A 57,671-nucleotide genomic window follows, 5' to 3' on the forward strand; every position below is an offset into this window, starting at 1 on the left:
CTCCAGGCACTCCGGGAAACCGGTCAGGTCGGCCACCTCGGTGACCGGCACGCCGGAGCCGGCGATGCGCTGGGCCGTGGAGCCGGTCGAGACGATCGATACCCCGGCTCGGTGCAGCCCGCCCGCGAGCTCCTCCAATCCGGTCTTGTCGTATACGGAAATCAGGGCACGCTTGATGGGTGCACGGACCTGTTCGTTCGTCACTTGAGTTAGCTCCCGAGGTGGACGACGGTACGAATGGACGCTGCGCTGGGACAGCAGGGCCGCCGGACGTGGGCGGACTGGGCCAGTCTACGGCTCCCGCCGACTCGCCCCCGCCGCCCGGCCGCTAAGAGAGCGACCTGGCATGCCTATCACCGCTCGGGCCGTGGTGCGCCGGCGGCCACCAGCTCAGCCACGGTCTCGACGTAGAGTTCCCGCTCCGCGGCCTTGATGCGCTCGTGGAGGCTGGTCTCGTCGTCGTCGTCGAGGACGGGCACGGCGACCTGGGCGAGGATCTGGCCGGCGTCCACCTCTGGGACCACGCGGTGCACGGTCGCCCCGGTGATCTTGACACCGTGCTCCAGTGCGTCGCGCACCCCGTGGGCTCCGGGGAAGGACGGGAGCAGGGCCGGGTGCGTGTTGACCAGGGCCGGCGCGAAGGCGGCGACGAACTCCGCGTCCAGGATCCTCATGAACCCCGCCAGGAGCACCAGGTCCGGCCGGTGCGCCGTCACGGCGGCCTGCAGCGCGCGGTTCCAGGCGGGCCGGTCCGGATGGTCCCCGGGTTCGACGACGAAGGTCCGGGCTCCGGCGGCCTCCGCCCGGTCCAGGCCCTCGCAGGGCTTGTCCGCACCGACGGCCACGATCTCGGCCTCGATGCGGCCGCTCCCGGCAGCATCGAGGAGTGCTTGCAACGTGGTTCCGGACCCGGAGACAAGGGCAACTATGCGCATGTGCGCGATCCTAACCAGTGCTCGCGCCGTGCGGCGATCCTCGTCCGGCGCCCCGCCGTCGTGTCCCCGGCTCACGACCGGCGGGGGCACCAGGCTCGCATAGAGTGGTGGCATGAGCTCCGCACCGTCCAGACCCCCGTCACCGCCCAGCGCTCCGCCGCAGGGGTCCGGTGGCTCCCACGACGTGGAGCCCTCCGACGGTCCCGCCGAGCCCAAGGGCGCCCGGCGTCCGATGGGCAGGGCGCTGCTCGCTCTCATAGCGGCAGGCGCGGCGATGCTCATGACCTCCGGACCGCTGTGGCTCACCGTCGCCGGCATGGTCGCGGGCCTGGCGGCCCTGGTCTTCGCCATCTCGGCCGTGATCCATCTCCGCAAGGCCCAGCGCCGCGGCTTGATCCTGTTCTCGGCCCTGATAGCCGTGACCGTGGCCGGTTTCGCCCTGGTGAGCGGAGGCGTCCGTCTGGCCTTCTGGGACACCGTCTCCGCCTACGAGACCTGCGCCGCCCAGTCCGTGACCATCTCCGGTGAGGCCGCGTGCCGGGAGCAGATGGAGGACGGTCTGCGCGGGGTCATCCTGCCGGGCCTGAACTAGGTTCCCGGATCCACGTCCGCACGAGACCGCGGTCGGGGAAGCCCTCCGGGCTCGCTGAGCTCGCTCGCGGCGCGGTCAGCGGTCCCGGGCGGCCTTGCGCCGGGCACGTCGCTTCTCGGCCGCCGCGTAACGCTTCTGCGCCTTGAGATCCGCGTTGTGCGCCCGCTGCCGGTGCTTGTCCGCGATCTCCCGGCGGCGCTCCGCCTCCCGGTCTCGTTCCCTGGCCCCGCGCGATGTCCGTGATGCCCCGGCCGCGTCCCGGCCGCGCCTGAAGAGCCCTCCGGCCTCCTCCGATGTCCCGCCCTGCGCATCCGGCCGGACCCGGTCCCGCCCATGCCGCTCGCCAGCAGACCCAGCGTCTGTCGATGCCGTGCCGGTCGAAGCCGTGCCCGCTGAAGCCGTCTCCTCAGCGCCGGAGGCGGGGCCGCTGCCGGGCCCGGCCTCCGCGGGGAAGGCGCCGCGCTCAGCGGCCGGCCCGCCCGCCTCGGATCGGTCCTGACGACCGGGCGATGCCGGAGCGCCCGGACCGGACATGGCCGCTGCGTCCTCCCCGGGGTGGTAGGTCCGCACCGCACGGCCGTGCTCCACCCAGGGTCCGACGGCGGCCCCGATGGCCGCCCCGATCGCGATCTCCAGTCCCACGACCAGCGCGGTCTCCCACACCTGCGGACCCACCAGGTCCATCCGTCCCACGCCCAGGGAGCCGGAGGCCGCCGCGGCCAGGACCGCGACGAGCAAGGCCGAGACGGCACCGATGATCGCACCGGAGACCACCACGACCACCGGAGCGGCGACGGGCCGCCAGGGGATCCGGATGGAGATCCACTCGCCCAGGTGGTTCTCCCCCTCGCGGACGAACCACCAGCCCGCCAGCACACCGCACAGCACGAGGAGCCCGGGGGCCGCCGCCAGAACCGGGGAGGCGTCCTGCGGCGGGAGGGCACCGAAAAGAGGAAGGAGCGGGACGGTCTCCACCTGGGTCCCGGCGGGCGAGACCAGGGCGCCGTCGCCCAGATAGAAGCCCGCTCCGGAAGCCCATGAGACCGCCCAGACCAGGAAGTTGGGCAGCAGGGCGAAATGGAGGATGGCGAAGACCGTATCGCCCGCGGCGTCGGAGCCCAGCTGCTGCTGGATGGCGACCACCTGCTGCCAGCCCAGGACCAGGGCGGCCGTCACGATCACCGCGCCCACGAACAGGGCCGCCACCGTAGCCACCACGGCGGCGCGCAGCACGGCCCAGAGGAACGAACCCGTCCAGCGCATGTCCTGCCCGGTCTTGCGGGCGCGCTCCACGACCCACGTTCCCAGCAGGGCCGCCGGCGTCCCGCCTCCCCTCAGGGCACCGGCCGCCGTCGCGGCCAGGACGATCAGGCCACCGACCAGCAGAGCTCTCCCCGGTGTGGCATGGACGCTTCCGGAGGCGGTCAGGAAGGCGGCACCGGCGGCCACCAGCGCGTGGGTCACCGCCGTCGTGAGCACCGCCGCGGCCAGTCCGGCGCCCGAAGGCGCCCGCCGGGCCAGGTTCCGGCCCATGACGAACCCGAGCGCCGCCGTCAGCAGGCTCAGCCCCAGGGGGATCAGGCTGACCGTGCCCTGGACCGCCGCGGCGCCGGTGACCGGGGCCACCGACACCCCGAGCGGGACTCCCAGGGAGAGCAGCCACAGCTGCATGCCCAGCACTAGCCCCGTGGCCGAGGAGAGCTCTGCGAAGCCTCCGGCCATCACGGACAGCAGCACCACGATCTCCACGGCGGCCAGCGCGACCAAGGCGATGGTCACACCGGGCACGAGCCCTTTGGTCCAGGACACCCGCGGCGCCCTGGCAGGCCCCTCCGGCCGCTTCCCGGGGCTCTCACGCGCTGAGGACCCCACAGGTCTCTCGTCCGGGTTCCCAGAATCGTCGCGCTGGCGGGCCCACGGGCTGAGATCCGGGGCGGGCGGGGAAGGGGGCGGTGTGTTCGGCATCGTCCCTATGGTCGCACGCTCACCCGGGTGCTCACCCTGAACGCGACGCCACCGGGGTCATGACCGCGGGCCGCCCGATCCCCTGCCACCTGCACGCCGATGCCGGCCACCGCGACCGGCCTCAGTGCCGGCGCGAGACCGCCCCGTGACGGCCCGCCACGATCCACGCCTTCTCGTAGTGGCGCACGAGCTGGTCGCCTACGGCGGACCAGGTGCGGTCCTCGACGGTCTCCCGGGCGCAACGAGCGAATGCGGCCCTCTTGGCCGCATCCCCCAGGAGATCCTCGACCTGCCCTCGCAGCTGCCTCAGATCCCCCGGCCGGTAGAGCCATCCGTTGCGCGACTGATCGATCAGGTCGAGAGGGCCGCCGCGGCCGGTCGCCACGACGGGGACCCCGGAGGCCATGGCCTCCTGGAGGGTCTGGCCGAAGGTCTCGGATTCCCCCGGGTGCACGAAGACGTCGAAGGAGGCCATCGTGCGGGCCAGCTCCTCCCCCGACTGGAAGCCCGTGAAATGCGCGTTCGGCAGCTGCCTCTCGAGTGCCTCGCGTTCCGGACCCGACCCGACGACGACCAGGCGCGTACCCGGCAGGGCGTCCAGGACCGCGAGATCCTGGACCTGTTTCTCCGGCGCCAGCCGTCCCGCGTAACCGATGAGCAGGTCTCCGTTCCCGATTTCCCGCCGCCAGGCCTCGTCCCGTTTGGCGGGGTGGAACCGGACGCCATCCACCCCGCGGCGCCACAGGTGCACCCGGTCGACGCCGTGCCGTCGCAGCTGGTCCACGGCCGCCGTCGACGGGGCCAGGGTCGTGGTGGCCAGGTTGTGCATGGTGTTCACATGGGACCACAGCACCTCCTCCAGGAACGCCGCCCCGTACCGCGCGGCGTAACCGGGAACCTCCGTCTGGTAGACCGCGACCGACGGCAGCGACATCTGATGGGCGGCCTGGATGCCCCTCCAGCCCAGCACGAACGGGGAGGCCAGGTGCACGACGTCGGCGCCGAAATGGGCCAGAATCCGCCGGAGCCTCAGGACCGATCCGTACGCCAGGCGGACCTCGGGGTAGCGGGCCAGGGGCAGCGCCGGAAGGCGATGCACGGCGATGCCGTCGAGCACGGGTGCCCCGGCGGCCTCGCCGTCGAACGACTCCACGCTGTGCGTGAGCTGAAGGGGATCCCCCGCTGGGGCGACGACCATGACCTCGTGTCCACGGGCACGCAGGTGCTCGAGGACCCGGATCACGGAGTGCGTCACCCCGTTCATGTGGGGGAGGAACTGCTCGGCGATCACGGCGATTCTCATGGTGCCGATGCTGGCGCGGGCAGTTCTCCGGCGTCCCGCCGGCCCATGGACCGGGTGTGAAAGCCTCGTGAACAAATACCTCAGAGACCCGGATCACTATGCTCTAGTGAAAACAGGGCGCGACGACCGCCCTGTCCGGGAGCACCGCTCGAGGGGGCACACCTTGTCCACACCTGCCGATGAACCAGCCGGAACGGCCGGCCCGCCGCCGTCGCCGGGCGCACTGCCCCCTCCCTCCGGAGTCCCGACTCCCGGTGACCGACCCACGGTGAACTGGCTGGTCCTGGGCGTCACCGGGGCCATCGTCATCGCGCTGTCGGTGTGGGCGATCGTCGCCCCCGCCCAGGCGGAGACCAGCATCGTCGCTATCGTGAGCTGGGTCTCCGCCAATCTGGGATGGTTCTACGTCCTGACCGCGACCGTCGTGGTCGTGTTCGTCGTCATCGTGGCCTTCAGCCGCGCGGGAAAGACGAAGATGGGCCCGGATCATTCCACCCCGCAGTTCAGTCTTTTCACCTGGACGGCCATGCTCTTCGCGGCCGGCATCGGCATCGACCTGATGTTCTTCTCCGTCTCCGAGCCCGTGAGCCAGTACTACGCCCCGCCCTCGGGCGACGGGCAGTCCCTCGAGGCCACCCGGCAGGCCGTCGTCTGGACCCTGTTCCACTACGGCATCACCGGCTGGGCCATGTACGCGCTCATGGGCATGGCCTTCGGCTATTTCGCCTTCCGGCACGGCCTGCCCCTGAGCATCCGCTCCGCGCTCTACCCCCTGATCGGACGGCGCGTCTACGGGCGTGCCGGGGATGCGGTGGACATCGCTGCCCTGCTCGGCACGATCTTCGGCGTGGCGACCTCCCTCGGCATCGGGGTGGCCCAGCTCAACTACGGGCTCTACCTGATGTTCGGCGTCCCGGAATCGACGGCGGCCCAGGCCGCGCTGATCGCGATCGCCGTCATCATGGCCACCATCTCGTGCGTATCCGGCGTCGACAAGGGCATCCGCCGGCTCTCGGAGCTCAACATCATCCTGGCGATCGCCCTGCTGGTGTTCTGCCTGGCCACCGGCCAGACGGCCTTCATCCTGGACGCCCTGGTCAACAACCTGGGCGACTTCGTGGCCGGTTTCGGCGGCATGACCCTGAACACCTTCGCCTATGACGACGCCAGTGACTGGATGTCCGGCTGGACGCTGTTCTTCTGGGCCTGGTGGATCGCGTGGGCGCCCTTCGTGGGGCTGTTCCTGGCGCGGATCTCCCGCGGCCGCACGCTGCGCGAGTTCGTGATCGCCACCATGACCGTGCCGTTCGCCTTCATCCTGATCATGATCTCGGTGTTCGGCAACAGCGCCCTGGCGCTCGTGACCGGCGGCAACGACGCCTTCGGCGAGGTCGCCCTGAACCAGCCGGAACGGGCCTTCTACTCGCTGCTCGAGCAGTTCCCGGCGGCCCCGGCCGTGATCGCGGTAGCCACCGTGACGGGCATGCTCTTCTACGTCACCTCCGCCGACTCCGGGGCGCTGGTGATGTCCAACTTCACCTCGACCATCGGTGACCCCAAACAGGACGGTCCGCCGTGGCTGCGGATCTTCTGGTCGGTCGCCACCGGCGTGCTGACCCTGGCCATGCTGATCGTCGGCGGCATCACCACGCTGCAGAACGCCACCCTGATCATCGGCCTGCCCTTCGCCGTCGTGATGTACCTGATCATGGTCAGTCTCTGGAAGGCGCTCAGGGTCGAGGTGTCGCAAGCCCAGAGCTCCGACTCCGTACGCCCGGCAATGGCGGCCGGGCGTTCGGATCGCATGACGGACGGGCACTGGCGGCGCCGCCTGCGCCGGGCGACCACGTATCCCAGCGCCGCGCACGCCACGCGCTACCTCGACAAGGTGGCGGAGCCCGCACTGCGTGAGGTCCTGGACGAGGTCCAGTCCGATGGATCCCAGGCCGTCCTGGAGCGCACCCCCGTGGAGGGCACGGGCACCGACTGCATGACCCTGCGGGTCGACCTGGCCCCGGAACGGGACTTCCTCTACCAGCTCTACCCGGTGGCCGCACCCGTCCCCTCGTTCGGCCGCATGGACGCCCGGCCCATCCAGGACGCCTACGTGCGCCTGGAGATCTTCTCCCACACCGGCTCCCACGCCTACGACATCCTGGGCTACACCCGGGAGCAGATCATCGACGACGTCCTCGACCACTACGAACGCCACCTGGAGTTCCTGCGCCTGAGCGCCACGCAGAACGGCGCCACCCAGCTGTCCCTGGACCCGCACGCCGTGCCCACCTGGACCACGGAGGACTTCGACGCGGACCTGCGGACCGGCGCCCTGCCCGTGGTGGGGACCGACGGCGCGGAGCCCGGCGCCACCGACGGCACCGGGCCCTCTCCGACCACCGACACGAAAGGACACCGCCCATGAGCCGGACGCTGTACATCGACGGGCAGTGGACGGGCGCCGCCCACGGCGGCACCCGGGACATCCGCTGCCCGGCCGACGGAACGTTCGTGGCCACCGTGGCCGAAGCGGATGCGACGGACACGCAGCTCGCCATCGACGCCGCGCGCAGGGCCTTCGACGGCGGCGGGTGGAGCGCTGTTCCCGCCGCCGCACGAGGGGACCTCCTCCTGCGGGTGGCCTCGGCGATCCGCGAGCGCAAGGAGGAGTTCGCCCGGGCCGAGTCCCTGGACACCGGCAAACGTCTGGTCGAGTCCCGGACCGACATGGACGACATCGCCGCGTGCTTCGACTTCTTCGGCAAGATCGCGGCCGAACAGGCGGGGCGGGTGGTCGACCCGGGCATGCCGGACGTGGTGTCCAGGGTCGTGACCGAGCCCGTCGGCGTCTGCGGCCTGATCACGCCCTGGAACTACCCCTTGCTGCAGGTCGCCTGGAAGGTCGCGCCGTGCCTGGCCGCGGGGAACACGTTCGTGCTCAAGCCGGCCGAGCTGACCCCGCACACCGCGATCCTCCTGATGGACGTGCTGGAGAAGGCAGGAGTCCCGGCGGGTGCGGCCAACCTGGTCCTCGGGGCGGGTGCGGACGCCGGCGCCCTGCTGTCCTCCAGCCCGGAGGTCGACATGGTCTCCTTCACGGGCGGGCTCGCGACCGGTTCGCTGATCGCGCAGGAGGCCGCCAGGACCGTGAAGAAGGTCGCCCTGGAACTCGGGGGCAAGAACCCGAACGTGGTCTTCGCGGACGCCGATTTCGACGCCGCCGTGGACAACGCCCTGAACGCGGCGTTCGTGCACTCCGGGCAGGTGTGCTCGGCAGGGGCCCGCCTGGTGATCGAGGAGTCCATCGCCGGGCCCTTCGTGGACGAGCTGGTCCGCCGGGCGGGGCAGATCACGCTGGGCGGCCCGTTCGACGAGCGGGCCGAGACGGGCGCACTGATCTCCGAGGCGCACCGGGAGAAGGTGTCCGCCTACGTGCAACGCGCCCGGGAGCAGGGGGCCCGGGTGCGCTGCGGGGGCGCGTTCGCCGAAGGACCCTCCGCGGACGGCGCCCTGGAGCTGTCCGAGGGCTTCTTCTATCTGCCCACGGTCATCGACCGGTGCACCCGGGAGATGGAGTGCGTGCACGAGGAGGCCTTCGGCCCCACCCTGACGGTGGAGACCTTCACCACCGAGGACGAGGCCGTGGCGATCGCCAACGACACCCACTACGGGCTGGCGGGCGCGGTGTGGTCCCAGGACGCGGGGCGCGCCCAGCGGATCGCGGGCCGCCTGCGGCACGGCACCGTCTGGATCAACGACTTCCATCCGTACCTGCCCCAGGCCGAATGGGGCGGGATGAAGCGCTCGGGGATCGGCCGCGAACTCGGCCCCCACGGTCTGGCCGAGTACCAGGAGCTCAAGCACGTCTATCAGAACACCCGCCCCGGTGTGACCGGCTGGTTCGCCGACCGCAGCTCCTGACCGGGTCCGGCGCAGTTCCGATCCCGGACCTCCCCTGCCCCGCTCACCCGCCGTCCGGCGGAAACCACCCGACAGGAAGAGACCCATGAACCCCAGCGCACCCGGCCCGGCCGGTGCCCAGTCCCCCGCCGAGTTCGACTACATCGTGGTGGGAGCCGGTTCCGCGGGCTCCGTGGTCGCCGCGCGGCTGTCGGAGGATCCCGGCGCGACCGTGGCCCTGATCGAGGCCGGCCCGCACGACAAGGACATCCCGGAGGTCACCACCCTCAGCCGCTGGATGGAACTGCTGGAGTCCGGATACGACTGGGACTACCAGGTCGAACCCCAGGAGAACGGCAACTCGTTCATGCGGATGGCCCGCGCCAAGGTCCTGGGCGGGTGCTCCTCCCACAACTCGTGCATCGCCTTCTGGGCGCCGGCCGAGGACCTCGACGAATGGGAGGAGAGGTTCGGCGCCCAGGGCTGGAACGCCGAGACGGCCTTCCGCCTGTACCAGAAGCTGGAGGACAACGAGGACGACGGCGCCCACCACGGCCACGACGGGCCCGTCCGGCTGCGCAGCATCCCGCCGCGGGACCCCTGCGGCGTCGCCGTCCTGGAGGCCGCCGAGCAGGCCGGCATGCCGCGGGCGGAGTTCAACACGGGCAAGACCGTGCTCAACGGCGCCGGTTTCTTCCAGATCAACGCACGGGAGGACGGCACCCGGTCGTCGTCGTCGGTGTCCTACCTCCATCCGATCGAGGCCGAGCGCACCAACCTGACCGTGCTGCCCGGCACCCAGGTGAAGGAGCTGATCTTCGACGGCGATCGGTGCACGGGCGTCTCGGTGGTGGACAACGCCTTCGGCACCTCCCAACCCGTCCGTGCCCGCAAGGAGGTCGTGGTCAGCGCCGGGGCGATCGACTCCCCCAAGCTGCTCATGCTCTCGGGCATCGGGCCGGCCGGCCACCTGCGCGAGATGGGCGTCGAGGTCCGCGTCGACGCCCCGGGGGTGGGTGAGAACGTCCAGGACCACCCCGAAGGGGTGATCCAGTGGGAGGCGAAACGGCCCATGGTCACCGAATCGACCCAGTGGTGGGAGATCGGGCTCTTCGCGCAGGTGGATCCCGGGACCGACCGGCCGGATCTGATGATGCACTACGGGTCGGTCACCTTCGACATGCACACCGTCCGGCAGGGCTACCCGACCTCGGACAACGCCTTCTGCCTGACGCCCAACGTCACGCACGCGCGCTCCCGCGGGACCGTGCGGCTGCGCTCCAGGGACTTCCGCGACAAGCCCCGGTACGATCCCCGGTACTTCACCGACCCCGAGGGTTACGACCTGCGGATCATGACCGCCGGTTTCCGCAAGGCCCGCGAGATCGTGGCGCAGGGGCCGATGTCCGGATGGGCGGGCGAGGAGCTGTTCCCGGGCGAGGACGTTCAGACGGACGAGCAGTTCGCGGACTACATCCGCCGCACCCACAACACCGTGTACCACCCCGCCGGCTCGGTCCGCATGGGCGCCGTCGACGACCCCATGTCCCCCCTCGATCCGCAGCTGCGGGTCAAGGGCGTACGGGGCCTGAGGGTCGCCGACGCCTCCGTGATGCCCGAGCTGGTGACGGTGAACCCGAACATCACGGTGTTCATGATCGGCGAGCGCGCTGCGGAGCTCATCGCGCAGGACGGCTGAGCTCCGGCGGGCGTCAGCCCATCAGCTTGGCGACCAGGATCCGGGCGAAGTCCTCCGTGATGTCCCCGTAGTTCAGGGAGAAGTCCTCGTCCACGCGCGTGGGCAGCACGCCCGAGCACAGCACCGTCGCACGGGCGTAGAGCCCGGGCAGCTCGGCGCCGATGGGCACGGACAGCAGCTGCAGCTCCTCGTCCCAGGACACCAGCGGCCGGCCCGCCTGGCGTGCCGCCAGGTGCTTGCCCAGCCCGGAGTTCACGAGGCGGCCGTGACCGGACTCGACGTCGGCCTCCGTGCGGAAGACGTAACGGGTGCGGTGATGATGGTTGATCCGGTACATCCCCGGCTGCTCGCGGTCCGTCGTGGCACGCCAGGTGGCGTCGCCGGCCTCGAACCGCTCCGCCACGCCGTTGTACTGCATCTCGACCCGCGGCAGGCCCGCCTCCACGGTGGACAGCGGTGCCAGGGTGTCGAGCATGACCGGGCCTGCCTCGTACACCACGTCGCACAGCCCGTCCGGCAGGGCCTCCTGCAGGCGTTCGAGGTCGACGTCCTGGACCAGCGAGGAGGAGTGGTCCTCCGGGGACAGCGTCACCAGGGCGCCGCCCTGCGCCGCGGCGGCCTCGGACACCACGGTCTCCTTGTCCGGGGTCCAACCACCGGTCAGCAGGATCGAACCGTCCACGAGCTGCGTCAGCGCGGGCGAGCAGACCTGCCAGCGGCGCACCATCCAGTTCTCATCCCGGACGACCTCCAGGAACCCGAGAGCGAGCAGATGGCCCACGAACCACTCCTCGAACCGTTCGGTGTCCACCAGCTGGCGCGCCACGATGGACAACGACGAGCGCTTCCCGCCGCCCAGGAAGGTCAGCACGTCCCGGAACGGCGCCCACGAGGTGGGGTGCTCGCCCTGCTCCGGGCCGATGAACTGCAGGGCCTCGACCGAGCCCGCCTCCGACACGGCGGAGAGCTTGGTCAGCCGGCCCGGGTAGCGCTTCTCCAGCCCGCAGTCGCGGCAGCGGCCGAACACCCACGGCGCCTTGGCCTTGGGGTCCATGGGAGGGAGCACGATCCGGTGCTTGCCGGTGGCCAGGCACGACGGCCCTTCGTGCTCCGGCAGCTCGTTCTCCCGGGAGACCCACAACTGGCCCTCGGCGGAGTGCCAGCCCGCGACGGTGGGCAGCTCGACCGCCGAAAGCTCGGCCGGCGGAGCCTCGATCGGGTCCAGGTTGTTGAACGCGCCCTGCACGTACTCGTCCGGCAGCTCCGCGACGGTTGCCGCGGTGACGGGCCACAGGGCGTCGTCGCCGGTGTGCACCATCTCCCCCTCGTAGCCGAGGGAACGCTGGGTCATGTAGAACGAGCAGTCGCGCACCGAGTAGTGCACCCGCTGCTTGACCGTGCGCCCGGCCTTGAGTACCAGGACGTAGTCGTTGGGCTTGACGCCCCCGGCGGGCGCAGCCATCGGGGTGCCCCCGGTCGAGATCTGGAACGGGGGCACGACTCCTTCGGCGAGCTTGTGCCGCTGCAACCGGAACGTCTCCTGGTGCCGCCACTCGACCTCCAGCGTCAGGGGGTCGTCCGAGTCCGAGACCACGGTGATCTGAGGCGGGTTCTGCGCCGACCAGCGCACCACATCGCCCGGGATGCGCAGCCCCCCGGACAGCCGCACGGTGGGCGCCAGGCGCGGCACCAGCCCGGAGAAGTTGTCGTTGACGGTCAGCTCGGGGTTGCCGGCGCGCAGCACCTGGACGTCGTCGAACATGGCCCAGCCCTCGGGCAGGCCGGCGGTCCCCGCCGGGACGAACGTGTAGTCGGGTGAGGCCGAATCGTTCAGGATCGACCGCATCTGGGCGAGCATGGGTTCCTCGTCGCGCACCAGGACGCGGCACGGCCAGGCCGCGGGGATGTGGTCCACGGAGATGAACGTGTCCGAGAACGCGTCCTTGGCGAAGACGACGACGGGCCGCGCGGTGCGCTCGAACCGGTGCGCCCCCGCGGACAGCTTGAGTTCGCCGGCGAGCAGGGACGACGGCTCGATCCTGGCCGTCAGTGCGGAGATCCCCAGGTAGGCGTCCCCGATGTAGGACAGGAACAGGGTGCGGGGCCCGGCTGTGGTCTCCAGCTCCACCTCGCGGTCCATCATGAACCGCTTGGGCACCACGAAACCGAACTCGAAGACCGTATTTCCGATGTAGTCCATCGAGTCGACCAGGGCCAGGGATGCCGAGTGCTGCCCCGGTTTGCTCGAGACCGACCGGGTGACGGGCGTCGGCCCTCCCGCTTCCGCCCGGGACTTCTCCCAGCGCGCCAGCTCGGCGCGGGCGACCTCCAGGCCCGGGTATCGGGTCACGGAGGTCGACCAGATCTGGCGCATGGACTTGGAGACGTCCGTGTCCGCCACGTCCAGCCAGAAGTCCACGTAGACGCCCAGCTCCTCGGGCGAGAGCCCCTGGGCGGTGGTCAGCTGCATGTCCGCGAACATCTGGTGCAGCTGCCGGCGTTCGGAGTCCCCCAGCAGGCTCTGGGTCAGGGCCAGGCCGACCGGTCGCTGATTGAGGGCGTCGCCCACCGGCAGCCCGACCTCGCCGTCGCGCAGTTCGAGCCAGTAGCGCAGCGCGTCCCAGTAGGCCTCGGTGTCCTTCTTGAACGAGGACTCCAGTGCCTTGGCGTTGTCCTGGCCGGCGTGCAGCAGCACGGCCAGCGGGAGGTAGAACGCCGAGGCCGACTTGTTCCCGGTCTGCGATGCCAGCCTGGACGTGTGCCGCCCGGCCAGGGCGAACAGGGCGAGCAGGGCGATGATCGGCGGCGGGGCCAGCTCGGAGAGCGTGTCCAGCTGCCGGCGGGAGTCGCGGTACCAGAACGTGGTCAGCCGGGTGAAGGTCTCGAAGACCGGGGTCCGCGAGCCGTCCAGCACCAGCAGCGGGGTCACGGAGTCCGCGATGGCGCGCAACGTCGCGGGTCCGTCGAGCCCGTACGGCTCCCCGATGCGGGCCAGCGCCTTCTCGTCCAGGTCCAGGAACACCAGTTCCCCGGCTTTGTCCTCCCCGTAGAACGCCGCGCACACGGCGTCGTTCCATTTGAGGTACTCGGTCTCGGCCTCGTTTCGCGCGATGCGATGCTGGCCCAGTGCGAGCGTTTGGGTTTCGGACACTGCCCCTCCGTCTGCGGCTGCGCGGCCGCCGTCATGCTTGGTGAGAACCTCGGTAGAACAACTCGTTACAACAACACCGTCCCCGGGACTGCAGCCGCTGGGAGGGCCGAGGTACGAACGGGGACGGATACCGAGTATAGGCGCGCGGCACCGGGGCGATCACCGCTTCTGCCTGTCCTCCCCCGCAACTAGAATGTCCTGAATGACCACTTCTGCCACCGCGCCTGCGACAGGAACCGGCTCGTCCCCATGGCAGCGCGCGCTGGCCTCGGTGCTCGACGACGACGTCCTGGCGGACGAGGTCGAGGGCTCCTCCCGGGAGACCCCCTCCATCGGCCTGGAGTTCGACCTGCAGCTGCCGGTGCTGCGCAGGGTTCGCCGGGAGTCCGCCGGCGCGCCGTACACGCTGGGGATGCGGCCGGTGCGCCGCGGCCGCAGGGGGGAATGGATCCGCGGCGGGCTGGACTGGGAGAAAGTGGCCGATGCGGGTGTCTCGGGGCTGCTGACCCCGGAGCAGGCCGACTGGTTCGACGAGATCCGGGCCCTGGCCAACGTGCGTTCCCGGCACGTGGTGCACGATCGCCACTGGGTCTACCTGGAGCACTACGAATCCCCCGTGCTGTGGTCCCTCCTGGGCCGGGCGGGTGAGCTGAACGTCGAGTTCGTCAGCAAGGACCGCGGACAGCCCGTGCGCGTGGCCCCGCCGGGGAGGTTCCAGATCGACCTGGTGCACGACGAGGACGAGGATCTCCTGCTGCATCCCGAAGTGGTCACGGGCGAGGGCCGGGACGCCGAGCGCAGACCCCTGGACTCGGCCGGGATCGTGGGCGCCCCGGGGCACGGCGTGTTCTTCCCGGAGGCCACCCCGGACCAGTTGCGCGGCGCCGAGGACCTCAACGCCTTCCCCCTGACCCTGGTTCCGCTGAGCACCCGGCTGACCCGCGAGCAGCGCCAGTTCCTGGAGTCCACGCCCAAGGTCACGGTTCCGCGCGAGGAGATCCAGGAGTTCCTGGACCGGTGGTTCCCGCGCCTGCATCAGCGCATCGGCCTGACCAACGACGACGGCTCCATCGAACTGCCGGAGGTCGCCGCACCGGAGATGGTGCTGACGGTCACCCATGACGATCTGACCGTCCGGCTGGAATGGGAATGGGAATACAGCCAGGGGGGACAGCGCGTCCGGCTGCCGTTCCGCCCGCTCGATCCCCTCGGTACGGAACCGGTCAAACGCGAGTCCACGTGGGAGACCGCCATGACCAAGGCCGTCACCCGCCGGATCCCCGACCTGGAGTTCCGCCGCTCGGCCTACGTGGGCTACGACGCCGTGGTCCTGCTGCGCGACTGGCTGCCCGAGCTGGAGAAGGTCCACGACCTGCGGGTCGCCGTCACCGGAACCGCCCCCGCCTACCGGCCCGCCCAGCAGCCGCCGGAGATCACGGTCTCCACGCTGCCCAGCGATCGGCGGGACTGGTTCGACCTGGGGGTCACGGTGCGCGTGGGCGACTTCTACGTTCCCTTCGCGGACGTCTTCCGCGCCCTGGCTCAGGGCCAGGACGTGATGATGCTGCCGGACGGCTCCTGGTTCGCCCTGGACGCCCCGCGGTTCGAACAGCTGCGCGAGCTGCTGCGCGAGGCCAGGTCCCTGCAGGAGACCCCCGGCGACGAGCTGCGGATCTCCAAGCACCAGCTGGGCCTGTGGCAGGAACTGGAGGAGCTGTCCGACCGCAGCGAGACCGTGAGCCAGTGGAAGCAGGCCGTCGCCCGGCTGGCCGAGCGCGAACCCGCCGACCCGATCCCCGTGCCGGATGCCCTGACGGCGGATCTGCGCCCCTACCAGGTCGAGGGCTACCGCTGGCTGTGCGCCCTGCGGGAGCTGGACCTGGGCGGGATCCTCGCCGATGACATGGGCCTGGGCAAGACCGTCCAGGTCATCGCCATGTTCGTGCGCACCCTGGCCGAGGCGCCCGCCACCACCCGGCCCTTCCTGGTGGTGGCCCCGACCTCCGTCGTGCCCAACTGGGTCTCCGAGATCCGGAAGTTCGCTCCCGGCCTGCGCGTGTCCGCAGCCTCCGGCACGGCCCAGGGGTCCGGTGAGTCGCCCGAGACGCTGGCCGCGGGCAACGACGTCGTGATCACCTCCTATACCCTGCTCCGCCTGGACGAGGCGCTGTGGACCCGGCCCGACTGGGAGTCGGTGATCCTGGACGAGGCGCAGTTCCTCAAGAACCCGCGGACCCAGGCTCACAAGGCCGCCCGGGACCTGAGGACCAGGACCACGATCGCCGTCACGGGCACGCCCCTGGAGAACGGCCTGACCGACCTGTGGGCCCTGCTGAGCCTGACCGCCCCCGGGCTGTTCCCCTCGAGACGGGAGTTCGTGGAGACCTACCAGCGGCCCATCGAGGTCTCCTCCGACCGCCAGGCGCTCGCGCGGATGCGGCGCCGGATCTCCCCCTTCATGCTGCGGCGCACCAAGGACGCCGTGGACCTCCAGCTGCCGCCGAAGCTCGAGCAGACCCTGAACATCGAGCTGAGCGAGGAGCATCGCAAGCTCTACGACCTCCACCTGCAGCGCGAACGGTCCAAGGTTCTCCGGCTGCTGCCCGAGCTCAACCGAAACCGTTTCACGATCTTCAGCTCCCTGACCAAGCTGCGGCTCATGGCCCTGGACCCGTCGCTGGTCGACCCCGAGCTGGAGATCAGCTCCTCGAAGCTCGAGGCGCTGTTCGAGCATCTGCCGGAGATCGTGGCCGAGGGCCACCGGCCACTGGTCTTCTCCCAGTTCACCGGCTTCCTGAAACTGGCGGCGGCCCGCCTCAAGCGGCTGGGCATCCCGTATTCCTATCTGGACGGCTCGACCCGTGACCGCGGCGGTGCGATCGGACGGTACCGGGAGGGGACGTCGCACGTGTTCCTGATCTCGCTCAAGGCCGGCGGCACCGGCCTGAACCTCACCGAGGCCGACTACTGCTTCCTCCTGGATCCCTGGTGGAACCCCATGGCGGAGAACCAGGCCGTGGACCGCGCGCATCGCATCGGGCAGGACCGGAAGGTCATGGTGTACCGCCTGGTGGCGAGCGGGACCATCGAGGAGAAGGTGATGGAGCTCAAGCACCGCAAGGCCCGGCTCTTCGACAGCGTCATGGACGACGACGGGACCTTCTCCTCAGCTCTCACGGAGCAGGACGTCATGGATCTTTTTGCGGGATGAATCACCTTGACTCGCCGGTAATCTCCGGAGCGAGATGTCACGTCAACAAAGTGCGAGAGTGTCACATTGCGGATGTTTCCCGGTTCCCATGGGATCCGGTATTGCAGTGCAATAGCGTGAAGATGAATTCCTCAGGAGGTGTTTCCGGTAGTGTCCACATCACCATCCGGCCTCCCGCGCTTCGCTGACCAGCACGGCCCTCTCATCGCCGACATGGTCGACAGCGGGCTGCGCCCGGATCAGATCCGCCACCGTTTCCTCCTCCTGCACCCCGACGAGTCACCGGGAGTGCTCGACGAGTTCCTGAACCGGATCAGCTCCAGGTACTCCGCCGAAGAGGCCACCCGATTCACCGCCTCCTACTCGGAGGTGCAGATCCGCTCGGGCGTCGAGCTGGCCATCTCCGAGCAGCAGGGCCTGACCGGGGACTGGGTCGCGGCGTGCATGCTCGACGAACCCACCTTCAGCTCCGTCGAACGGCTCACCAGCATCTGCGACCCGTCGGGCGAGACCACCCGCGTGGTGCTCGGAAGGATCGCCGCCACGCGCCAGGCCATCGACGACGGCCGCAAGTTCTCGCTGTCTCCCGACGCCTACGAGCGGGTACGCCACGACATCGGCTCGCAGTCCGGGCTGGAGGATCCTCCGGCCTGGCCCGTTCCCTGGACCGAGGTGGCCTACCGGCTGGGCGGCGGCCTCTGGTACTGCGCCATGAAGTCCATCGGCCTGGAGGTCGGCTCCTCGGCCCGCGGCAGGCGCAACTGCCTGGACACGATGAAGTCCCGGAGCTCGCCGGATGCCGCCCTCGAGGTCCAGAAGCTCGACGATCCGGGCATCGGCGTGATCACCCCCGCCATGTCCTCCGCCGACCAGGTCCCCGAATCCGTGTGGGACCACCTCCGCGACCTGGTGGCCGAGGACCTGGAGGCCCTGCCCTGGAAGAGCCAGCTGGTGCTCAAGTACCACTGTCCCGGCCGGGTCACCCCGCCGTCGGCCTGGGCCGGCAACGGCCCCGAGGGGGTGACCTGCGCCATGTCGACCACCATCACGGTCCCGGCTGCCCTCTGGCCCTTGGACGAGGCCTACTTCGCGGAAGGTCACTGGCAGGAGCCCGCCACCTGGAGCCTGCCCTGGACGGCCGGTCCCCTGGAGCCCGTCACGGCCGCCGAGCGGATGATCGACGGCCTGCGGTTCGGGCGGCTGTGCACCAATCCCTACAGCTTCCGCTGGGGCACCGCCTCGATTCCGCAGCCCTCGGCCGACGACGGAGCGGACCAGCAGGACACTCCGGGTGACGTGATCCCGCTCCGCGCCCAGTAAGGCGACCGCGCTGCGGCCAGGCCCCGTTACGAACGTCACGGAGCACCGGAGCGCGGATCCCGTAGACTGTTCCGGTCGAGTCGAAGGGGAGTAGTTCCACGCGCCGGTGAGGCGCAGCGGCCAGTCGACATACCGGATCTCTTGGAGGAGTCCCGGCTGGCCACCCGGCAACGGGCGAACGAGACCTTCGGCAGGGCGCACGCCCGTTCACCCGATATCGCCGCGCATGATTCGCGCGTCGAGGACAAGGACTCCTCCATGACTGATTCCGCAAGCCCGCAGCACGCCGCCTCCGCCGAGCCGAGCCCGGCCCAGATCAGGCGGTGGAACCGCTATCTGGCCGAGGAACGCGCCGAGGCCGAGATCTACCGCCGGCTGGGCGAGTCCAGCTCCGGGCGGCACAAGGAGATCCTGCTCCAGGTCGCCGAGGCCGAGGGGCGGCACTCCCAGTACTGGGAGGACAAGCTCGGCCCCCACACCCGGCCGTCGCCCCGGCCGTCGCTGGGCTCCCGGCTGCTCATCTTCCTCGCGGAGCACTTCGGTTCCGTGTTCGTCCTGGCACTGATCCAGCGCGCCGAATCCCGCTCCCCCTACGACAAGGACGAGGACGCCTCACCCGCGATGGCCGCCGACGAGGCCATTCACGAGGAGATCGTGCGCGCCCTGGCCAACGACGGAAGGCAGCGGCTGTCCGGGAACTTCCGCGCCGCCGTCTTCGGCGCCAACGACGGCCTGGTCTCCAACCTGGCCCTGGTCATGGGCGCAGGGGCCACCGGCATGTCCTCGACCATGGTGCTGTTCACCGGCATCGCGGGCCTGCTGGCAGGTGCGCTGTCCATGGGGGCGGGTGAATTCGTCTCCGTGCGCTCGCAGCGAGAGCTCCTGGACGCGTCCTCCCCCACGCAGATCACGCTGTCCGCGGCACCGCACCTGGACCTGGAGGCCAACGAGCTGGAGCTGATCTACCAGGCCCGCGGCATGACCCCGGAGGCGGCAGCGCACCGCGCCCAGGAGCGCCTGGGTCACCTCGACTGCGACTGCGACCCGTCCCTGTCGTTCAAGGACCCCGATCCGGACGACGATACGGCGGAGCCCGACAATGTGGCCCTCGGCACCGACCTCGGCGCGGCGGCATCGAGCTTCTGCTTCTTCGCCTCCGGCGCCGTGATCCCCATCCTCCCCTACCTGTTCGGCATGGGCGGCGGCTGGGCGCTCGTGCTCGCCATGACGCTGGTGGGCGTCGCGCTCCTGGTGACGGGCGGCCTGGTCGGTCTGCTGTCCGGGGCTTCCCCCCTGCTGCGCGGGCTGCGGCAGCTGGCCATCGGCTACGGCGCGGCCATCGCCACCTACTTCCTGGGCCTGCTGTTCAACGTGGCCGTGCTGTAACAGCGCCGGGAACTGCTGGTCATACTGTCCCCTCTTAGGGTGACGTACCCCCTGGAATCACGACAGACGGGCTTGTCAACAAACGTCACCCACCTGTCAATGCACTCATCGCGATAAAGACTCGATAACATGGTAAGCGTGGTCACTGGCCACATACGGCAGCAAGGGGACGCTGCAGATCCGGCCGATTCGCCAGCGCTGGGGGGTGCTGCGTCTACGGCACCTGCGGCGCTTAGCCGCTCAGCCCACGGTTGCCCCTTGCTGAGACGCAGGACGTCTGCCGACGGTCGCGGGCTCTCTTCCGATTCTGGAGGCGCATCTCTCCCCGCGCTGGGTGCATTAGAGCATCCGTGCTCGCGACCGTTGGTCCTCATCCCGCTCTCCGTATCTTTTCCAGCAACGAACCCTCGCGGGTGTCCCGCTTCAACGCATGAAGCGGGACACCCGCGAGGGTTCGTTGCTGCCGCTGTCCCGAGCAGGGGCGGCCGCCGTTGTTCGGCGTCCCGGGTCTCAGCGACCGGACATGAGCTCGCGCATGAGATCGGCGGTCTCCGTCGGGGTCTTGCCGACCTTCACGCCGGCGGCCTCGAGGGCCTCCTTCTTCGCCTGGGCCGTTCCCGAGGAACCCGAGACGATGGCGCCCGCGTGGCCCATGGTCTTGCCCTCGGGGGCCGTGAAGCCCGCCACGTAGCCGACGACCGGCTTGGTCACGTTGTCCTTGATGAAGTCGGCGGCACGCTCCTCGGCGTCGCCGCCGATCTCGCCGATCATCACGATGCCCTCGGTCTCCGGGTCGGCCTCGAAGGCCTCCAGGGCGTCGATGTGGGTGGTGCCGATCACCGGGTCGCCACCGATGCCGATGGCCGTGGTGAAGCCCAGATCGCGCAGCTCGTACATCATCTGGTAGGTCAGGGTGCCGGACTTGGAGACCAGCCCCAGCTTGCCCTTGCCCGTGATGTTGGCCGGGGTGATGCCCAGCAGGGACTCCTCGGGGGAGATGATGCCCGGGCAGTTGGGGCCGATGATGCGGGTCTTCGGCTTGCCGTCCTCACCGGTCTTGGACTTGGAGTAGGCCCAGAACTCGGCCGAGTCCTGCACGGGGATGCCCTCGGTGATCACGACGACCAGCGGGACCTCGGCGTCGATGGCCTCGATCACGGCGTCCTTGCAGAACTTCGGCGGCACGAACACGATCGAGGCGTTGGCCCCGGTCTGCTCCACGGCCTCGGCCACGGAGGCGAAGACGGGGAGCTCGACGTCAGCGCCGTCCTTGTCCTTGTGCGCGACGGTGGTCCCCGCCTTGCGGGCGTTGACGCCGCCGAGGACGTTGGAACCTGCTGCGAGCATCCGGGCGGTGTGCTTGGTACCCTCGCCGCCGGTGATGCCCTGAACGATGACCTTGGAGTCCTTGTTCAAGAAGATGGACATGAGTGTTTCCTCTGCTTTGTCTCTGAAGTGCGGCGGGGATCAGTTGGCGGCGGCCAGTTCGGCGGCCTTGTCGGCGCCACCGTCCATGGTGTCGACGGCGGTCACCAGCGGGTGGTTGGCCTCCTCCAGAATGCGGCGGCCCTCCTCCACGTTGTTGCCGTCCAGGCGCACGACCAGGGGCTTGGTGGCGGTGTCGCCGAGGATCTCAAGTGCCTGCACGATGCCGTGGGCCACCTGATCGCATGCGGTGATGCCGCCGAAGACGTTGACGAAGACCGACTTGACGTCCTGGTCACCCAGGATGACGTCCAGGCCGGCCGCCATGACCTCGGCGGACGCGCCGCCGCCGATGTCCAGGAAGTTGGCGGGCTTGACGCCACCGTGCGCCTCACCGGCGTAGGCGACCACGTCCAGGGTGGACATCACGAGACCGGCGCCGTTGCCGATGATGCCGACCTGGCCGTCGAGCTTGACGTAGTTGAGGTCCTTCTCCTTGGCCTTGGCCTCGAGCGGGTTCTCCGCGGCCTTGTCGACCAGCTCCGCATGGCCGGGCTGGCGGAAATCGGCGTTCTCGTCCAGGGAGACCTTGCCGTCCAGCGCGAGGATCTGGCCGTCGCCGGACTTGACCAGCGGGTTGACCTCCACCAGGGTGGCGTCTTCCTTGGCGTAGACCTCGCCGAGCTTGACCAGCACCGGGACGATCTTCTCCGCGGTCTCGGCGTCGAACCTGGCCTCGGTCACGATCTGGCGGGCCTTGTCCTCGGTGATGCCCTCGATCGGGTCCACCTCGACGCGGGCCAGGGCCTCGGGACGCTCCACGGCCAGCTGCTCGATCTCCATGCCGCCCTCGACCGAGCACATGGCCAGGTAGGCCCGGTTCGCGCGGTCCAGCAGCAGGGAGAAGTAGTACTCCTCGGCGATGTCGGCGCCCTGGGCGATCATCACGCGGTGGACGGTGTGACCCTTGATGTCCATGCCGAGGATCTGCTGGGCGTACTCGTATGCCTCGTCTGCGGTCTTGGCGACCTTCACGCCACCGGCTTTGCCACGGCCGCCCACCTTGACCTGTGCCTTGACGACGGTGACACCGCCGATCTTCTCTGCGGCTTCCTTGGCTTCTTCTGCGGTGGTGGCCACGTACCCCTGGAGCACGGGAACGCCGTGCTTCTCGAAGAGATCACGTGCCTGGTATTCGAACAGGTCCACGGGTGAGAGTCCTTCTTCGTCGAAGTGTCGTCGGCCGCACCTCTTCGCACTGGTGCGACCGTGTCCTGGAAGAGCAGGTCGTGCGCGGAAGCCCGCACAACGACACGCCGCCGCGTTCTTGGGCGCGACCGCCGCACTCCTCTCAATGCAACAGTAACGGAATGCCGCGTGCGACGTGACACTGGCCGGGCCCGACGTCGCGTCATCCAGCGGCGGCAGTGCTCGTCCGGCCCTGGTTCCGGGCCGCCGCGTCGCCTTTTCTCCGGACAGCCGCAGGAAGGTTCCGCGGAAAGTTGATTGACTGTCCCTATGCACTCATCCGGCCGTCGGACGGACTCCACCCCTCGCGGGGGCTCGGGAGCGGAGCGCGGCCGTACGCGAAGCCGGCTCCGGGCCGGTCTCCTGGGCTCTGCGCGGGGGCTCTCCGCGCCCGCGGCGGGATCCGGGGCGGGCGGCCGGACCGGGCCGTCGCGCCCGCTCCTGGGCCTCGTGCTGGCGGCGTGCGCGGTGCTGGCCGCCATCCAGCTGCCGCTGGCGGGCATCCCGGATCTGATGTACCCGCCCGGCCGGCTTCTCCCCCTGTGGCCGCAGACCCTGATCTGGGCGGCGGCGGGCCTGATCTGGGGCCTGGCGGTGCGGCGGATCTACCTTGGGCTCAAGCGCTCCGCGCACCGGCGGAACGTCTTCGGCGGCTCCATCGCGCCACCGTCGGTCTCGGATGATCACCGGCACGTCGCGGTCGCCCTGTGGCTGTGCGTCGCCGCGGTCCTCTGCGCGGTCATCCTGCCGCCCATGCTGGTCGGCCAGTGGACCCTGCAGCCCGTGCAGATGTGGCACGGGCTCTACACCACCTACGGGATGGCGGGAATCCTCGCCTCGGCGGGCTGGCTGGTCCATCTCTGCGGTTTCGCGATGGTGACCTCCCTGGCCCTGGCGGCATGCCAGTCGCTGGTGGAGACCTTCCTCCCACGGCCCTGGGCCACCCGGGTGCCCTGGGGCGGGCTGCTGATCGGCCTGGTCGGCGGGCTGCAGCAAGCCGTTTCGGGTGGTCTTCCCGCCTTCGTCACCGCGCTGGTCGCCCTGACGCTGCTGGGGGCCGTCCACCTGCTCACCGGGCGTCTCCTGCGCTGGACGGCCCCGGCCGCAGCACTCGTGCTGATCTTCCTCTGAAGCTCCACTGTCGCCCCGGCCCCCGGCCAGGGTGTGCGCGAGAGCGCGGAGGATTCGCTGCACGGCAAGCGGTCGCTCGACCGCGGCCTCTTCTACAAGACCCCGTCAGGTGGTGAGCCGCCCATGCGGTGACTCACCCGCGCCGCGGCGGCTACGGCGGCGATCGCGTGCTCCTCAAAAACTGCTGTAGAAGTCCGGTAGCTGGGAGCCGAGACCATCAGGGCTGCGCACAAACCGTGTGAATCCCAGATGGGCGCGGCCACGCTGGTCTCCTGCTCGGAAGTCTCCGAGGCATTGACCGCCCAGCCGCGCTGCCGAACGGTGGCGAGCCTTCCGAGATAGCTCTCTACGGACTCTGCTCCGCGGCCGGAGCCGACCCGTTTCACCCTCCCGTCGCGCAAAAGTTCACGGACGTGCTGTTGTTCAGAGTGAGCCAAGAACATCTGCACGGATGCCGACTCCGCGGTATTGAACCGTTCACCGAGGGCGCAGCTGTGCTTGACTGGCTGCGCGCTGACGACCTGCTCTACGCACACCGCCTCACTGTGGTTCCACACCATAACGGAGCTGGACTCCCCGGTCCGTTCGACCAGGGACTCCAGCTCCTGACGCGCCGCTACGATGACATCGGCCTGCGCCAGCAAAGGTGCCGCGAGAGCCAGGAGCCCCAGACCAAGGCGGTAGCGGGAGGTCCGCTCATCCCAGTCAACGATCTGCTCCTCCCGAAGGCTGCTGAGCAGCCGGGACACGGAGGATTTATGCAGACCGACCTCCGCCGCCAGTTGCGTGATCGAAACGGCCGGGTTGCGCCCCAGAATGCGCAAGACCTCCCAGACCGCCGGGGACGTGACACCGCGTCCGCTGATACCTGTGCCAGCCGATCGTGGTCTTCCACCAGCCGCTTCTGCCATGGCCCTCCTCGAGTTCTACGGCTCGATGATATTGAAATCCGGCCCATATGGATAAGCGGTGATGTTCTCGGCTCCATCCTGGCCCACGACCAGGATGTCGTGCTCCCGATAGCCGCCAGCCCCCGGCGCATCTTCCTGGACCATAATCATGGGTTCCATCGAAACCACCATCCCCGGTTCCAGGACGGTCTCCACGTCCTCGCGCAACTCCAGTCGGCCCTCACGGCCGTAGTAGTGACCGATCACCCCGAAAGAATGTCCGTAGCCGAAGGACCGGTTGGCGAATAGCCCGTGCTTCACGTAGATCTCATTGAGGGCATGGGCGATGTCGCCGCAGCGGGCTCCCGGCTTGATCAGGCTCAGCCCCGCTTCGTGTACGGCCAGGTTGATCTCCCAGAGTTCACTGGCTCTCTTGCCGGGATCCCCCATGAACATGGTGCGTTCCAGCGCGGTGTAGTAGCCGGACGGCATGGCGAAGCAGTTCATGGACAGCACATCGCCCCTACGCAGCCGACGCGTGGTGGCCCAGTTGTGCGCGCCGTCCGTGTTGACACCGGATTGGAACCATACCCAGGTGTCCCTGATCTCGGAGTCGGGGAAAGATCGGGCGATCTCTTGAGTCATCGCCTCCGTCCCGATCAGCGACAATTCGTACTCGCGCACACCCTCCGCGATGGCATCGTGGATCGCATAGCCGCCTATATCGGCGATGCGAGCCGACTCTCGGATGACGGCGATCTCCTCCTCCGATTTGATCATGCGCTGACTCATGGCGGTGCCAGAAACATCGACGAGTTCCGCAGCGGGAAAGGTGGCCTGATACTGCTCTTTGTCGACGACCGGAATCCAGTCGGCTTCGATACCGATCCGGTGCGCATCAACACCGTCATCGGCGATAACTTTGGCGACGGCGTGCCAGAAGTTGTCCCGCTGCCAGTCCGTGTAGACCAGATTCTCGCCGTAAGAACGTCGCCAGGGCATGCCACCGTCGATATTGGCGGTAATGCTCACCAGGGAATCCGCCGTGACCACCAGCCCGTATCTGCGCCCGAAAGAGGTGAAGAGAAAATCCGAATAGTACTTGATGTTGTGGTACGAGTTCAGAATGACGGAATCGATGCCCTGGGCTTCCATGGCCGCTCTCAACCCCTCAAGACGTCGTTTCATCTCCGCGTCGCTAAAAGTCAACCGCACCTTCTCCCCGTTGTGCAGGACTTTGGTCCGATCCAGGAGATCTATGTCCGCTCTGGTGGCCGGAAGTCCGGTGGAAGTCACGAGGCTCATGGATTATCTCTCCTTGGTTAGAAATGCCATCGTTTTCAAGAGGTGCAACCAGACGATCGACCTCATCGGGTGAGTCAGTAGGCGATGTCTCGCTTGGAGTTGTCCCGCGACCACAGCACGGCGCCAAGCGCGATGGCTGCTGCCCCCATCAAGATGTAAGCGGGCCACATGGTGTTGCCCGTGCTGTTGATCAGCCAGGTGTTGACGGCGCTCATCGGACCGCCGAAGAAGGCGTTGCCCACGTTGAACACCAACGCGAATCCCGTGAAGCGCACGGCCGTGGGGTAGAGCTCGCAGATCGCCGACGGCAGGGCACCGTCGTTCAAGGACAGGAAACCTCCCATCACGATCAGAACGACGACCGCTAACCAGTAGTGCCCCGTGTTCATGACCATGAAAGCGGGCAGGCTCAGCAGAATAAATGTTGCCGAGGCCAGGATCAGGGTGTTGCGCCGACCGATCTTGTCCGCGATAAATCCCGTCAGGAAGATGAAACTGATGTAGGTGAGCAAGGACAGCGTGGTGGCGAACTGCGCTGCGGCCGTGTCATATCCCAATTGCTCGGACATATACGTCGGCATGAAGGTCAGCACCACGTAGAAGCCGACCGCATTGAGCAGTACGATGCCGAAGCCCTGGAGCAACTGTTTGGGCTGGCCGATGATGAGCTGCCTGAAGGGAAAGACCGGTTTTCCGGCCCTGCCGGCTGGCATTTCCCGACGATCCAGATTTTTCCGGAAGGCGGGGGTGTCGGCGATCTGCCGGCGGATGTAGAGGCCGATGAGCCCGAGCGGTGCCGCCAGGAGGAAGGGCACCCGCCACCCCCATGCCTCCATCGCCTCGTTCGAGAGCGTGCCATAGAGAACGGTGGCGAACAAGGAACCCATCAGCAGCCCGGTCGCTGTGGAGCCCGGTACCACCGCCGCGTAGATCCCACGCTTTTCGCGCGGCGCGTACTCGGTGAGCAGAGCGGAGGCACCGGCGTACTCGCCGGCTGCAGAGAATCCCTGCACCATCCTGAACAACAACAGCAGCAATGGGGCCGCGATACCGATGCTCTGGGATCCAGGGAGGATACCAATGCAGAAGGTGGCACCGGACATCAGCAGGATCGACCACGCGAGAGTCCTGGTCCGACCGTGCTTGTCGCCCCAGTACCCCCAGAAGAATGCGCCAAACGGACGAACCAAGAAGCTCATCGCGAAGAGCACAAAGGCCATGAACGTACTGTTCTCGACGTCGCCGTGGAAGAAGGCGAGGCCGATCGTGACGGCCAGGTAGCTGTAGGCCCCGTAGTCGAACCATTCGACGAAGTTCCCGATGAAGCTGGAGACGACGGCCTTCCGCCGCTCACCCTGGCTGGGTTCAGTGGTACCGGAGCCAGGCTCGGCGCTTACTTGTACGTGCGTCACAACGGTTCCCATCGGCTCGGAGCTTGCCGCTCATGTTGCGTGATATGCAATAGCGTTGCGCCTCATGCATCATGATGGGAAGGTCTGGAACCGAAAAACACGGAATCTTAACATCGAAGTTCGCCCCCATTAACGCCCCCAGCCCGGTGAGTCCAGGGCGTTAACTCACCTTGGACAGCGGCGCCGAGCGGACCAGGAGCCGCTTCTCCTCGGTGCCGAACCGCACCTTGGCGATGACCTTGTCCCCGGAGCCTTCGAGCTGGATCACGGTTCCACGGCCGAAGGTCCTGTGGTCCACCTGCTCCCCCACGGACAGCGCGAGCACTTCCTTCTCCTGGTCGATGCGCCCGGCCCTGGCAGGCCGGTTCGCCCCCTGGCCGATGCGCTGGAACCCGCCCGAGGAGCCTGCACCCGCCCCCCACCACGACCCGGAGTCACCGCCGCGCCGGGCACCCCCGCCGTACACGCCCGACCCGCCGTAGGCGCCGGAGCCATAGGCCCCCGAACCCCAGCCGGCGGGAGCAGAACTGCCCTCGCGCTCCCAGGAGATCAAGGAGGACGGGATCTCGTCCAGGAAGGGGCTGGGCGGGTTGTACTGGGACTGGCCCCACTGCTGACGGTTCTCCGCACGGGTCAGGTACAGCCGCTGGCGAGCGCGGGTGATCCCCACGTAGGCCAGGCGGCGCTCCTCCTGCATCTCCTTCTCGTCGGTCATGGAGCGCTGATGGGGGAAGATCCCGTGCTCCATGCCGGTCAGGAACACCACCGGGAACTCCAGTCCCTTGGCGGTGTGCAGGGTCATGAGGGTCACCATGCCCTGGTCGTCGGTACGGTCCGGGATCTGATCCGCATCCGCGACCAGCGCCACGTGCTCGAGGAACTCGGGCAGGCCGGCGTCGGGGTGCTCCCGTTCGTATTCGCGGACCACGGCGACCAGCTCGGCCAGGTTCTCGACCCGTGATTCGTCCTGGGGGTCATCGGAGGTCCTCAGGGCCTCGAGGTATCCGGACTGCTCCAGCACGGCCTCGAGGACGGCTGCGGGCCCGTTGCCCTCGGCCACGGTGGACAGGTCGTCGATCAGCTGCACGAAGGCCCTGACCGCCTTGACCGACCGGGTGGCCATGCCGGGAGCGTCATCGGCCCGGCGCAGCGCCGCCATGAAGGAGAGGCGGTCCCGCTCCGCGAGCGCGCTGACCGCACCCTGGGCCCGGTCCCCGATCCCCCGTTTGGGCTCGTTGAGGATGCGCCGGACGGTGATCTCGTCGTCGGGGTTGATCAACGTCCGCAGGTAGGCCAGGGCGTCCTTGATCTCCTTGCGCTCGTAGAAGCGCGTACCGCCCACCACCCGGTAGGGCAGGCCGACGCGCATCAGGATCTCCTCGAGCGACCGCGACTGGGCGTTGGTGCGGTAGAAGACGGCGACGTCGCCGGGGCGGACGCCGTGCTCGTCCTGCAGCCGGTCGATCTCCTCGACGATCCACCGCGCCTCCTCGTGCGCGGACTCCGCCGCGTACCCGACGATCTGCACGCCGTCCCCGGAGGAGGTCCACAGCCTCTTGTCCTGGCGTCCCGAGTTCTTGGAGATCACCGCGTTGGCGGCCGAGAGGATGGTCTGGGTGGAACGGTAGTTCTGTTCCAGCAGCACCGTGCGGGCACTGGGATAGTCCTTCCCGAAGTCCACGATGTTGCGGATGTCGGCGCCGCGGAAAGCGTAGATGGATTGATCGGAGTCGCCCACGACAGTCAGCTCCCCCGGCGGCACGGCCGGGGCCTGCTCGCCGTCGCCCCCGCCCACGATCTCCCGGACCAGCGCGTACTGGGCGTGGTTGGTGTCCTGGTACTCGTCGATCAGCACATGGCGGTAGCGGCGGCGGTAGTACTCGGCGATCGCCGGGAAGGCGCGCAGCATGTAGACGGTCTGGGCGATGAGGTCGTCGAAGTCCAGGGCGTTGGCCGCTCGCAGGCGCTCGGTGTAACCGCGGTAGACCTGGGCCACGGCGCTCTCCCACGGGTCGCCGCCGGAAGCCCGGCTCAGATACGTCTCGTCGTCGACCAGCTCGTTCTTCAGCCCGGAGATCGCGTGCTGTATCGCCTTGGGCGCGAATCGTTTGGGGTCCAGCTCGTGCTGCTTGGCGACGGCGGTGATCACCCGCAGGGAGTCCGCGGAGTCGTAGATCGAGAACGTGGACTTCAGCCCGATGGAGGTGGCCTCGCGCCGCAGCACCCGTACGCAGAAGGAGTGGAAGGTGGAGATCGTCATGGACCTGGCGCTCGGACCCACCAGGTCCACCACGCGTTCGCGCATCTCCGCGGCCGCCTTGTTGGTGAAGGTGATGGCCAGGATCTCACCCGGGTGCGCTCTCCCGGTGGCCAGGAGATAGGCGATACGGTGGGTCAGCACCCGGGTCTTGCCGGAGCCCGCCCCCGCCACGATGAGCAACGGGGAACCGGAGTGCTCCACCGCCTGGCGCTGGGGATCGTTCAGGCCGTCGAGCAGCGCGGCGGGGTCTGCGGCAGCGGGTTCGCCTCCGGGGCCGTCCGTCCGGGGAGCGGCCGCCGCGGCCGAGAGCAGGGGGTTGTCCGTGAGGAAATCCATGATCCCCCCAGTTTAAGCCGGGACGCCGACACCATCCGGGCCGGATCCCCTCATGGGTCCGATGCCGGTCCTCGGCACCGGCGGGCTCACACGGGGGCGACCTCCACGTGGTGCCTGCCGTTGTCGTCCACGACCCACAGCTCGCCGTCGGCGACGTCGACCGTGTGCGGCCGGTCCAGCACGATGTTCTCGGTGAAGTCGGCCTCGTCCTCGTCGATCTCCGGTCCGCCCAGGACGGTGCGCAGTTCCTGAGTCTCCCTGTCCAGGACCCGAACCGCGTTGTTGCCGGTATCGGCGATCACGATGGAGCCGTCGTAGAGGATGTTGACCGATTCGGGGGTGCGCAGCTTGGCCTCCTCGGCGGGGCCGTCCTGCCAGCCGGCCCCGTGCCGGCCGACCAGGGTGACCACCTGGGGATCGCCGTCGCCCTTGTCCATGTCGAATTCCAGGTACCGCAGAGACGACGAATCACGGTCCACGATCCAGATGCGGCCGTCCGGGTCCTCGATGCTGCCGCTGGTCGCGGCGAACTTCGCATGGGAGACCTTGCCGTCACGACGCCCGGACTCCCCCGTACCGGCGAACTCGACGAGGGCCTGCGTGTAGGCGTCCCAGCGGAAGAGCTGATTGCGCTCGGGGACGGAGACGACGGCCGCCCACAGCTTATGGGACCAGGTCACGTCCGCGATCCGGGCGCCGTCGAGGATGGAGAGGTCGATCTGGCGCCGTACGGTCTTCCAGTCGTTCTCGAAGAGGGTCAGTTCCCCGTGGGACAGCCTCAACAACAGGCCCTCCGGGAGGCCGATCGACAACTCCACAGTGCACCTCCAAAGCGCTGGATGCGAGCGCGATGCCCGCCCTGTCCCGCCCGGGGTGATCCCGTTCGGGATGTGATCCAGCCTACTCGCTCGGGTGCCCCGATGCCGCCGGTGCCACGGCTTCCGGGAAACGGTTCGGGAGGCCTGCGCGATAATGGGCGCATGGGCTTGACGCGCGCGCAGAAGATCAAGAAATACGGGGACAGGGCCGGTGAGGTACCGGCCGGCGGGCCGGGCCGCCGCGAGCGATCCGCAGCTGCGGCTCCCGCGCGCAGGAACACGGAGCTTCCGGCACCCGAACCGACCAAGGTCAAGCGGCAGCCCGGAGTCCTGATCGCCGTGATCATGGTCATCGGGGCGCTGCTGATGTTCTACGTGAACGTGCTGATCATGCCCGAGTTCTCCGCCATGGTCGCCGAGGACCACGGTGTACCGGAGTTGCAGGTCATCGGCTACGACCAGGCCTGGTTCGAGCAGTTCGCCCGCACCATCGGCGACGACGGCGCCCAGCTCTACGCCTCGGTCCACTGGGGCATCGGCCTGCTGGCACCGCTGGTCATGGCGGCGGGCTGGGCGCTCTTCATGGTGATCTACGCCAAACGCGGCTACGAGCGGTGGAGCGGCCTGATCGTGACGGTGCTCTTCCTGGTGGTCTACCTGGTCGGCAACGCCGTGGTCCAGCAGGCCGTCGCGGACGCGGGCAACGGCGCACTGGTCACCTTCTCCTCGGTCCTGATCTCCACGCGCTGGGTGCTGCTGGTCGTGCTCATGGCGGTGACCTTCGGGATCTTCTTCCGCAAGATGCGCGAACGCCTGCAGAACTTCGACCCGGTCGCCGCCAACGAGGAGCGCAAGCGCAGGTTCGGGCGCTGAGCGCCGCGAACCCGCTCACAGCGTCGGGACGTTGCTGAGCAGCTGCCGGGTGTAGTCGTGCGTGGGGTGCTCGAGGACCTCGTCCACCGGCCCGGCGTCGACGATCACACCCTGATTGAGCACCACGATCTGGTCGGCGATGTGCCGGGCCAGCGTGATGTTGTGCGTGACGAACAGCAGCGCCAGCCCGCGCTCGGCGCGCAGGTGGTTGAGCAGCGCGATGATCGAGGCCTGCACCGACACGTCCAGGGCGGAGGTGATCTCGTCGCACACCAGGATGCTCGGCGCATTGACCAGCGCCCTGGCGATCGCCGCCCGCTGGCGCTCGCCACCGGACAGGTCCCCGGGGCGCCGGTCGTAGAAGCTGCGGCTGAGCCGGACCGAGTCGAGGGCCTCCTCGACCACACCCCGCCGCTCACGGGGCGGCAGCTTCTGGCTCATCTCCAGGGGAACCGTGAGCGACTGCCCGATCGTCCGCCGCGGATTGAGCGAGGAGAACGGCGACTGGAAGATGTACTGCACGTCCTGCCGCTGGTCCCCGGTGCGCTGCCGAGTGGAGTTCGCCAGCTCCTTGCCGCGCAGGGCCACGACGCCCTGGTAGTCGTCCACCAGCCCGGCCACGCACCGGGACAGGGTGGTCTTGCCCGAACCCGACTCGCCGAGCACCATGGCGGACTGGCCGGGCTCCAGCGTGAACTCGACGCCCTTGAGCACCTCGGTACTGCCGTAGGACTTCCTCAGATCCCTGACCGTCAGCAGCGGGGACCTGTTCGGCTCCTCGGCGGTCTCCGCCGGGAGACCCGGGGTCCGGGAGACCGTGGGCAGCTCGTTGGTGGCCGTCAGCACCTTCTTCCCCGCCAGGTCCGGCACCGCTTCGAGCAGGCGCCGGGTGTACGGGTGCTCCGGTGCGGCCAGGAGCTGCCCGACCGGCCCCTCCTCCACCAGTTCACCGCGCAGCATCACCGCGACCCGGTCGGCCAGTTCCGCCACCACGGCGAGGTCGTGGGTGATGTACAGGCTGGCGACGTCGTGCTGCTGGGTCATCATCCGGATGGTGTCCAGCACGTGGGACTGGGTGGAGACGTCCAGGCCGGTCGTGGGCTCGTCCAGGATCAGCACGTCGGGGGTCATGGCGAATGCCATGGCGATGCCGATGCGCTGCTGCTGCCCGCCCGAGAGCTGATGGGGCCAGCGCCGCTGGTAGGCGGGCGTGCTCGGCAGCCCGACCTCCTCGAGCACCTGGGCCACCCGGGCGCTGCGCTCCTTGTCCGAGGAGCCGTACCCGTGGATGTCGAGGACCTCGCGGATCTGCTCCCCCACCCTGATCGCCGGGTTCAGGCTCAGCGCCGGGTCCTGCGGGATATAGGCGACCCGGCTGCCCCGGAGCCGCCGCATCCGTTCCTCCGGGAGTTCCAGGAGCTGCACGTCCTCGCCCTCGCGGGAGCACAGGGTGATGCTGCCGGAGCCGTAGGCCAGTCCCGCCCGGTAGTGGCCCAGGCAGGCCAGGCCCGCGGTGGTCTTGCCCGATCCGGACTCCCCGACCAGGCCCAGGATCTCCCCCCGGAAGAGCGTCAGGCTCACGCCGTGCAGGATCTCCGTGCCGTCGTGCGTGACCACCCGCAGGTCCTCCATCCACAGGGCGGTATCGGTCGCGGTGGCGGTGCCGCTCATCGTCGAGGAGGTCATGAGGTCTCCACATTCGTCGAGGCGGTGGCCCGGGCGATGGCGTCCGCCAGCAGGTTCGTGCCGATGGTCAGGATGGCGATGGCGATGACCGGCAGGATCACGCCCCACGGCTGGATGCTCAGGGCGATGCGGTTCTCGTTGATCATCAGGCCCCAGTCGGCGGTGGGCGGCTGCATCCCGAGCCCCAGGAAGGACAGCGAGGCGATCGCGCCGATGGAGTAGGTCAGCCGCAGGCCCGCCTCCACGCACAGCGGCCCGGTGATGTTCGGGAAGATCTCCCGGCTCAGGATCCGCGCGCGCGGCATGGCGTACATCTCCGCGGCGCGGATGTAGTCCTCACTGGTCACGCCGAGGGTCGCGGCCCTGGCCACGCGGGCCACGCGCGGCGCATGGGTAAGGCCGATCACGGTCACCAGCACCCAGCCCTGGGGGCCCAGCACCACGATGGCCAGCAGGGCCAGCACCAGCTGCGGGAAGGCCAGGACGACGTCGTTGAGGCGCATGATGATCGAGTCGGTCTTCCCCCCGGCATAGCCGGCGACCATGCCGATCACGCAGCCGACCACCAATCCCAGGGCCGTGGCCAGTACCGAATAGGCGAGCAGGAGCAGCCCGCCCGCCAGGAACCGGGAGGCCACGGAACGCCCGAGGTTGTCGGTGCCGAAGATCCCGGTCGTCTGGAACGGCCGGTCCGCGAACTCCGTGGGCGAGTAGCCGGTGACCAGGGGGGCGAGCAACGGCCCCGCCAATGCGAGGATCACGATGAACGCCGTCAGGATCACCCCGACCTTGCCCTGCTTCTGCGCCCAGATCCGCGCGACCAGCCGGGAGGGACGTGTTGCGGATTCCTTGAGGTCGTCTCCGACGGAGCCGGGGTTCAGGTCCACGGTGCTCATGATGCGCTCCGGAGCTTCGGGTTGGCGAGGATGCCGGCGATGTCCGCCAGCAGGTTCACCACGACGTAGACGGCCGCGATGATGATGGAGATGGCCTGCACCACCTGCACGTCCCGGAAGGTCACGGCGTCGATCAGCGCCTGCCCGATCCCGGGATACCGGAACAGATACTCGACCACGACGACGCCTCCGGCCAGCCAGGCCAGCTGGATGGCGACCACCTGGGCCACGGGCCCGATGGCATGCGGCAGTGCGTGCCGGAAGATCACCTGGCGTTCCGAGACGCCCTTGAGCCGCGCCATCTCCACGAACCCGGAATCCATGACCTCGGCCATGGTGGCCCGCATCATCCGGATGATGTAGGGGATGACCACGAGGGCCAGCGTAAGGGTGGGCAGGATCAGCTGAGCCGGTAGCTCCCACACCTGCTGCCCCGGCGGGCTCATGGTGACCGCCGGCAGGATCCGGAAGACCGAGGTGGCGAAGAGGGTCACCAGGGCGATGCCGATGACGAACTCGGGCAGTGCCGCCAGGGTCAAGGTGGACCAGGTCACCACCTGGTCCCGGCGCTTCCCGCGGTGCAGGGCGGAGAAGATGCCGATCGCGATGCCCACCGGCACCGCGATCACGGCGGCGCACAGCATGAGCACGAGCGAGGAGCTGATCCGGTCCCCCAGCAGCTCGATGACCGGCCCGCCCGTCGTCGTCGAGGTCCCGAAATCCCCGACGAACAACCCGCCGAGCCACAGGAAATAGCGCTCGAAGGGGGAACGGTCCAGGTGCAGCTCCGCGTTCAGGGCGGCGATGCGCTCCTCCGTGGCCTGCTGGCCGAGGATCGCCCGTGCGGGGTCACCGGGCAGCAGCAGCGTGGCCGCGAAGACCACCACCGACACGGCGAGCAGGATGAATATGCTCACCAGCAGTCGTCTGAGGATGAGTTTGCCGATCATGAGACCTCCCCGAGCCAGACACGACGGAATGTGTAGCCGGACAGCGGCAGCCCGGTGGCGTTCTCCTGCAGGCCCAGGACGTAGCGCTGATAGGCGTCGACCTGATTGGCGAAGCCCCAGATGATGTACCCGCCCTCGTCGAACAGCTGCTGCTGCGCCTGGCGGACCAGCTCGTTCCTGCGGGTCTCGTCGAGCTCGGCCTGGGCCTCGTCGAGCAGGGCGGTGAAGTCCTCGTTCACCCAGCCCGTCTCGTTGAAGGGGGAGTCCGCGGTCGCGCAGTTGCGCGCCTGGGGCAGGAAGTTCCTGGTGTACCAGAAGCTCTGGGCGAAGTCCCACTGCAGGTACTGCTCGCCGAAGAAGGTCGTGGTGTCCACCCTGCGGATCTCCACGGTGATCCCGGCGTCGGCGGCCTGCTGGGCGAAGACCTGGGCGGCCTCGACCACGCCGGACTGGATGGGCGCCGTCACCAGCTCCACGGTGATCCCGTCCGGGTAGCCGGCCTCATCGAGCAGGCGTCGCGCCTCGGCGACGTCCTGTTCCCGCTGCGGGAAGTCCGACGGATAGGACGAGTCGTAGGGGGAGAACATGTCGTTGCCCAGGTCCCCGTATCCGGAGAGCACCTGCTCGATCATCTGCTGGCGGTCCACCGCGAGCCGGAAGGCCTGGCGGACGCGGACGTCATCGAAGGGCTCGACATCGACGCGCATGGTGAAGGGCAGCCACATGCCGGTGGCGGAGTTCAGCACCGCCATGCGCTCGTCGCTCTCGATGACCTCCACCAGGGCCAGCGGGATCTGCCCCACGCAGTCCACCTGGCTGGACAGCAGGGCGTTGATCAGCGCGTCGGTGTCGTTGAAGTTCAGCAGTTCCACCTCGTCGAGGTGGGGCGCCTGGTCCCAGTAGTGCGGGTTGCGCTCCAGCACCGTCGACATCCCCGCGGAGAACGACTTCAGCCGGAAGGGCCCGGCCCCCACGGGGACAGCGGGATCGTAGTCCCGGGGGACGATGCCCATGGAGTACTGCGCCAGGGCGTCGTCGAGCACCGCGTTCGGCGCCGAGAGATGGATCTCCACCGTGCGGTCGTCCACGGCGACTGCACGCTCGAACATGGCCAGGTTGGCCGCATTGGTCTTGGGGTCCTCGGGGTCGGTGACCCGCTCGAAGGTGAAGACCACGTCGTCGGCGGTCAGGTCCGAGCCGTCGGAGAACAGGAGGTTCTCCCGCAGTCGCAGAGTCCACACGGAACCATCGGCGTCGGGCTCCAGGGACTCGGCCAGCCGGTAGGCGATCTCGTAGTCGTCGTCGCGCTCCACGAGGGGTTCGTACAGGTTGATCACCCGGGCCGAATCCCCGGAGTTGACCGGGATGTGGGCGTCCAGGGTGTCCGCCGTGGAGCCCCCGGTGAGGCCCACGCGCAGCACTCCCCCGGACGACGGCGGGGCGGAGGTGTCCACCTCGAAAGCGGTCTGGCTGCCGCATGCCGTGAGGGCGCCGACCGAGCCGAGGACGAGCGCTCCGGAGAGCAGCTGTCGGCGGGCGAGGGAGTGCTGTGCCCAGCGCCCCGTGGTGAACCGGTCAGTCATGGAAGACTCCCTTCGACGCTGAGGTGTCGTGCTCGTCGCGGACGTCGCGCTCCGTGGCATCCGGCCCGTGGTCACGACGGCGGATCAGCACGGTATCGACGTGATGCTCGAGGACCCGGGTCATCTGCTCGGCATCGATCAGGCCGGTGAGCACTCGCAGCCCGACCCCGTCGACCAGGCCGATCAGGGAGTCCACCATCGGCCGGGCGGGGCCTTCGATGAAGACCCCTTGCCGCTGTCCGTCCAGGACCACGGCCGTCACGGTCCGGTGCCAGCAATGGTAGGCCTCGGCATGGAGGGACCTGCAGTCCTCGTCCAGGCTGCTCGTGCCCCAGAACTGGGCCCAGATGGACCACTCCGCGCGGGTCTGCCTGTCCGCCGGGACCTGGCTCCCGAGCAGGCCCTTGAGCTGAGCGACCGGCTCGGCGAGCTCCGAGAGCAGGGCCACCTGGCGGTCGTACTCCAGCTTGATGGTGTAGTGGAGGGTCTCCAGGAAGACCGCCTTCTTGCCTGCGAAGTGATAGTGGATCGCCGCATTCGAGACGCCCGCGGCCGCGGCGATGTCCGCCACGCGGACCGCCTGATAACCACGCTGGGAGAAGAGCCACCAGGCCGCCTCCACGATGCTTCGCTTGCGCGCCGCATGATCCGTTGCGCTGCCGGGCAGATCGGAGTGGACCTGCAGCGGGGCGGCGGCGCTGGAGGCATCCGTGCTGTCGGCTCCGGTGAGCAGCCACGAGACGGTCACCCCGGTATGGGTGGCCAGGCTGAAGAGCTCGTGCGGCGTGAACCGGCGCGTACCGGTCAGTGCTTTGGAGAGTTTCGTCTCATCCAGCCCGATCCTGAGCGACAGCTCCCGCTGGGCCAGACCGGAGGCGCGAATCGCCTCCCGGGCACGTGAAGCCGCCGTATCGGGAGTCACCACGGGCGGAGTCATGTGATGTATCTAACAGCGTGGTTGCGCTAATCGCAAATGCCTGACTCAGCATCAGCGATGATCGCAAGCCCGTGCCCACGGGATCTCAGGCACCGCACGGCGGAGAGGTCTCCGGTACGCACGCGAACGCCCGGCTACCGACCCAGCAGTGCCCTCAGCCCCGCGCTGACGATGGCCTCGGGATCCACCCGGTACCCCGCATGCAGCGATGCGTACAGCGGGGCGATGCCGTCGTCGACGACCGCTTCCCGCTCGTGACCGGCCATAGGCGTCGTCGCAGCGCTTCCGATGACGAAGTTCGACAGGGCGTACGCGTCGCCGAGCGGATCGACGGCACCCTCCTCGGCGAGCAGGACGCACATGCGCTCCGAGAGCCGCAGATAGTTCGGCCCCCTGGGTGCCCTCATGGCGATGACCTGGCACGCCCAGGGGTGATCCACGAGATGCCGGTAGTAGGCGAGCATCAGCTCATAGAGGCTTGCCTCACGCCCGGCTCGCCGCATAGCGGCATCCAGCCCCAGGGCCTCGTCGAGCGCCAGGTCGAAGAGGTCGTCGACCGAAGTCACCCGGGAGTACAAGCTCGCCGGGGCGACACCCACGCGCAGCGCCACCGCTCGCACCGTGAGGGCCCGCAGGCCGCCCTCGTCCAGCAGCTCTACGGCCACCCCGGCGATCTGGTGGACGTCCACCGCCCGGGATCTGAGGGTCGGCTTGCGATGGTCCCAGTAGCTCATGCCGGTCACCCTATCCGAACTATGTTAGTTTTAGGTTCATGCTGGATTCCAGGCTCCTCCCGCTCCGTCGTCGTCGTGCGTCATTGCGCGCCATGCGACCCGAAGACGCGAACGGCTACGCATCAGGTGCAGCCGATCCCGCAGTCCGCGAATACGCGCACCTGCCGGAACCCGGATACACCGAGGCATCGGTGATCACGCTGATCCAGGGCGAGATACATGAGGGACTGGAACGCGGCGACCTCGCGGTCCTGACCATCGCCGACCCCGGGACCGACGCCTTCGCGGGCAGCCTGGTGCTGTTCGGCGCGTCGGCGGGCTCGGTCGAGGTGGGGTTCTGGGTACATCCCGACCACCGGGGCCGGGGAGTAGCCTCGGAGGCACTCGCTCTGGCGGTCGAATTCGCGCGACGCAGCGGATTCACCCGACTCACGGCCCGCTCCGTGCCCGGCAACCAGGCCTCCCAGCTCGTTCTCGATCGATCGGGCTTCGTCCAGGACATGCCTGCCAACGGCACCGCTCCCTCAGGGCGCACGGTCGCCCTGGTGCATCACCACCGCGAGATCGGTCCACTCCTGCCGCTCCCCCTGAAGACCGGGCGGCTGCGACTACGACTGCACGAACACGCCGATGCACGCGCGCTGCAGCGGATCTACAGCCGCCCCGATGTCACCCGGTACCTTCTCGATGACCCGTGGACCGAAGCCGACGCCGGACGGAACGTCGAGGAGCGCATGGCGAAGACCGGCCTCGACGACACGAGCGGGGCGCTGGCACTGGTCGTCGAGCACGAGGGCACGGTCGTCGGGGACGTCCAGCTCTGGCTGACCGATACGGAACGGGGCCTCGCCGAGATCGGCTGGGTGCTCGACCCCGCGCACGGCGGCCGGGGGCTGGCGACGGAGGCCGTGCGAGCCGTGCTCGAGCTGGCGTTCGATCGGTTCGGACTCCACCGGGTCGCCGCGCAGATGGATGCCCGCAATGCGGCCTCCGCCCGGCTCGCACGCCGCGCCGGGATGCAGCTCGAGGGGCACCTGCGCCAGGACTGGTGGAGCAAGGGCGAATGGACCGACACGCTCGTCTTCGGCGCCCTCTCCACCGATTCACCCGCCGTGGACGACTAGCCGCGAGGTTCGGCGTCGTTGACGTGCTGATGACCGTCGATCGGCGGCATGGACGGTCATCAGCACGTCACGGCCGTGGAATATGCAGAGTGCCCCCGAATGGATTCGAACCATCGACACCGGCTTTAGGAGAGCCGTGCTCTATCCCCTGAGCTACGGGGGCAACGCGGACCATCATACGGGGTTGCGGAGGCGCACTGGTCAAGGTCCGTCTCCTGCGCGATAGATTGACGGCCATGCCCGTCTACATCGATCCGCCCCGCTGGCCCGCGCACGGCACCGAGTTCTCGCACCTGGTCTCGGACACCTCGCTGGACGAGCTCCATGAGGCCGCGCAGCGCATCGGTGTGTCGCGCAGGGCCTTCGATCGGGACCACTACGACCTTCCGCGCGAGCGCTACGACGACGCCGTGGCCGCCGGTGCCATTCCCGTCGACGGCAAGGAACTGGTCAGGGTGCTCGTGGCCTCCGGCCTGCGCATCCCCGCGGTCAGGCGCAACGACAAGGTGCTCACCGCGCTCCGCCGTCGGTGGGACCGGGCGTTCGGCGAGACGGAGGCGCTGGCGAGGCTCCGGGAGGTCCTTCTGCAGGCCTGGGGCGAGGAGCACCGGCGGTACCACGACCGGACGCACCTGCTCGCGGTGCTCAGGTCCCTTGACGTCCTCACGGAGGGAGCGGCCCCGACGGAGGTCACGCTGGCCGCGTGGTTCCACGATGCCGTCCACCTCGGCCAGGCGGGGGACGAAGAGGCCTCAGCCCTGATGGCCGAGGCGATGCTCCCCGTCATGGGCTTCAGCCAGGAGGTCACCCGGGAGGTCGGGCGCCTGGTCCGGCTGACGACCGACCACCAGACGTCGGAGGACGACGACGCCGGCGGGCTGCTCAGCGACGCCGACCTGGCGGTACTCGGAGGGACGCCCGCCGAGTACGCGGCCTACGTGCGGCGGGTGCGTGAGGAGTACGCGGAGGTACCTGACACGTACTTCGCCCGCGCCAGGCTGTCGGTCCTCGGCTCGATGGACCCCTCCGGGCTCTACAGGACCGGGAAGGCTCGTGAACTCTGGGGCGCTCAGGCCCGGGAGAACCTGGCAACGGAGATCGACGAGCTGGCACTCGGCGCCTCGGTACATGCCGCGGTGCCGGACGGGTCCGCCCTGCTCTCCATCGTGGGGGTCTGCTTCGTCCGCGACGGCAAGCTCCTGACGGTGCGCAAGCGCGATACCGGGATGTTCATGCTGGTCGGGGGCAAGCGCGAAGAGGGCGAGTCCGCGGAGGCCGCTGCCGTTCGCGAGATCGCGGAGGAGGTCGGCCTGACCGTCGCACCCGACGACCTGGAGCTGCTGGGGCATTTCGTGGCACCGGCCGCCAATGAGGCGCAGACCTGGGTCGATTCCACCGTGTTCGTCGTCGCCCCCGAGTACGTGGATGCGGACGACGGCGCCCGGCCATCACCGCAGGCGGAGATCGAGGAACTGCGCTACCTGGATCTGTCCCCCGCCGCTGTCGAGACCGCGGAGGCCGCGCTCGCCCCGCTGGTCAGACGACAGGTCCTTCCCATGCTGCGCCGCAGGGACCGGCGCTTCTGGCCGGCTTTCACCGGGCTCGACGGCCCCTACCTCCTGGAGGGGCGCTGAGGCGTGCCGGCTACTTCAGCTTGCCGTCACGTTTCCTGCGCCGGTAGACCATCGCGGCTGCCACCAGGCCGAGCAGGATGCCGACGCCGCCGGTGACCGAGACCCACATGGCCGCGTGCCCCAGGGGAATCGACATCAGCAGTCCCACGATCACGCCGGGAACGGCCCCGGCCACCATGCCGATGGCCAGGTAGGTGTACTCCTGGTCGGCTCCCGTACGGGACGAGGCGCTGTAGTCGTGCGGGGGCTGAGGGGATCGTCGGTTGCTGGACGGCATGGTTCAAGCCTATCCGCGTGCCAGACCATGGACGACTCACCGGCCTGCTCCGGAGCTGCCCGAGCCGCGCCTCATCGGAAGGTGTAATAACCGTCCAGGTCCATGGCATGCACGGAGTGGACGATCGTGCCCTGCTCGGGGTTCAGCGCCGAGATCATCTGGTCCCCGCCGAGGTAGATGCCCACATGGGATCCGTCGTTCTGGGATACCAGGTCCCCGGGCCGCGGCGCGCTGGTGGGCGTTCCCGCGGCGAACTGCTCCCAGGTCACCCGGGGGATCTCGATGCCGTGCTGCGCGTACACCCACTGGACGTACCCGGAGCAGTCCCATGCCATGAACTCGGTGCCGCCCCAGATGTACGCCCCTCCCAGCCCCAGGTGGGCGGTGTCCAGGATGGCCCGGTCGGAGACAGCCGCGGCCGGGGCGGGTGCTTCACGGCCGGACTCTGCGGAGACCTCGGCCGGCTCCCCGCCGAACGGCGCCGAGACGACCGCAGCGAGATCCTCGATCCCCCGGTCGTGTGCCGGGGAGCCCGGATCCTCCGTACCACCGTTGGCGGCCCACAGGGCTGACGGCGTGGACTGGGCGGTCAGCTCCCCGCCCGGATACGCACCCGCGTCCGAGGCGGATATCTCTCCGGCAGGCGCATCCGATGCCGAGGACGTTCCATCAGCGTACACGAACGTGACCGTGCCATCGGCGTCCGTGGACCACGAGAACGTCCAGGCGTTGGCCTCGGCGGCCTCGCGGTCGAAACCGGCGTCGTCGGGGATCGTGCCGGTCACGGTGGCCCAGCCGGGGAACTCGACCGGCGCGGCGTGACTGCCCGTGGCGCTCAGAGCCGCCGCGCCGACGGCGCCGATCCCCGCGGCTCCGCCCAGGAGCCAGGAACGCCGGAGGAAGGATCCCGTTGCGGGCGAGACGTCAGGGGCGAGGAAGGGAGTCGTGGACGGCATGGCGGATCCTCACGGGCTGGGTCGAATGACAGGCCGCTGCACGGGAGTTGGCATCCCGAGGATGGACGGCGGCCTGACGCGTGGCCCGAACGCTACGCCGTGGTCCGGGCGCCCCTTCCGGAAGATCACGGACCACGATGCGCATTGATCACGAATCAGGGATCTAAAGCGGGCTATTCATACCTGAACATCACCTGATCGATGCGTCGGTCCGGCCTGTGGAGCCTCCAACGTCACGAGACCGGGTGCGGGTCAGTCCGTCGAAACGCACAGGGCCTGGGCCACCTTCGGGGCGACCCGGACCTCTTCGGCCTCCGAGGAGGCTTCGACACGGCGGATGACCACCCAGCCGTCCTCGTCGAGCTCAGCGGTGAAGGCAGCGCCCGTGAGCACTCCTGCACCGGCCAGGGCGGGCACGGAGGAACCGTCGGCCTGGACCCCTTCGGGGACGCCGATCAGCTTGAACGGTCCGGTGGACCCGTCCTTGACCAGGGTCAGCAGCCGCGGGAGGTCAGCCAGGGTCCCCTTGGGGGCTGCCAGGAGGGCCGCGTTGGCGGCCTCCTCATCCGGTGCGCTCAGCCCGGCGAGACCCGGGATGGGCATTCCGTACGGGGAGATCTCAGGAGCGTGGAGGAGCACCATCAGCCGCTTCTCCACCTCTTCGCTCATGACGTGCTCCCAGCGGCAGGCCTCGTCGTGGACGTCGGCCAGCTCCATGCCGATCACGTCGGCCAGCAGCCGCTCGGCCAGCCGGTGCTTGCGCATGACCCTGACCGCGGCCTCCCGGCCTTCGTCGGTCAAGGCGATCTGACGATCGGGCAGGACCTTCAGCAGGCCGTCGCGCTCCATGCGCGACACCGTCTGGGAGACCGTCGGCCCCGAGTGCTCCAGGCGCTCCACGATGCGGGCGCGCATGGGCGGGATCCCCTCCTCCTCGAGGTCGAGCACGGTGCGCAGGTACATCTCAGTGGTGTCGATCAAATCAGTCACGAACATCTCCTGCACTCTTCGGGAGGGTTGACGCATGTGGGGCAGAGGTCGCGCGGGCATGCGCGGGAACATACCGGCGTGCGTTTCATCGTTGAATCGCTGAGGTCATCCTAGTCGGTCACACCCCCGGGACCGGGGCATCCTCCGGCTCTCGGGCATGGCTGTCAAGGTATGTGGGGCACAATGGCCACCGTCGCTGTGCATCCACGACTGCGCAGGACGTGAACCGAATCAAAGATCTGCGTGCTTTGGAGGCCTTCCGTGTCGCGACCCGTCTCGATCCCCGATCACCTGCTGCCCGCCGACGGCCGGTTCGGCTCGGGGCCCTCCAAGGTGCGCGAGGATCAGGTGGGCGCGCTCGCCCGCGCCGGCCGCGGCCTCCTGGGCACGTCGCATCGGCAGGCCCCCGTCAAGGACGCGGTGGGGCGGATCCGAGAGGGGCTGGGTGATTTCCTGCAGCTCCCGGAGGGTTACGAGATCCTGCTCGGCATGGGCGGCGCCACGGCGTTCTGGGACAGCGCGGCCTTCGGCCTGGTGCGGGAGAAGGCCCAGCACGCGGCCTTCGGCGAGTTCGGCGCCAAGTTCGCCTCGGTCACGGACGGCGCCCCGTTCCTGGCGCCCTCCACGATCCGTACCGCCGAGCCGGGGACTCGGACGCAGGTCCTGGCCGAGGAGGGCGTGGACGTGTACGCCTGGCCTCAGAACGAGACCTCGACGGGTGTGATGGCTCCCGTGCGCCGCCCCGACGGCGTCGAACGCGCCGTGCCGGGATCCCGCGGTCCGCTGGTCGTCGTGGATGCGACGTCGGCCGCCGGAGGGGCCGCCGTCGACCTCCAGGAGACGGACGTCTACTACTTCTCCCCCCAGAAGAACTTCGCCTCCGACGGCGGCCTGTGGTTCGGGGCCTTCTCCCCCGCCGCGATCGAGCGGATCGAGGAGATCTCCGCCTCGGGACGCTGGATCCCGGACTTCCTGTCCTTGCACTCGGCCCTGGAGAACTCCCGCAAGAACCAGACCTACAACACGCCGGGCCTGGCGGGGCTGGTCATGCTCGACGACCAGGTCCGCTGGCTCAACGAGCAGGGCGGTATGGCGTGGGCAGCGGCCCGCACCAAGGATTCCTCGGACCGCGTCTACACGTGGGCGGAGGCCAGCGACCTGGCCACTCCTTTCGTCACCCGTCCCGAGGACCGGTCGACCGTGGTGACCACCGTCGATTTCCACGACGACGTCGACGCGGCGGCCATCAGCGCGGCCCTCCGGGCGCACGGTGTCGTGGACGTGGAGCCCTACCGCAAACTGGGGCGCAACCAGCTGCGTATCGCGACGTTCACGGCCGTGGAGCCGGATGACGTCTCCGCCTTGCTGGCCTGCATCGACGTGGTGGCGGAGCAGCTCTGACCCGCGGCTTCCGTCCTCACACCTTCCGGCCCGTGGACGGCCTGTCGCCGGGGTGCCGCGAGTACCACCACAGCAGCGCCGCCCCGATCGCCAGCCCCGCGACTCCCGCCGCGACGGCCGGGGCCATGCCCCAGCGGGGCCCGAAGGCGGCCGTGATCCAGCCGACCAGCGGCGCCCCGATCGGGGTCCCGCCCATGAAGATCGCGGTGTAGAGGCTCATCACCCGTCCGCGCATGGCGGGATCGGTGGTGGTCTGGACGTAGGCGTTCGCCGTCGTGGTCACGGTGAGCACGGCCAGGCCCGTGGGCACCAGCCACAGGGCGAACATCACCACGTTGGGGGCGGTTGCGGCCAGCACGGTCGAGAGCGCGAAACCCGCCGCACCCAGGAACATCGTGCGCAGGCGCGCCCGGGGCCGCTGGGCTGAGAGGAGGGCGCCGGCCAGGGTTCCGAGCGCGAGCGCGGAGTTCAGGATGCCGAAGGCCTCCGAGCCCTGCCCGTACTCGGTACCGGCCATGGCCGCCAGGTAGACCGCGAAGTTCAGGCCGAAGGTGCCGATGATGAAGATGGTCAGCAGCACGCCCAGCAGATCCGGTCGTCCCGCCACATAACGGAACCCCTCCAGGATCTGCCCGCGCCCCCGCGGCGCCCGAGGGGAAGGACGCAGCCGAGCACGATCCAGCGACCAGAGGGCGGCGAGCATGGCCGCGAAGCTGGGGCTGTTGAGCAGGAACACCCATCCCGACCCGACCGCCGCCACCAGCAACCCGGCGACGGCGGGCCCCACCAGCCGGGCCAGGTTGAAGGAGGTCGAGTTCAGCGCCACCGCGTTGGAGAGGTCCTCATCCTCGACCAGCTGACTCACGAAGGTCTGGCGGGCGGGGGCATCGAAGGTCGTCGCCATACCCAGGGCCAGGGCGAAGACCATGACCAGGCCCAGGGTGACCAGGCCGGTCACGATCAGCAGGCCGAGGATCAGGGCCAGGGCGGCCATGACCGCCTGGGTCACCACGAGCAGCTGGCGCCGGTCGGAGCGGTCGACGATCACTCCCGCATACGGGGCCAGCACCATCTGCGGTGCGAACTGCAGGGCCATGACCACGCCCATCGCGCGGGTGTCCTGGTCGGTCAGCTCGGCGAACACCAGCCACGACTGGGCCGTCCGCTGCATCCACGTGCCCACGTTGGACACGACCGCGCCCGTGTACCACCGGCGGTAGTTCGGGTATCGGAACGACCGGAAAGCTCCCGACGACGTTGCGGCCACCTAGGCGGTCTGGTCGTCAGCGCCCGCGGTGCCGTCAACGCCGCCGTCCCCTGCAGGGTCCGCCGGAGCCCCGTCCGCGGCACCGGCCTCCGCTTCGGCCTCGCTGTCTGTCCCCGCGTCTGTTTCCGCGCCGTCTGTTTCCGCGCCGTCCGTCTCAGCGCCGTCCTCGGCGTCCGCATGTCTCTCGTCGTCGCTGAGCCGGTCGGACCAGGGCACCCAGTGCGGGGCGAGGAGGGCGCCCTCGGCCGGCAGCAGGCCCGACTCGCACACGGTCGGTACGGACTGCCGCGGGGCACGGGCAATGGTCACGTACCACTCCCAGTCCAGGTAGCCGCGTCGGTTCGAGGTGAAGTAGTGGGTGACCAGGCGCTCGTCGTCGGCCACGACGCGATGGCCCTCCCCGATCTCCTCGGGGTCGGCCAGCTCCTTCAGCGCGGACAGCGCGAACTCCCGGGCCTCGGCGAGCTTCCGGTCGAGCACCGGCTTGCGACGGCGTGCAGGTGCCGGAGGAGTGACCCCGTCGGCCTTGGAGGACGCGGCGGTCCCGGCCGGGACGGACGCGCCCTCGGGCCGGACGTCGGTCACATCCTTCGTGCTCTCTGGCTCTGTGCTCTCTGACATGGGAAACGCCTCACACGTCCAGGTTGTCCGCCACGGTGCGCAGGATCGTGGCGATCTTCTTGCCATGCGCACGGTCCGGGTACTTGCCGCGCTGCAGCCCACCCGAGATGTCGTCGAGCAGCCTGATGAGATCCTCGTTGATCACGGCCATCCGCTGAGCCGGCATGCGGGTGTTCTTGGCCACCGACGGAGTGCGTTCGATCACCGTGGCGGACAGCGCCGACGGGCCGCGGCGACCGTCGGCGATTCCGAATTCCATGCGGGTGCCGGGGGCCACGGAATCCAGCCCGGCGGGCAGCGCGCTGGCATGGAGGAAGACCTCACCGCCGTCGTCGCTTGCGAGGAAGCCGAATCCCTTGTCGGCGTCGAACCACTTGACCTTGCCAGTGGGCACTTTTCCTGACCTCAGTTCGTATCGTGCGATCCGCCAGTGTCCTGGCGTCACAGGCCGTCGGCCCCCGGTCGAGCCGGCCTGCGCGATTCATGAATGACTCTATGCGAAACAGCTGAGCTTACCGTGTTGTTCCGTATTCCGCTGCGGGCATGTGCCCCGGACGGGCCTGTATTCTGTAGGCCATGTCTGCCAGCAACCCAGCCCCCGCGGCACAGGCCGACGACGCCTCGCACACCTCCCCTCAGCGACCCGGTTCCGGGTTGAACCCGTGGGGCTGGCTCGCCCTGTTCCTCTTCATCACCTCCGGCATCGCCATCGTGACCATGCTGATCCTCAAGTGGACGACGGGCGGCGGAGAGGTGTGGCCGTGGTTCACGCGCTACTCGTACTTCGCGTTCCCGGCTGCTTTCCTGTGCCTGATCCTCTCGCTGCTGCACACCCTGCTCCAGAGGCGCCGGGCCTGAGCGCCTTGCCTTCGGCCTTCCTCGCAGATCTCGGGGCCCGCACCCCGCAGCAGCTCGAACGGCTCCTGACGGCTCGGCCCGACCTGGCGGCGGCCACCCCCACCTCGATCGGCGAGCTGGCGGAGCTGGCGACCGCCCGCGTCTCCCTTCAGCACGCGATCCAGTCCTTGAATCGCGTCCAGCTGGATTCCCTCGAACGGGCAGTGCTCCTGGGTCCCCAGAGCCTCCGCGACGACGACGCCCTCCGGGCTCTCGCACTGATCCATCCCGCCGGCCCAGGTGAGTCCGGCGCCCACCCCTGGGTGCTTTCACCCGGCGTGGCCGAGGCCCTCGGGCGCTACCCTGCCGGAATGGGACGCCCCGCAGCCGTCCTCCGCGCGTTGAAGTCCGCCGTGGTCCCAGCCGACTCCCGGACCTCGGAGGGTTCCGGTCCCGCGATCGACCTGGACGCCATCCCTCCCCGGCCCGCCGAGGTCCTGGCCGATTTCCGCAGGCATCCCCTGGGCTCGATCCGGGACGCGCGGCGGAAGCCCGTGCCGGATCAGCCCGAGGCACGCCCCATCGACTGGCTCCTGGCGCGCGAGGTCTTGATAGCGGTGGACTCCCGGCATGTGGAGCTGCCCCGTGAGCTCGGGCTGGCTCTGCATCACGGCGACCCGTGGGCCGGAACCGAGTCGCATCCTCCGGCACCCGCCGGCCGGCCCGTCAGCCCCCGGGTCCGCGACAATGCGGCGATGGCAGCGGTCCCCGAACTGATCCGCGACCTCTCCGGACTGCGGAGCGAACTGGGGCAGCGGCCCCTCGAGGTGCTGCGGGCCGGTGGCGTCGGGGTGCGCGAGCGCCGCCGGCTGGCCGCCGCTCTCGACCTCGGCCAGGACCGTGCGGACCGGCTCCTGGGCTACGCGCAGCTCGGCGGCCTGGTCGAACAGGACGACCGGTCCGGAGCCTGGCGGCCCACGACGGCGCCCTGGGAGGCGCTGGAGGTTCCCACGGCCCACGGCATCCTGCTGACCGCCTGGCTGACCGCGGACTCGATCCCCGCCTCGGTGGGAGGGCACCGTGCCGACGGTTCGGTGATCACGCCGTTGACCGACCGGACCTCGGTCCCCGACGCCGCCCCGCTGCGCCGCGCGGTGCTGACCGCCCTGCTGCACTCGGGGGACGTCGCTCCGGATCCCGCCTGGTGGGACCGCACCCTGGCGTGGCTCCGGCCGCGGCTGGCGGGCGCCCTGGCCCGGTACGGCGCCGCGCTGGTCCAGGAATGCGCGGATCTCGGCCTGACCGGTGCGGGGGCCGCCACCGACCTCGTGCGGCTCCTGCTCGACGACGGTCCCGCCGCGGTCACCGCGGCCTTGCGGGACAGGCTCCCCGCGGCGGTCGAGACGGTCGTCGTGCAGAGCGACTACACGGCCGTCGCCCACGGGACGCTGTCCCCGCAGGCCGCCGCAGACCTCCGGCTGGTGGCCGAGCCCGAGGGCCGGGGTGCAGCGGCGACGTACCGCTTCGGCGTCGCCTCGCTGCACCGTGCCCTGGACGCCGGCCACGACGCGGCATCGCTGCGGTCGCTGCTGGAGGCACGGACCGACGGCGAGCTGCCCGGCGCCCTCGAGCATCTCCTCGATGAAGCCCTCCGCACGCACGGCAACCTGCGGGTACTGGACGCCGAGCAGGTCGTGACGGGGCGGGCGGACCTCGTGGAGGCGATCGCCGGCTCGGCGGCGCTGCGCGGTTTCGAGGTGCTCAGGGCCGCTCCCGAGGTCCTGATCGTGAGGCACCGCGACGCGAAGCCCGCACCGGGCGCGCGCAAGGACCCCCTCCGATCCGCCGTTCTGCGGGCCGCTCAGCAGACGGGCGTGGCACCCTCCACGGACGTCACGACCCATGAGATGCACGAACCGATCGGGGAACTCGGCGGCGGCCCGCAGGAGCTCATCGGCCTGTTCCCCCTCCCCCGCTCGTCGCGCCCGGAGGTGGACGCCGAGCACATCCGCACCGTGGCATCCCGTCTCGCGGAGACCGCCCGTACCGACCTGGAGGCATCGCATGGCTGATGGACCCATCGTGGTGCAATCGGACCGCACCGTCCTGCTCGAGGTGGAGCATGAGCGGGCGGAAGCCGCCCGCCGCGAGCTCGCCGTCTTCGCCGACCTCGAACGAGCACCGGAACACGTCCACACCTACCGGCTGACACCGCTGGGCCTGTGGAACGCCCGGGCCGCCGGCGTCGATGCGGAGTCCGTGATCGACACCCTGCTCGAGTACTCGCGTTACCCCGTGCCGCATTCCCTGCTCATGGACATCGACGAGACCATGGCCCGGTGGGGACGCCTGGCCCTCGAAAAGGATCCGGTCCACGGCCTGGTACTGCGCTGCGACGACTTCCCGGTCTACGAGGAGATCGCCCGGGCGAAGAAGATCGCCCCGCTGCTGGGACCGCGCATCGATCCCCGCACCACCGTGGTCCACGGCAGCAGCCGCGGAGAGCTGAAGCAGAACCTGCTCAAGCTCGGCTGGCCCGCCGACGACCGGGCCGGGTACGTGGACGGCACGCCCTATCCCATCGCGCTGTCGGAGACCGACCGGCGGACCGGTCGTCCCTGGACCCTGCGGCCGTATCAGGCCGCCGCAGCAGAGGCCTTCTGGTCCACCGGAGCCGGCACCGTGGTCCTGCCGTGCGGTGCCGGGAAGACCGTCGTGGGAGCGTCGGTGCTCGCCTCCTCCTCGACCACGGCCCTCATCCTCTGCACGTCGGCGGTCGCCGCCCGGCAGTGGCGCGACGAGCTCATGGCCCGCACCAGCCTCTCCGAGAACGAGGTCGGCGAGTACACGTCACGGACCAAGGAGATCCGGCCCGTGACCATCGCCACCTACCAGATGCTGGCCACCCGTCGCGGCGAGCTCTGGCCCCACCTCGAACTGCTCGACGGCCAGGACTGGGGCCTGATCGTCTACGACGAGGTCCATCTGCTCCCCGCCCCCGTGTTCCGCCGCACCGCGGACATCCAGGCCCGCCGTCGCCTCGGGCTGACGGCCACCCTGGTCCGTGAGGACGGGAAGGAGGGCGAGGTCTTCTCGCTCATCGGGCCCAAGCGCTACGAGGCCTCGTGGAAGGAGATGGAAGGGCAGGGCTGGATCGCTCCGGCCGAGTGCCTGGAGGTCAGGGTGGACCTCCCCGAATCCGACCGTCTCGCCTATGCCACGGCAGAGGACGCGGACCGGTACCGGCTGGCGGCGTCCTCCCCGCTCAAGAACCAGGTCGTCAGGCGGCTCCTGCACCAGCACCCCGGCGAACAGGCCCTGGTCATCGGCCAGTTCGTCGATCAGCTCGAGGAGCTCGGCGAGCTCCTCGACGCCCCCGTGCTGACCGGCAAGACGCCCGCCAGGAAGCGGCAGGCCCTCTACGACCGGTTCCGCGCCGGTGAGATACCCGTGCTGGTGGTCTCGAAGGTGGCCAACTTCTCCGTGGACCTGCCCTCCGCCACCGTGGCCGTGCAGGTCTCGGGCACCTTCGGCTCCCGGCAGGAGGAGGCCCAGCGCCTGGGCCGGCTCCTGCGACCGTCCCCCGGCGGCCGGCAGGCCACCTTCTACACCGTGGTGGCCCGGGACACCGTGGACATCACGTTCGCCGCCAAGCGGCAGCGCTTCCTCGCGGAGCAGGGCTATGCGTACCGGATCATCGATGCCGGGAATGTGCCGCCCTCTGCCCCGGACCGGCGGAGCGCCCCGGAAAGGGAATCCGGGCCGGCAACCGCAGGATCCGCTGAGAATACCCCTGAAGAATCCGAGGAGAACTGACCGGTGGCGAAACTGTATTTCCGCCATGGAGCCATGAACTCCGGAAAGTCCACGGCCCTTCTGCAGGCGGCCTTCAACTACGAAGAACGCGGGCAGAGAGTGCTGCTGGCCAAGGCGCGGACCGATACCAAGGGCGACGCCGATGTGGTCTCACGACTGGGGATTTCACGCACGGTGGAACTGCTGGTCTCCCCCGAGGACGACGTGCGGCAGCGCTTCCACCGGCTGGCCTCGGGCACGGAGCCCGAGGCCCTCGTGGGGAACCTGGACCTGCCGCCCGTCGCCTGCCTGCTCGTGGACGAGGCGCAGTTCCTGACCCCCGCCCAGGTGGAGGATCTCCTGCGCATCGCGGTGCTGGACGGGGTCCCGGTACTGGCCTACGGCATCCGCACCGACTTCCGCACCCGGTCCTTCCCCGGATCGGCGCGACTGCTGGAGCTCGCCCATTCCCTGGAGGAGCTCAAGACCATCTGCCGGTGCGGACGAAAGGCGATGTTCAATGCCCGCAAGGTGGACGGCCATTTCGTCTTCGCCGGCGACCAGGTCGCCATTGACGGTGACGTGAACTACGAATCCCTCTGCGCCGCTTGCTATCTTCGCTACTCGGACGGCACATTGGGATGACCATGGAGCGAACACCCTAAGCGGGCATCGAGTCGCCGCACAGTATCGGCAACGAATCATCACAGTTGGCTCACAGAAAACGTGGAGAGAATCGATTTCGTGAATACCAAGACCCCTGAAGCCAAGCTCCTGGTCGTCGACGACGAGCCCAACATCCTCGAGCTACTGGCCACCTCCCTGCGTTTCGCCGGGTTCGAGGTGGTCACCGCCGCCAACGGCCGCGACGCCATCGCCAAGGCCGAGCAGGAAAGCCCGGACCTGGCCGTGCTCGACGTCATGCTCCCGGATCTTGACGGCTTCGCCGTCACCCGCAAGCTGCGCGCCGAGGGCCGGTCGTTCCCCATCGTCTTCCTGACCGCCAAGGACGACACCGATGACAAGGTCCAGGGCCTGACCGTGGGCGGCGACGACTACGTCACCAAGCCGTTCAGCCTGGACGAGGTCGTCGCCCGCATCCGAGCCGTGCTGCGCCGCACCCAGCCGGCCGAGCACGACGATTCGCGGCTGCGCGTGGACGACCTGGTCCTCGACGACGACGCCCATGAGGTCTTCCGCGGCGAACGCGAGATCGACCTCTCCCCCACCGAGTTCAAGCTGCTGCGCTACCTGATGCTCAACCCGAACCGGGTGCTGTCCAAGGCGCAGATCCTGGATCACGTGTGGGAGTACGACTTCAACGGCGACGCCTCGATCGTGGAGTCCTACATCTCCTACCTGCGCCGGAAGATCGACAACGACCCCGACCTCCCGCCCTTGATCCACACCAAGCGCGGCGTGGGCTACCTGTTGCGCACGGCCAGCAAGCACTCCTGAGCCGCGGCACAGGCACCGTCAAGCCCTCGTGGAGACCCTGGCAGCCCGCTGGAGAGCGTCATCCCTGCGCACGCAGCTGATGGCGCTCACAGGCATGCTCCTGGCGGTCAGCATCCTGGTCACGAGCTTCGTGGCGATCTCGGTGCTGCGCGACTCGATGATCAACTCGATCGATGGAAGCCTGAAAGGGTCGCTTCCCTCGATCTCCGCGGCCTTGATGGCCGAGATGACCGGCAGCCCCACGGAGTCGGTGCCCCATCGGGGTTACCTGCTCTCCGAGGACGGCCAGGTGATCCTCAGGATGGATGCCAGTAACAATTCCGCCGACAGCGCTTCGTCGGACGTGGACGCCGAACCCGACCTGTCACGTTTCAACCGGGAGATGGTGGCCCAATCCGGCCAGGTGGGCATGACGGTCCCCTCCGCCGACGGCGCCGACGGATCCTGGCGAGTGACAGCGGGGGTCCAGTTAAAGACCCCGTACAGCGTGGTCGTCGCCGAGCCGCTGGGCGAGACCAACCGGCTGGTCTCCGCGATCGCCCTCCTGACCCTGAGCTTCGGCGCCGCGACGCTGATCGCGGCGCTCGTGGTGGGCTGGGTCCTGATCACCCGTGCGTTCCAGCCGTTGAAGAAGGTCGAGCAGACCGCCGCGAAGATCGCCGAGGGCGACCTGTCCCGGCGTATGGCCGGGTACAACTCGGAGACCGAGGTCGGGCAGCTCTCGATGTCCCTGAACCGGATGCTGGGCCATATCGAGGACGCCTTCGACGCCCGAACCCGCTCCGAGGCCAAACTCCGGCAGTTCGTCGCCGACGCCTCCCACGAGCTGCGCACCCCCCTGGTCTCGATTCGCGGCTACTCGGAGCTCTACCGCCATGGTGCGCTGCACGACGAGGAGCAGGTCGCCCAGGCCATGGGACGCATCGAGTCCGAGTCCACGCGCATGACGCAGCTGGTCGAGGACCTGCTCTCACTCGCCCGCCTGGACAGCAAGCGGGAGCTGAAGACCTCCGATGTCGACCTCCTGGTCCTCGCCCACGACACCGCCGCGGACTTCGCCGCCTCCAGCCCCGACCGCAAGATCACCGTGACCGACCTCGACGACGGCCCCGCTTCTCCGGTCCGGACCCGCGGGGACGAGGCCAAGCTCCGGCAGGTCCTGGCCAACCTGATGACCAACGCAGTGCGCTACACGCCGCAGGGCAGCGACCTGGAGATCCTCATCGGCTCGGTCTCCGTGGCGGGCGCGCCGCACGACCAGCGGGTCGCAGTCGCCTCCGGGGACTCGCTCCCGGAGCGCATGGCCCAGATCAAGGTCCGTGACCACGGAGCGGGGATCAAGGGAGACGACCGGGCGAAGATCTTCGAACGCTTCTACCGCGCGGACAGTTCGCGGACCCGGGAGACGGGCGGGACCGGCCTGGGGCTGTCCATCGTCTCGGCGGTGGTCGACCAGCACGGCGGCACCGTGGCCCTCGAGGACACCCCCGGCGGCGGCGCGACCTTCGTGGTGTCCCTGCCCAGCGTCTCCACTCCCGACTCGCCCCAGCGGACCACGGGGGAGATCCCCGTGCCCGCGCCTGGCAGCGTCCCGGAGAACCCCGCAGCCTCCACGGAGCCCGCACCCCCGGAGGACGTGGTGGATGCGACCGATGGCGCTCTTGAGGGGCGGCCCGGTACCCGCGCAGCCGAGCCCTGGGGCTCCGACACCTCCTCGACGGAGACGGCACCCGCGGACGACGGCCTTCCCCCGATCCCGGAGATCGACGACGACGATCCGGACATCATCGACGAGACCGACCAGGACCCCCGTTCCTGACGGCACCGGCGATCCGTCCGCCCGGCCGCTGCGGGCGCCCGAGGTGAACCGGCACCGGGGAAAAGCAGCAGGAGGCGCCTGGACGGGCGTCCCGCCGGCTCAGGCCTCGGCCGTCACCTGGTGATGGCGCAGCAGCCAGTCCCCGAGTTCGTTGCGGGAGTCCTCGCGGGCCCACAGCGCTGCGTGGACGGTCACGGCGCTGCCCTCCCGGCCTCCGACCACGTGGGTCGAGACCAGCACGGCGTTGCGGCCGAGCGGCAGGACATCGACCACGTGGATATCCGCGTCGGCATCGCCCTGGTCGAGCCGGTCCGGTTCCACGGGGCGGCCGTCGGCTCCGATCAGGACGGCACCGGGATGGACCTGGGCCGCGGGCAGGCCGTGGCGCAGTCGATGGGTCTCCATCCCCAGCACCTCCTGCTCCGGGGTGGAGCCCCGGGCCAGTGACTCCTCCTGTGCGCCCAACGCCACGAGCAGGTCCGGGTCCTGGTCCCGGGCTTCCTCAGCGGGGTCGTAGGGGTCGGGATCGTGGGTGCCGAGGCCCGGGCCGGCGTCGACCGGGGCGCCCGCCTGGAAGGCCCGCGCTGCGGCATTGGCGCGGGCGTCGGCTGCCTCGTTCATCTCGTGCCCGGCATGGCCCTTGACCCACTCGAAGCTGACGTCCCGTCCTTTCATGGCGGTGTCCAGGGCCTTCATGAGCTCGACGTTGCCCACGGGCTTGCCGTCGGCCTTCTTCCAGCCCTTCTTCTTCCATCCCGGCATCCATTTGGTGATGGAGTTGATCACGTACTGGCTGTCGCACAGCACCTTGAGGGGCTCCCTGACATCCGCGGTGGCCTCCAGCAGGTCCAGGACGGCCTTGAGCTCGCCCATGTTGTTGGTGCCGTGGGCCCAGCCCCCCGCGTGCCAGCGGTCGTCGTCGATGTACCAGGCCCACCCCGCGGGTCCGGGATTGCCCAGGGCCGAGCCGTCAGCTGCTGCGATGATCGTCATGGCATCACTTTCCCACGAACCTCGGACACGCCTCGCAGATGTCGGATGGTGGAGGCACCACGCACCACGAGGGGCCGTCCGCCCTCTCGGACGAACGGCCCCTCGCGCATGCTCGGACCGGGCGGTGCCGGTCGAGCGGCGATGATCAGCCGAGCGGCTGGATCACATCATGCCGCCCATGCCACCCATGGGATCCTCGCCGCCGCCACCGGCGGCCGCGGGCTCGGGCTTGTCGGCCACGACGGCCTCGGTGGTCAGGAACAGACCGGCGATCGAGCCGGCGTTCTGCAGCGCCGAACGGGTCACCTTGACCGGGTCGTTGATGCCCGCGGCCATGAGGTCCTCGTACTCACCGGTCGCGGCGTTGAGGCCGAAGCCCTTCTCGAGGCCGCGGACCTTGTCCACGACGACGCCCGGCTCGAGGCCCGCGTTCAGCGCGATCTGCTTGAGCGGCGCGTCGACGGCGACCTTGACGATGTTGGCGCCGGTGGCCTCGTCGCCGGAGAGCTCCAGCTTCTCGAAGGCGGTCTTGCCGGCCTGGATCAGGGCCACGCCACCACCGGCGACGATGCCCTCCTCCACGGCGGCCTTGGCGTTGCGCACGGCATCCTCGATGCGGTGCTTGCGCTCCTTGAGCTCGACCTCGGTCGCGGCACCGGCCCGGAGGACGGCCACGCCGCCGGCCAGCTTGGCCAGGCGCTCCTGCAGCTTCTCGCGGTCGTAGTCCGAGTCGGAGTTCTCGATCTCGGCGCGGATCTGGGCCACGCGACCCTCGATCTCCTCGGCCGAGCCGCCGCCGTCGACGATCGTGGTCTCGTCCTTGGTCACGACGACCTTGCGGGCGGTGCCCAGCTCGTCCAGGGTGGCGGTCTCCAGGGAGAGGCCGACCTCCTCGGTGATGACCTGGCCACCGGTCAGGATGGCGATGTCGGCCAGCTGGGCCTTACGGCGGTCGCCGAAGCCGGGAGCCTTGACGGCCACGGACTTCACGGCGCCGCGGATCTTGTTGAGCACCAGCATGGCCAGCGCCTCGCCCTCGACGTCCTCGGCGATGATCAGCAGCGGCTTGCCGGCCTGCATGACCTTCTCCAGCACGGGGACCAGGTCCTTGACGGCGGAGACCTTCGAGTTGACGATCAGGACGTAGGGGTCCTCGAGCACGACTTCCTGACGGTCCGCGTCGGTGACGAAGTAGCCGGACAGGTAGCCCTTGTCGAAGCGCATGCCCTCGGTCAGCTCGAGGTCCAGCCCGAAGGTGTTGGACTCCTCGACGGTGATGACGCCTTCCTTGCCGACCTTCTCCATGGCCTCGGCGATCAGGCGGCCGATCTCCGGATCGGCGGCGGAGATCGAAGCGGTGGCGGCGATCTCGTCCTCGGTCTCGACCTCCTTGGCGGAGGCGAGCAGCTCCTCGGTCACCGCGGCGACGGCCTTCTCGATGCCGCGCTTGAGCGACAGCGGGTCGGCGCCGGCGGCCACGTTGCGCAGGCCCTCGCGGACCAGTGCCTGGGCCAGGACGGTCGCGGTGGTCGTACCGTCACCGGCGACGTCGTCAGTCTTCTTGGCGACCTCCTTGACGAGCTCGGCGCCGATCTTCTCGTACGGGTCCTCGAGCTCGATCTCCTTGGCGATGGAGACGCCGTCGTTGGTGATGGTGGGAGCGCCCCACGACTTCTCCAGCACGACGTTGCGGCCGCGCGGGCCGAGGGTGACCTTGACGGCGTCGGCCAGGGTGTTCAGGCCGCGCTCGAGGCCGCGACGGGCCTCTTCATCGAATGCGATCAACTTTGCCATGTGTTTCGTCCCTCCTGGACGGTCAACAGACTGGGCGCTGCACCCGATGCCCGCGACGGACGAGGCACGCGCACGGGATGGCCCGCGCAGCCTTGCCTCTCACCGGATGCAGCTGAGTTCACTCACCGTGCCGGGGGCCCGCTCCGCGGCCGCAGCATGGCCACTTAGCAGTCCACTCGACTGAGTGCTAACAGACATTATTGGCACTCTGCCCAGGTGAGTGCAAACTATCCGCGCCGTTGCCCCGGGGTGTTCACCGCGGGCTCAGCGCTGCCGCTCCCACTCCTCGCGCAGGATGCCGTAGATCATGCGGTCGTAGAGCTCGCCGCGGACCATCCGCGCCCGCCGGATCCGCGCCTCCTCCGTGAAACCGAGCTTCTCGGCCACCCGGCACATCCCCGCGTTGCCGCTCCAGGTCTCCAGGTCGAGACGGTGGGAGTCGGAGTGGTCGAAGAGGTAGCCCACCCACAGTTTCAGGGCCTCGGTGCCGTAGCCCCCGGACCAGTACCGCGGCGGGTAGATCGAGACCCCCAGCGAGCGCAGCGCCATGACGCGGCTGCCCTGCCCGTCGTCCTCCGAGGGCGGTTCCCAGTGATACCAGGAGACCTGGCCGATGAAGCTGTCGTCGGCCGCGTCGGCGATGACGGCGGTCTGGCGCGGCACGGGCCAGTCGCCGGATTGCACGTCGGCCCGCAGCTTGCCGAGCCAGTTCTGCGCCCCCTCCGCGGTGAAGTTCGGGTAGAAGGGCCCGTCCGTGCGCTG

General features: G+C 69.2%; 45 protein-coding genes and 1 tRNA gene (2 of these 46 cut by a window edge). 18 read left to right on the forward strand and 28 right to left on the reverse strand.

The annotated features are described in order from the left end of the window. Positions 1–204, reverse strand: the 5' portion of a protein-coding gene (gene purH, locus FCK90_RS05790) for a bifunctional phosphoribosylaminoimidazolecarboxamide formyltransferase/IMP cyclohydrolase (protein WP_158033351.1). 1,428 nt of this gene lie to the left of the window's left edge; the window shows 204 of its 1,632 coding nt (coding positions 1–204); the start codon lies at positions 202–204; the stop codon falls past the left edge of the window. A 149-nt stretch (positions 205–353) separates the two neighbouring features. Continuing rightward, on the reverse strand, positions 354–935 hold the full coding sequence (gene purN, locus FCK90_RS05795) for a phosphoribosylglycinamide formyltransferase (protein WP_158033352.1): 582 nt from the start codon (positions 933–935) through the stop codon (positions 354–356). 112 nt (positions 936–1,047) lie between these two features. Here purN and FCK90_RS15355 point away from each other — a divergent pair, with 112 nt between their 5' ends. Further along, complete coding sequence (locus FCK90_RS15355; RefSeq protein ID WP_181954210.1) at positions 1,048–1,527, forward strand: hypothetical protein; 480 nt, start codon at positions 1,048–1,050, stop codon at positions 1,525–1,527. Between the two features lie 75 nt (positions 1,528–1,602). On the opposite strand, the gene FCK90_RS05805 is transcribed toward FCK90_RS15355, so the two are convergent. Beyond that, positions 1,603–3,336 carry a cell division protein PerM gene (locus tag FCK90_RS05805; RefSeq protein ID WP_158033353.1) on the reverse strand — a complete coding sequence of 578 codons (1,734 nt, stop codon included), beginning with the start codon at positions 3,334–3,336 and terminating at the stop codon, positions 1,603–1,605. Positions 3,337–3,613: 277 nt separating this feature from the next. Then, a complete protein-coding gene (locus FCK90_RS05810) occupies positions 3,614–4,795 on the reverse strand; it encodes a glycosyltransferase family 4 protein (protein WP_158033354.1) in 1,182 nt (393 codons plus the stop codon). 268 nt (positions 4,796–5,063) lie between these two features. Here FCK90_RS05810 and betT point away from each other — a divergent pair, with 268 nt between their 5' ends. The 3 genes from betT to FCK90_RS05825 all read left to right on the forward strand — a co-directional run bounded on the left by betT (position 5,064) and on the right by FCK90_RS05825 (position 10,391). Further along, positions 5,064–7,217, forward strand: coding sequence for a choline BCCT transporter BetT (gene betT / locus FCK90_RS05815; protein WP_246180024.1), 2,154 nt, complete (start codon positions 5,064–5,066; stop codon positions 7,215–7,217). Beyond that, the gene (locus tag FCK90_RS05820; RefSeq protein WP_158033356.1) at positions 7,214–8,713 is read left to right on the forward strand and encodes an aldehyde dehydrogenase family protein; all 1,500 of its coding nucleotides are present in this window, start codon (positions 7,214–7,216) and stop codon (positions 8,711–8,713) included. Before betT ends, FCK90_RS05820 begins: the two co-directional genes overlap by 4 nt. Positions 8,714–8,798: 85 nt before the next feature. Next, the gene (locus FCK90_RS05825; RefSeq protein ID WP_158033357.1) at positions 8,799–10,391 is read left to right on the forward strand and encodes a GMC family oxidoreductase; all 1,593 of its coding nucleotides are present in this window, start codon (positions 8,799–8,801) and stop codon (positions 10,389–10,391) included. Between the two features lie 13 nt (positions 10,392–10,404). Here FCK90_RS05825 and FCK90_RS05830 read toward each other — a convergent pair whose 3' ends face one another. After that, on the reverse strand, positions 10,405–13,542 hold the full coding sequence (locus FCK90_RS05830) for a hypothetical protein (RefSeq protein WP_158033358.1): 3,138 nt from the start codon (positions 13,540–13,542) through the stop codon (positions 10,405–10,407). A gap of 202 nt (positions 13,543–13,744) precedes the next feature. Here FCK90_RS05830 and FCK90_RS05835 point away from each other — a divergent pair, with 202 nt between their 5' ends. The 3 genes from FCK90_RS05835 (at position 13,745) to FCK90_RS05845 (ending at position 19,459) form a co-directional block, all read left to right on the forward strand. Beyond that, complete coding sequence (locus FCK90_RS05835; protein ID WP_158033359.1) at positions 13,745–16,753, forward strand: DEAD/DEAH box helicase; 3,009 nt, start codon at positions 13,745–13,747, stop codon at positions 16,751–16,753. A 150-nt stretch (positions 16,754–16,903) separates the two neighbouring features. After that, a complete protein-coding gene (locus FCK90_RS05840) occupies positions 16,904–18,073 on the forward strand; it encodes a hypothetical protein (protein ID WP_158033360.1) in 1,170 nt (389 codons plus the stop codon). Between the two features lie 258 nt (positions 18,074–18,331). Further along, entirely contained in the window at positions 18,332–19,459 is a 1,128-nt protein-coding gene (locus FCK90_RS05845) for a VIT1/CCC1 transporter family protein (RefSeq protein WP_158033361.1), read from the forward strand. A 510-nt stretch (positions 19,460–19,969) separates the two neighbouring features. Here FCK90_RS05845 and sucD read toward each other — a convergent pair. Together sucD and sucC are read right to left on the reverse strand one after the other, a co-directional pair. Continuing rightward, positions 19,970–20,887 (reverse strand): succinate--CoA ligase subunit alpha, encoded by a 918-nt coding sequence (gene sucD, locus FCK90_RS05850; RefSeq protein WP_158033362.1) that lies wholly within the window; start codon positions 20,885–20,887, stop codon positions 19,970–19,972. A gap of 39 nt (positions 20,888–20,926) precedes the next feature. Then, positions 20,927–22,093, reverse strand: coding sequence for an ADP-forming succinate--CoA ligase subunit beta (gene sucC, locus FCK90_RS05855; RefSeq protein WP_158033363.1), 1,167 nt, complete (start codon positions 22,091–22,093; stop codon positions 20,927–20,929). A 309-nt stretch (positions 22,094–22,402) separates the two neighbouring features. Here sucC and FCK90_RS05860 point away from each other — a divergent pair, with 309 nt between their 5' ends. After that, entirely contained in the window at positions 22,403–23,263 is an 861-nt protein-coding gene (locus FCK90_RS05860; RefSeq protein WP_158033364.1) for a hypothetical protein, read from the forward strand. A gap of 92 nt (positions 23,264–23,355) precedes the next feature. Here the strand turns inward: FCK90_RS05860 and FCK90_RS05865 are convergent, their stop codons facing one another. The 5 genes from FCK90_RS05865 to FCK90_RS05885 all read right to left on the reverse strand — a co-directional run bounded on the left by FCK90_RS05865 (position 23,356) and on the right by FCK90_RS05885 (position 30,284). Further along, entirely contained in the window at positions 23,356–24,174 is an 819-nt protein-coding gene (locus FCK90_RS05865; RefSeq protein ID WP_158033365.1) for an IclR family transcriptional regulator, read from the reverse strand. A gap of 15 nt (positions 24,175–24,189) precedes the next feature. Then, positions 24,190–25,458 carry an aminopeptidase P family protein gene (locus FCK90_RS05870; protein WP_158033366.1) on the reverse strand — a complete coding sequence of 423 codons (1,269 nt, stop codon included), beginning with the start codon at positions 25,456–25,458 and terminating at the stop codon, positions 24,190–24,192. A 74-nt stretch (positions 25,459–25,532) separates the two neighbouring features. Then, on the reverse strand, positions 25,533–26,870 hold the full coding sequence (locus FCK90_RS05875) for an MFS transporter (protein ID WP_246180026.1): 1,338 nt from the start codon (positions 26,868–26,870) through the stop codon (positions 25,533–25,535). Positions 26,871–27,030: 160 nt separating this feature from the next. Continuing rightward, the gene (pcrA, locus tag FCK90_RS05880) at positions 27,031–29,466 is read right to left on the reverse strand and encodes a DNA helicase PcrA (protein ID WP_158033368.1); all 2,436 of its coding nucleotides are present in this window, start codon (positions 29,464–29,466) and stop codon (positions 27,031–27,033) included. Between the two features lie 86 nt (positions 29,467–29,552). Continuing rightward, positions 29,553–30,284 carry an NHL repeat-containing protein gene (locus FCK90_RS05885; RefSeq protein ID WP_158033369.1) on the reverse strand — a complete coding sequence of 244 codons (732 nt, stop codon included), beginning with the start codon at positions 30,282–30,284 and terminating at the stop codon, positions 29,553–29,555. Between the two features lie 162 nt (positions 30,285–30,446). On the opposite strand from FCK90_RS05885, the gene FCK90_RS05890 reads away from it, so the two are divergent. Continuing rightward, complete coding sequence (locus FCK90_RS05890; protein WP_158033370.1) at positions 30,447–31,157, forward strand: hypothetical protein; 711 nt, start codon at positions 30,447–30,449, stop codon at positions 31,155–31,157. 15 nt (positions 31,158–31,172) lie between these two features. On the opposite strand, the gene FCK90_RS05895 is transcribed toward FCK90_RS05890, so the two are convergent. From FCK90_RS05895 to FCK90_RS05920, 6 genes are all read right to left on the reverse strand, one after another. Beyond that, on the reverse strand, positions 31,173–32,843 hold the full coding sequence (locus FCK90_RS05895; protein WP_158033371.1) for an ATP-binding cassette domain-containing protein: 1,671 nt from the start codon (positions 32,841–32,843) through the stop codon (positions 31,173–31,175). Beyond that, positions 32,840–33,739, reverse strand: a complete 900-nt coding sequence (locus FCK90_RS05900; RefSeq protein WP_158033372.1) for an ABC transporter permease — start codon at positions 33,737–33,739, stop codon at positions 32,840–32,842. The genes FCK90_RS05895 and FCK90_RS05900 overlap by 4 nt, the downstream gene beginning before the upstream one ends. Then, a complete protein-coding gene (locus FCK90_RS05905) occupies positions 33,736–34,689 on the reverse strand; it encodes an ABC transporter permease (protein WP_220433283.1) in 954 nt (317 codons plus the stop codon). The genes FCK90_RS05900 and FCK90_RS05905 overlap by 4 nt, the downstream gene beginning before the upstream one ends. Beyond that, positions 34,686–36,272 (reverse strand): ABC transporter substrate-binding protein, encoded by a 1,587-nt coding sequence (locus tag FCK90_RS05910; protein ID WP_158033373.1) that lies wholly within the window; start codon positions 36,270–36,272, stop codon positions 34,686–34,688. The genes FCK90_RS05905 and FCK90_RS05910 overlap by 4 nt, the downstream gene beginning before the upstream one ends. After that, positions 36,265–37,209, reverse strand: a complete 945-nt coding sequence (locus tag FCK90_RS05915; protein ID WP_158033374.1) for a TetR/AcrR family transcriptional regulator — start codon at positions 37,207–37,209, stop codon at positions 36,265–36,267. The genes FCK90_RS05910 and FCK90_RS05915 overlap by 8 nt, the downstream gene beginning before the upstream one ends. Positions 37,210–37,343: 134 nt before the next feature. Beyond that, positions 37,344–37,943 (reverse strand): TetR/AcrR family transcriptional regulator, encoded by a 600-nt coding sequence (locus FCK90_RS05920; protein ID WP_158033375.1) that lies wholly within the window; start codon positions 37,941–37,943, stop codon positions 37,344–37,346. A 38-nt stretch (positions 37,944–37,981) separates the two neighbouring features. Between FCK90_RS05920 and FCK90_RS05925 the strand changes: the two genes are divergently transcribed. Then, positions 37,982–39,067 carry a GNAT family N-acetyltransferase gene (locus tag FCK90_RS05925; RefSeq protein WP_158033376.1) on the forward strand — a complete coding sequence of 362 codons (1,086 nt, stop codon included), beginning with the start codon at positions 37,982–37,984 and terminating at the stop codon, positions 39,065–39,067. 90 nt (positions 39,068–39,157) lie between these two features. Here the strand turns inward: FCK90_RS05925 and FCK90_RS05930 are convergent. Continuing rightward, positions 39,158–39,230, reverse strand: a tRNA-Arg gene (locus tag FCK90_RS05930). Positions 39,231–39,303: 73 nt separating this feature from the next. On the opposite strand from FCK90_RS05930, the gene FCK90_RS15940 reads away from it, so the two are divergent. Next, complete coding sequence (locus FCK90_RS15940) at positions 39,304–40,701, forward strand: DUF4031 domain-containing protein (protein ID WP_181954212.1); 1,398 nt, start codon at positions 39,304–39,306, stop codon at positions 40,699–40,701. A 10-nt stretch (positions 40,702–40,711) separates the two neighbouring features. On the opposite strand, the gene FCK90_RS05940 is transcribed toward FCK90_RS15940, so the two are convergent. The 3 genes from FCK90_RS05940 to FCK90_RS05950 form a co-directional block, all read right to left on the reverse strand. Continuing rightward, complete coding sequence (locus FCK90_RS05940; RefSeq protein ID WP_158033377.1) at positions 40,712–40,978, reverse strand: hypothetical protein; 267 nt, start codon at positions 40,976–40,978, stop codon at positions 40,712–40,714. 71 nt (positions 40,979–41,049) lie between these two features. Beyond that, positions 41,050–41,934 carry a C40 family peptidase gene (locus FCK90_RS05945; RefSeq protein WP_158033378.1) on the reverse strand — a complete coding sequence of 295 codons (885 nt, stop codon included), beginning with the start codon at positions 41,932–41,934 and terminating at the stop codon, positions 41,050–41,052. Positions 41,935–42,186: 252 nt separating this feature from the next. Beyond that, positions 42,187–42,924, reverse strand: coding sequence for a metal-dependent transcriptional regulator (locus FCK90_RS05950; protein ID WP_158033379.1), 738 nt, complete (start codon positions 42,922–42,924; stop codon positions 42,187–42,189). 261 nt (positions 42,925–43,185) lie between these two features. Between FCK90_RS05950 and serC the strand changes: the two genes are divergently transcribed. Further along, complete coding sequence (gene serC, locus FCK90_RS05955; protein ID WP_158033380.1) at positions 43,186–44,325, forward strand: phosphoserine transaminase; 1,140 nt, start codon at positions 43,186–43,188, stop codon at positions 44,323–44,325. Positions 44,326–44,341: 16 nt separating this feature from the next. Here the strand turns inward: serC and FCK90_RS05960 are convergent, their stop codons facing one another. Genes FCK90_RS05960 through FCK90_RS05970 form a run of 3 tightly spaced genes read right to left on the reverse strand, consistent with a single transcriptional unit; the run spans position 44,342 to position 46,607 of the window. Then, positions 44,342–45,592, reverse strand: coding sequence for an MFS transporter (locus FCK90_RS05960; RefSeq protein WP_158033381.1), 1,251 nt, complete (start codon positions 45,590–45,592; stop codon positions 44,342–44,344). Continuing rightward, positions 45,593–46,213 (reverse strand): DUF3027 domain-containing protein, encoded by a 621-nt coding sequence (locus FCK90_RS05965; protein WP_181954213.1) that lies wholly within the window; start codon positions 46,211–46,213, stop codon positions 45,593–45,595. It lies immediately after the preceding gene. A gap of 10 nt (positions 46,214–46,223) precedes the next feature. Continuing rightward, positions 46,224–46,607, reverse strand: a complete 384-nt coding sequence (locus FCK90_RS05970) for a cold-shock protein (RefSeq protein WP_158033383.1) — start codon at positions 46,605–46,607, stop codon at positions 46,224–46,226. Between the two features lie 182 nt (positions 46,608–46,789). Between FCK90_RS05970 and FCK90_RS05975 the strand changes: the two genes are divergently transcribed. The 6 genes from FCK90_RS05975 (at position 46,790) to FCK90_RS06000 (ending at position 54,122) form a co-directional block, all read left to right on the forward strand. Next, the gene (locus FCK90_RS05975) at positions 46,790–47,071 is read left to right on the forward strand and encodes a hypothetical protein (protein ID WP_158033384.1); all 282 of its coding nucleotides are present in this window, start codon (positions 46,790–46,792) and stop codon (positions 47,069–47,071) included. A gap of 5 nt (positions 47,072–47,076) precedes the next feature. Beyond that, the gene (locus FCK90_RS05980) at positions 47,077–49,122 is read left to right on the forward strand and encodes a helicase-associated domain-containing protein (RefSeq protein ID WP_158033385.1); all 2,046 of its coding nucleotides are present in this window, start codon (positions 47,077–47,079) and stop codon (positions 49,120–49,122) included. Then, positions 49,115–50,866: a DNA repair helicase XPB gene (locus tag FCK90_RS05985; protein ID WP_158033386.1), complete on the forward strand. Its 1,752-nt coding sequence runs from the start codon at positions 49,115–49,117 to the stop codon at positions 50,864–50,866. Before FCK90_RS05980 ends, FCK90_RS05985 begins: the two co-directional genes overlap by 8 nt. A gap of 3 nt (positions 50,867–50,869) precedes the next feature. Beyond that, positions 50,870–51,490 carry a thymidine kinase gene (locus tag FCK90_RS05990; RefSeq protein WP_158033387.1) on the forward strand — a complete coding sequence of 207 codons (621 nt, stop codon included), beginning with the start codon at positions 50,870–50,872 and terminating at the stop codon, positions 51,488–51,490. A gap of 99 nt (positions 51,491–51,589) precedes the next feature. Next, the gene (locus FCK90_RS05995; protein ID WP_158033388.1) at positions 51,590–52,303 is read left to right on the forward strand and encodes a response regulator transcription factor; all 714 of its coding nucleotides are present in this window, start codon (positions 51,590–51,592) and stop codon (positions 52,301–52,303) included. Positions 52,304–52,331: 28 nt separating this feature from the next. After that, positions 52,332–54,122, forward strand: a complete 1,791-nt coding sequence (locus FCK90_RS06000; RefSeq protein WP_246180029.1) for a sensor histidine kinase — start codon at positions 52,332–52,334, stop codon at positions 54,120–54,122. A 99-nt stretch (positions 54,123–54,221) separates the two neighbouring features. On the opposite strand, the gene FCK90_RS06005 is transcribed toward FCK90_RS06000, so the two are convergent. From FCK90_RS06005 to FCK90_RS06015, 3 genes are all read right to left on the reverse strand, one after another. Further along, entirely contained in the window at positions 54,222–55,115 is an 894-nt protein-coding gene (locus FCK90_RS06005; protein ID WP_158033389.1) for a ribonuclease H family protein, read from the reverse strand. A gap of 162 nt (positions 55,116–55,277) precedes the next feature. After that, positions 55,278–56,909 carry a chaperonin GroEL gene (gene groL / locus FCK90_RS06010; RefSeq protein WP_158033390.1) on the reverse strand — a complete coding sequence of 544 codons (1,632 nt, stop codon included), beginning with the start codon at positions 56,907–56,909 and terminating at the stop codon, positions 55,278–55,280. 264 nt (positions 56,910–57,173) lie between these two features. Further along, a protein-coding gene (locus FCK90_RS06015) for a GNAT family N-acetyltransferase (protein WP_158033391.1) crosses the window boundary here: on the reverse strand, positions 57,174–57,671 show its 3' portion. Its footprint extends 171 nt past the window's final position; only the last 498 of its 669 coding nucleotides appear in the window; its start codon lies beyond the right edge, outside the window; its stop codon occupies positions 57,174–57,176.

Source organism: Kocuria coralli (assembly GCF_008831305.1).
Taxonomy (GTDB): Bacteria; Actinomycetota; Actinomycetes; order Actinomycetales; family Micrococcaceae; genus Kocuria; species Kocuria coralli.

Excerpts from the sequence above, each read along its gene's own strand:
- FCK90_RS05825 (WP_158033357.1), top strand. The coding sequence starts at position 8,799 with ATGAACCCCAGCGCACCCGGCCCGGCCGGTGCCCAGTCCCCCGCCGAG.
- FCK90_RS05975 (WP_158033384.1), top strand. The coding sequence starts at position 46,790 with ATGTCTGCCAGCAACCCAGCCCCCGCGGCACAGGCCGACGACGCCTCG.
- FCK90_RS05915 (WP_158033374.1), bottom strand. The coding sequence starts at position 37,209 with ATGACTCCGCCCGTGGTGACTCCCGATACGGCGGCTTCACGTGCCCGG.
- FCK90_RS05845 (WP_158033361.1), top strand. The coding sequence starts at position 18,332 with ATGACTGATTCCGCAAGCCCGCAGCACGCCGCCTCCGCCGAGCCGAGC.
- FCK90_RS05810 (WP_158033354.1), bottom strand. The coding sequence starts at position 4,795 with ATGAGAATCGCCGTGATCGCCGAGCAGTTCCTCCCCCACATGAACGGG.
- sucD (WP_158033362.1), bottom strand. The coding sequence starts at position 20,887 with ATGTCCATCTTCTTGAACAAGGACTCCAAGGTCATCGTTCAGGGCATC.
- FCK90_RS15940 (WP_181954212.1), top strand. The coding sequence starts at position 39,304 with ATGCCCGTCTACATCGATCCGCCCCGCTGGCCCGCGCACGGCACCGAG.
- FCK90_RS06005 (WP_158033389.1), bottom strand. The coding sequence starts at position 55,115 with ATGACGATCATCGCAGCAGCTGACGGCTCGGCCCTGGGCAATCCCGGA.
- FCK90_RS05870 (WP_158033366.1), bottom strand. The coding sequence starts at position 25,458 with ATGAGCCTCGTGACTTCCACCGGACTTCCGGCCACCAGAGCGGACATA.
- FCK90_RS05945 (WP_158033378.1), bottom strand. The coding sequence starts at position 41,934 with ATGCCGTCCACGACTCCCTTCCTCGCCCCTGACGTCTCGCCCGCAACG.
- FCK90_RS15355 (WP_181954210.1), top strand. The coding sequence starts at position 1,048 with ATGAGCTCCGCACCGTCCAGACCCCCGTCACCGCCCAGCGCTCCGCCG.
- FCK90_RS05820 (WP_158033356.1), top strand. The coding sequence starts at position 7,214 with ATGAGCCGGACGCTGTACATCGACGGGCAGTGGACGGGCGCCGCCCAC.
- FCK90_RS05835 (WP_158033359.1), top strand. The coding sequence starts at position 13,745 with ATGACCACTTCTGCCACCGCGCCTGCGACAGGAACCGGCTCGTCCCCA.
- FCK90_RS05890 (WP_158033370.1), top strand. The coding sequence starts at position 30,447 with ATGGGCTTGACGCGCGCGCAGAAGATCAAGAAATACGGGGACAGGGCC.
- FCK90_RS05965 (WP_181954213.1), bottom strand. The coding sequence starts at position 46,213 with ATGTCAGAGAGCACAGAGCCAGAGAGCACGAAGGATGTGACCGACGTC.
- FCK90_RS05900 (WP_158033372.1), bottom strand. The coding sequence starts at position 33,739 with ATGAGCACCGTGGACCTGAACCCCGGCTCCGTCGGAGACGACCTCAAG.
- groL (WP_158033390.1), bottom strand. The coding sequence starts at position 56,909 with ATGGCAAAGTTGATCGCATTCGATGAAGAGGCCCGTCGCGGCCTCGAG.
- FCK90_RS05925 (WP_158033376.1), top strand. The coding sequence starts at position 37,982 with ATGCTGGATTCCAGGCTCCTCCCGCTCCGTCGTCGTCGTGCGTCATTG.
- FCK90_RS05920 (WP_158033375.1), bottom strand. The coding sequence starts at position 37,943 with ATGAGCTACTGGGACCATCGCAAGCCGACCCTCAGATCCCGGGCGGTG.
- FCK90_RS05910 (WP_158033373.1), bottom strand. The coding sequence starts at position 36,272 with ATGACTGACCGGTTCACCACGGGGCGCTGGGCACAGCACTCCCTCGCC.
- FCK90_RS05895 (WP_158033371.1), bottom strand. The coding sequence starts at position 32,843 with ATGACCTCCTCGACGATGAGCGGCACCGCCACCGCGACCGATACCGCC.
- FCK90_RS05985 (WP_158033386.1), top strand. The coding sequence starts at position 49,115 with ATGGCTGATGGACCCATCGTGGTGCAATCGGACCGCACCGTCCTGCTC.
- pcrA (WP_158033368.1), bottom strand. The coding sequence starts at position 29,466 with ATGGATTTCCTCACGGACAACCCCCTGCTCTCGGCCGCGGCGGCCGCT.
- purN (WP_158033352.1), bottom strand. The coding sequence starts at position 935 with ATGCGCATAGTTGCCCTTGTCTCCGGGTCCGGAACCACGTTGCAAGCA.
- FCK90_RS05865 (WP_158033365.1), bottom strand. The coding sequence starts at position 24,174 with ATGGCAGAAGCGGCTGGTGGAAGACCACGATCGGCTGGCACAGGTATC.
- FCK90_RS05905 (WP_220433283.1), bottom strand. The coding sequence starts at position 34,689 with ATGATCGGCAAACTCATCCTCAGACGACTGCTGGTGAGCATATTCATC.
- FCK90_RS05860 (WP_158033364.1), top strand. The coding sequence starts at position 22,403 with ATGCACTCATCCGGCCGTCGGACGGACTCCACCCCTCGCGGGGGCTCG.
- FCK90_RS05940 (WP_158033377.1), bottom strand. The coding sequence starts at position 40,978 with ATGCCGTCCAGCAACCGACGATCCCCTCAGCCCCCGCACGACTACAGC.